The 57,671-nt window shown below is 66.7% G+C and carries 52 protein-coding genes, 1 pseudogene and 1 riboswitch (1 of these 54 running past the window's edge); of the genes and pseudogenes, 13 read left to right on the forward strand and 40 right to left on the reverse strand.

The features are described from left to right. Window positions 1-172: 172 nt before the first annotated feature. From AB1446_10345 to cpaB (AB1446_10355), 3 genes are all read right to left on the reverse strand, one after another. Window positions 173-1,498, reverse strand: coding sequence for a CpaF family protein (locus AB1446_10345; GenBank protein MEW6547293.1), 1,326 nt, complete (start codon window positions 1,496-1,498; stop codon window positions 173-175). An 11-nt stretch (window positions 1,499-1,509) separates the two neighbouring features. Next, window positions 1,510-2,889, reverse strand: coding sequence for a P-loop NTPase (locus AB1446_10350; GenBank protein MEW6547294.1), 1,380 nt, complete (start codon window positions 2,887-2,889; stop codon window positions 1,510-1,512). Window positions 2,890-2,984: 95 nt separating this feature from the next. Then, window positions 2,985-3,773 carry a Flp pilus assembly protein CpaB gene (gene cpaB, locus AB1446_10355; GenBank protein MEW6547295.1) on the reverse strand — a complete coding sequence of 263 codons (789 nt, stop codon included), beginning with the start codon at window positions 3,771-3,773 and terminating at the stop codon, window positions 2,985-2,987. A gap of 297 nt (window positions 3,774-4,070) precedes the next feature. On the opposite strand from cpaB (AB1446_10355), the gene AB1446_10360 reads away from it, so the two are divergent. Beyond that, complete coding sequence (locus tag AB1446_10360; protein ID MEW6547296.1) at window positions 4,071-5,723, forward strand: S-layer homology domain-containing protein; 1,653 nt, start codon at window positions 4,071-4,073, stop codon at window positions 5,721-5,723. Here AB1446_10360 and AB1446_10365 read toward each other — a convergent pair. From AB1446_10365 to AB1446_10415, 11 genes are all read right to left on the reverse strand, one after another. After that, the gene (locus tag AB1446_10365; protein ID MEW6547297.1) at window positions 5,713-6,108 is read right to left on the reverse strand and encodes a DUF192 domain-containing protein; all 396 of its coding nucleotides are present in this window, start codon (window positions 6,106-6,108) and stop codon (window positions 5,713-5,715) included. The genes AB1446_10360 and AB1446_10365 overlap by 11 nt on opposite strands. A gap of 2 nt (window positions 6,109-6,110) precedes the next feature. After that, complete coding sequence (locus tag AB1446_10370; protein MEW6547298.1) at window positions 6,111-7,022, reverse strand: type II secretion system F family protein; 912 nt, start codon at window positions 7,020-7,022, stop codon at window positions 6,111-6,113. Window positions 7,023-7,035: 13 nt separating this feature from the next. Next, on the reverse strand, window positions 7,036-8,010 hold the full coding sequence (locus AB1446_10375; protein MEW6547299.1) for a type II secretion system F family protein: 975 nt from the start codon (window positions 8,008-8,010) through the stop codon (window positions 7,036-7,038). After that, window positions 8,007-9,416, reverse strand: coding sequence for a CpaF family protein (locus AB1446_10380; GenBank protein ID MEW6547300.1), 1,410 nt, complete (start codon window positions 9,414-9,416; stop codon window positions 8,007-8,009). Before AB1446_10380 ends, AB1446_10375 begins: the two co-directional genes overlap by 4 nt. Beyond that, complete coding sequence (locus tag AB1446_10385) at window positions 9,413-10,765, reverse strand: response regulator (GenBank protein ID MEW6547301.1); 1,353 nt, start codon at window positions 10,763-10,765, stop codon at window positions 9,413-9,415. The genes AB1446_10380 and AB1446_10385 overlap by 4 nt, the downstream gene beginning before the upstream one ends. Before the next feature lie 12 nt (window positions 10,766-10,777). Further along, window positions 10,778-12,118, reverse strand: a complete 1,341-nt coding sequence (gene cpaB / locus AB1446_10390; protein MEW6547302.1) for a Flp pilus assembly protein CpaB — start codon at window positions 12,116-12,118, stop codon at window positions 10,778-10,780. 18 nt (window positions 12,119-12,136) lie between these two features. Further along, window positions 12,137-13,075, reverse strand: a complete 939-nt coding sequence (locus AB1446_10395) for a Tad domain-containing protein (protein ID MEW6547303.1) — start codon at window positions 13,073-13,075, stop codon at window positions 12,137-12,139. Window positions 13,076-13,133: 58 nt separating this feature from the next. Continuing rightward, window positions 13,134-13,547: a TadE family protein gene (locus AB1446_10400; GenBank protein MEW6547304.1), complete on the reverse strand. Its 414-nt coding sequence runs from the start codon at window positions 13,545-13,547 to the stop codon at window positions 13,134-13,136. A 146-nt stretch (window positions 13,548-13,693) separates the two neighbouring features. After that, the gene (locus tag AB1446_10405) at window positions 13,694-13,882 is read right to left on the reverse strand and encodes a Flp family type IVb pilin (GenBank protein ID MEW6547305.1); all 189 of its coding nucleotides are present in this window, start codon (window positions 13,880-13,882) and stop codon (window positions 13,694-13,696) included. A gap of 232 nt (window positions 13,883-14,114) precedes the next feature. Next, a complete protein-coding gene (locus AB1446_10410; GenBank protein ID MEW6547306.1) occupies window positions 14,115-14,765 on the reverse strand; it encodes a response regulator transcription factor in 651 nt (216 codons plus the stop codon). Window positions 14,766-14,823: 58 nt separating this feature from the next. Beyond that, entirely contained in the window at window positions 14,824-16,044 is a 1,221-nt protein-coding gene (locus AB1446_10415) for a sensor histidine kinase (protein MEW6547307.1), read from the reverse strand. A 95-nt stretch (window positions 16,045-16,139) separates the two neighbouring features. Between AB1446_10415 and mltG the strand changes: the two genes are divergently transcribed. Then, window positions 16,140-17,204: an endolytic transglycosylase MltG gene (mltG, locus tag AB1446_10420; protein ID MEW6547308.1), complete on the forward strand. Its 1,065-nt coding sequence runs from the start codon at window positions 16,140-16,142 to the stop codon at window positions 17,202-17,204. Here the strand turns inward: mltG and AB1446_10425 are convergent. The 3 genes from AB1446_10425 to AB1446_10435 all read right to left on the reverse strand — a co-directional run bounded on the left by AB1446_10425 (window position 17,201) and on the right by AB1446_10435 (window position 18,821). Next, the gene (locus tag AB1446_10425; protein MEW6547309.1) at window positions 17,201-17,725 is read right to left on the reverse strand and encodes a YqeG family HAD IIIA-type phosphatase; all 525 of its coding nucleotides are present in this window, start codon (window positions 17,723-17,725) and stop codon (window positions 17,201-17,203) included. The genes mltG and AB1446_10425 overlap by 4 nt on opposite strands. An 83-nt stretch (window positions 17,726-17,808) precedes the next feature. Beyond that, window positions 17,809-18,513, reverse strand: coding sequence for an RNA polymerase sporulation sigma factor SigK (sigK, locus tag AB1446_10430; protein ID MEW6547310.1), 705 nt, complete (start codon window positions 18,511-18,513; stop codon window positions 17,809-17,811). A 59-nt stretch (window positions 18,514-18,572) separates the two neighbouring features. Then, window positions 18,573-18,821 carry a hypothetical protein gene (locus tag AB1446_10435; protein ID MEW6547311.1) on the reverse strand — a complete coding sequence of 83 codons (249 nt, stop codon included), beginning with the start codon at window positions 18,819-18,821 and terminating at the stop codon, window positions 18,573-18,575. Window positions 18,822-19,005: 184 nt separating this feature from the next. Here AB1446_10435 and AB1446_10440 point away from each other — a divergent pair, with 184 nt between their 5' ends. Next, on the forward strand, window positions 19,006-19,212 hold the full coding sequence (locus tag AB1446_10440) for a hypothetical protein (GenBank protein ID MEW6547312.1): 207 nt from the start codon (window positions 19,006-19,008) through the stop codon (window positions 19,210-19,212). Window positions 19,213-19,480: 268 nt separating this feature from the next. Here AB1446_10440 and AB1446_10445 read toward each other — a convergent pair whose 3' ends face one another. From AB1446_10445 to AB1446_10455, 3 genes are all read right to left on the reverse strand, one after another. Continuing rightward, complete coding sequence (locus tag AB1446_10445; GenBank protein MEW6547313.1) at window positions 19,481-19,885, reverse strand: DUF1292 domain-containing protein; 405 nt, start codon at window positions 19,883-19,885, stop codon at window positions 19,481-19,483. A gap of 232 nt (window positions 19,886-20,117) precedes the next feature. Further along, the gene (gene fbp, locus AB1446_10450; GenBank protein ID MEW6547314.1) at window positions 20,118-21,212 is read right to left on the reverse strand and encodes a fructose-1,6-bisphosphate aldolase/phosphatase; all 1,095 of its coding nucleotides are present in this window, start codon (window positions 21,210-21,212) and stop codon (window positions 20,118-20,120) included. Between the two features lie 14 nt (window positions 21,213-21,226). Continuing rightward, window positions 21,227-21,910, reverse strand: coding sequence for a rhomboid family intramembrane serine protease (locus AB1446_10455; protein ID MEW6547315.1), 684 nt, complete (start codon window positions 21,908-21,910; stop codon window positions 21,227-21,229). Window positions 21,911-22,041: 131 nt separating this feature from the next. On the opposite strand from AB1446_10455, the gene AB1446_10460 reads away from it, so the two are divergent. After that, a complete protein-coding gene (locus AB1446_10460; GenBank protein ID MEW6547316.1) occupies window positions 22,042-24,084 on the forward strand; it encodes a DUF4910 domain-containing protein in 2,043 nt (680 codons plus the stop codon). Here AB1446_10460 and AB1446_10465 read toward each other — a convergent pair. The 5 genes from AB1446_10465 to AB1446_10485 form a co-directional block, all read right to left on the reverse strand. Next, window positions 24,081-24,884, reverse strand: a complete 804-nt coding sequence (locus AB1446_10465) for an S-methyl-5'-thioadenosine phosphorylase (protein ID MEW6547317.1) — start codon at window positions 24,882-24,884, stop codon at window positions 24,081-24,083. The genes AB1446_10460 and AB1446_10465 overlap by 4 nt on opposite strands. 33 nt (window positions 24,885-24,917) lie before the next feature. After that, complete coding sequence (locus AB1446_10470) at window positions 24,918-25,442, reverse strand: adenine phosphoribosyltransferase (GenBank protein MEW6547318.1); 525 nt, start codon at window positions 25,440-25,442, stop codon at window positions 24,918-24,920. A 92-nt stretch (window positions 25,443-25,534) separates the two neighbouring features. Next, a complete protein-coding gene (locus AB1446_10475) occupies window positions 25,535-26,764 on the reverse strand; it encodes an adenosylhomocysteinase (protein MEW6547319.1) in 1,230 nt (409 codons plus the stop codon). 43 nt (window positions 26,765-26,807) lie between these two features. Continuing rightward, on the reverse strand, window positions 26,808-27,272 hold the full coding sequence (locus AB1446_10480) for a small multi-drug export protein (protein ID MEW6547320.1): 465 nt from the start codon (window positions 27,270-27,272) through the stop codon (window positions 26,808-26,810). Window positions 27,273-27,290: 18 nt separating this feature from the next. Further along, the gene (locus AB1446_10485; GenBank protein MEW6547321.1) at window positions 27,291-27,560 is read right to left on the reverse strand and encodes an IreB family regulatory phosphoprotein; all 270 of its coding nucleotides are present in this window, start codon (window positions 27,558-27,560) and stop codon (window positions 27,291-27,293) included. A gap of 227 nt (window positions 27,561-27,787) precedes the next feature. Between AB1446_10485 and AB1446_10490 the strand changes: the two genes are divergently transcribed. Next, window positions 27,788-28,156, forward strand: a complete 369-nt coding sequence (locus AB1446_10490) for a helix-turn-helix domain-containing protein (protein ID MEW6547322.1) — start codon at window positions 27,788-27,790, stop codon at window positions 28,154-28,156. 199 nt (window positions 28,157-28,355) lie between these two features. Here AB1446_10490 and thiC read toward each other — a convergent pair whose 3' ends face one another. Then, a complete protein-coding gene (gene thiC / locus AB1446_10495) occupies window positions 28,356-29,663 on the reverse strand; it encodes a phosphomethylpyrimidine synthase ThiC (GenBank protein MEW6547323.1) in 1,308 nt (435 codons plus the stop codon). Between the two features lie 89 nt (window positions 29,664-29,752). After that, window positions 29,753-29,851, reverse strand: a riboswitch (TPP riboswitch). A gap of 66 nt (window positions 29,852-29,917) precedes the next feature. Beyond that, a complete protein-coding gene (locus tag AB1446_10500) occupies window positions 29,918-31,765 on the reverse strand; it encodes a nitrilase-related carbon-nitrogen hydrolase (protein MEW6547324.1) in 1,848 nt (615 codons plus the stop codon). Between the two features lie 320 nt (window positions 31,766-32,085). On the opposite strand from AB1446_10500, the gene fadR reads away from it, so the two are divergent. From fadR to AB1446_10520, 4 genes are read left to right on the forward strand one after another with little or no spacing between them, the layout of a single operon-like run. Next, entirely contained in the window at window positions 32,086-32,841 is a 756-nt protein-coding gene (gene fadR, locus AB1446_10505) for a fatty acid metabolism transcriptional regulator FadR (protein MEW6547325.1), read from the forward strand. Continuing rightward, the gene (locus tag AB1446_10510; protein MEW6547326.1) at window positions 32,838-34,427 is read left to right on the forward strand and encodes an FAD-binding oxidoreductase; all 1,590 of its coding nucleotides are present in this window, start codon (window positions 32,838-32,840) and stop codon (window positions 34,425-34,427) included. Before fadR ends, AB1446_10510 begins: the two co-directional genes overlap by 4 nt. A gap of 23 nt (window positions 34,428-34,450) precedes the next feature. Then, window positions 34,451-36,061 (forward strand): glycerol-3-phosphate dehydrogenase/oxidase, encoded by a 1,611-nt coding sequence (locus AB1446_10515; protein ID MEW6547327.1) that lies wholly within the window; start codon window positions 34,451-34,453, stop codon window positions 36,059-36,061. Beyond that, entirely contained in the window at window positions 36,046-37,614 is a 1,569-nt protein-coding gene (locus AB1446_10520) for an FGGY-family carbohydrate kinase (GenBank protein ID MEW6547328.1), read from the forward strand. Before AB1446_10515 ends, AB1446_10520 begins: the two co-directional genes overlap by 16 nt. A 164-nt stretch (window positions 37,615-37,778) precedes the next feature. Here the strand turns inward: AB1446_10520 and AB1446_10525 are convergent, their stop codons facing one another. After that, window positions 37,779-37,967 carry a hypothetical protein gene (locus AB1446_10525; protein ID MEW6547329.1) on the reverse strand — a complete coding sequence of 63 codons (189 nt, stop codon included), beginning with the start codon at window positions 37,965-37,967 and terminating at the stop codon, window positions 37,779-37,781. 179 nt (window positions 37,968-38,146) lie between these two features. On the opposite strand from AB1446_10525, the gene AB1446_10530 reads away from it, so the two are divergent. Then, window positions 38,147-39,100, forward strand: coding sequence for a YitT family protein (locus AB1446_10530; GenBank protein ID MEW6547330.1), 954 nt, complete (start codon window positions 38,147-38,149; stop codon window positions 39,098-39,100). Here AB1446_10530 and AB1446_10535 read toward each other — a convergent pair. Beyond that, on the reverse strand, window positions 39,005-39,922 hold the full coding sequence (locus AB1446_10535) for an RluA family pseudouridine synthase (GenBank protein ID MEW6547331.1): 918 nt from the start codon (window positions 39,920-39,922) through the stop codon (window positions 39,005-39,007). The genes AB1446_10530 and AB1446_10535 overlap by 96 nt on opposite strands. A gap of 148 nt (window positions 39,923-40,070) precedes the next feature. On the opposite strand from AB1446_10535, the gene AB1446_10540 reads away from it, so the two are divergent. Next, window positions 40,071-41,054, forward strand: a complete 984-nt coding sequence (locus AB1446_10540; GenBank protein ID MEW6547332.1) for an ornithine cyclodeaminase family protein — start codon at window positions 40,071-40,073, stop codon at window positions 41,052-41,054. 81 nt (window positions 41,055-41,135) lie between these two features. Here AB1446_10540 and AB1446_10545 read toward each other — a convergent pair whose 3' ends face one another. The 11 genes and pseudogenes from AB1446_10545 to alaS form a co-directional block, all read right to left on the reverse strand. Beyond that, complete coding sequence (locus tag AB1446_10545) at window positions 41,136-42,155, reverse strand: NDP-sugar synthase (GenBank protein MEW6547333.1); 1,020 nt, start codon at window positions 42,153-42,155, stop codon at window positions 41,136-41,138. A 194-nt stretch (window positions 42,156-42,349) separates the two neighbouring features. After that, entirely contained in the window at window positions 42,350-43,348 is a 999-nt protein-coding gene (gene ilvC / locus AB1446_10550) for a ketol-acid reductoisomerase (GenBank protein ID MEW6547334.1), read from the reverse strand. Between the two features lie 22 nt (window positions 43,349-43,370). Continuing rightward, a pseudogene (gene ilvN, locus AB1446_10555) lies at window positions 43,371-43,847 on the reverse strand (acetolactate synthase small subunit). 15 nt (window positions 43,848-43,862) lie between these two features. After that, window positions 43,863-45,515 (reverse strand): biosynthetic-type acetolactate synthase large subunit, encoded by a 1,653-nt coding sequence (gene ilvB, locus AB1446_10560; GenBank protein ID MEW6547335.1) that lies wholly within the window; start codon window positions 45,513-45,515, stop codon window positions 43,863-43,865. Then, the gene (gene ilvD / locus AB1446_10565) at window positions 45,512-47,194 is read right to left on the reverse strand and encodes a dihydroxy-acid dehydratase (protein MEW6547336.1); all 1,683 of its coding nucleotides are present in this window, start codon (window positions 47,192-47,194) and stop codon (window positions 45,512-45,514) included. Before ilvD ends, ilvB begins: the two co-directional genes overlap by 4 nt. Continuing rightward, entirely contained in the window at window positions 47,191-48,096 is a 906-nt protein-coding gene (gene ilvE / locus AB1446_10570; protein MEW6547337.1) for a branched-chain-amino-acid transaminase, read from the reverse strand. Before ilvE ends, ilvD begins: the two co-directional genes overlap by 4 nt. A 2-nt stretch (window positions 48,097-48,098) precedes the next feature. Further along, window positions 48,099-49,235, reverse strand: coding sequence for a 3-isopropylmalate dehydrogenase (gene leuB, locus AB1446_10575; GenBank protein MEW6547338.1), 1,137 nt, complete (start codon window positions 49,233-49,235; stop codon window positions 48,099-48,101). Then, window positions 49,232-49,750, reverse strand: coding sequence for a 3-isopropylmalate dehydratase small subunit (locus AB1446_10580; protein ID MEW6547339.1), 519 nt, complete (start codon window positions 49,748-49,750; stop codon window positions 49,232-49,234). Before AB1446_10580 ends, leuB begins: the two co-directional genes overlap by 4 nt. A 1-nt stretch (window position 49,751) precedes the next feature. Then, window positions 49,752-50,960, reverse strand: a complete 1,209-nt coding sequence (locus AB1446_10585; GenBank protein ID MEW6547340.1) for a 3-isopropylmalate dehydratase large subunit — start codon at window positions 50,958-50,960, stop codon at window positions 49,752-49,754. A 13-nt stretch (window positions 50,961-50,973) separates the two neighbouring features. Then, window positions 50,974-52,518, reverse strand: a complete 1,545-nt coding sequence (locus tag AB1446_10590; GenBank protein MEW6547341.1) for a 2-isopropylmalate synthase — start codon at window positions 52,516-52,518, stop codon at window positions 50,974-50,976. Window positions 52,519-52,775: 257 nt separating this feature from the next. Further along, window positions 52,776-55,523 carry an alanine--tRNA ligase gene (gene alaS / locus AB1446_10595; protein ID MEW6547342.1) on the reverse strand — a complete coding sequence of 916 codons (2,748 nt, stop codon included), beginning with the start codon at window positions 55,521-55,523 and terminating at the stop codon, window positions 52,776-52,778. 561 nt (window positions 55,524-56,084) lie between these two features. On the opposite strand from alaS, the gene AB1446_10600 reads away from it, so the two are divergent. Both AB1446_10600 and AB1446_10605 read left to right on the forward strand, forming a co-directional pair. Beyond that, window positions 56,085-57,311, forward strand: a complete 1,227-nt coding sequence (locus AB1446_10600) for a M28 family peptidase (GenBank protein ID MEW6547343.1) — start codon at window positions 56,085-56,087, stop codon at window positions 57,309-57,311. Beyond that, window positions 57,308-57,671, forward strand: the 5' portion of a protein-coding gene (locus AB1446_10605) for a DUF554 domain-containing protein (protein MEW6547344.1). The gene runs 335 nt beyond the window's last position; 364 of the gene's 699 nt are visible here — the first part of the coding sequence; it begins with the start codon at window positions 57,308-57,310; the stop codon falls past the right edge of the window. Before AB1446_10600 ends, AB1446_10605 begins: the two co-directional genes overlap by 4 nt.

Raw genomic sequence — 57,671 nt, forward strand, 5'->3', positions numbered from 1 at the left:
CATTCCCACCGCATTTGTCAACCATATGCCCTTCCTTTTCGTGGCTACAAACTTCAAACAGAAATAACGCGGAAACCCGCGCCGCACCTGAACCTAAGCCCTGTTCAGGGCCGGGAGCTTGCGTCTAACCCCAGTACCGCCAGGAAAACCACCGCTCCCACCCACGCCGCCGTCATTTGCTCCCCCCTCCGTCGACCCAGGCGGGGACGGTCAACCCCTCCCGCAGCACCCTTTCCGCCTGCTCCCGCCCGAACACCGCCCCGTCCATCCTGTGAAACGTCCCGGCACGGCCGTCCTCGCCCACGTACCGGTATACCGGGCGCAAGGGAGGCCCTTCCCTGCAGACCAGGCTAACTTCCAACACTCGCCTCCGGCCGTCGTGAAAACGTGCCTGTTGTACGATCACGTCCAGGGCGTTGCGGATCTGCCGCCTCACGGCCGGCAGAGGAAGATGAGCATCGGCCGTCAGAACCATGTTTTCCAGCCTGACCAGGGCCTCGGCACTGGAGTTGGCATGCAACGTGCAGGCGGAACCGGGGTGACCCGTGTTCATGGCCTGGAGCATGTCCAGAGCCTCCCCGCCCCGGCATTCCCCCACCACGATGCGATCAGGGCGCATGCGCAGGGCATTGCGGAGCAACTGCCGCATGGTGACTTCGCCCTTGCCCTCGGCGTTGGGAGGGCGACACTCAAGACGCACCACGTGAGGAAGATCGATGCGCAGTTCGGCCGAGTCCTCAATGGTAATGATGCGCTCTCCCGCGGGGAGGGACGAGGCCAGCGCGTTGAGGGTGGTGGTCTTACCTGAGGCTGCCCCACCGTTGATCAGCACGTTGAGCCGCCCGCGCAAGCACAGGGCCAGGAACTCAGCCATCTCCGGACTCATGGTGCCGAGGCGAACGAGATCATCCAGCGACAGAGGGCGCCCCGGAAACTTGCGCACCGTGAGGACAGGCCCGACCAGGCTCAGGGGCGGGATGATGACGTTGATGCGGGAACCGTCGGGTAACCTTCCGTCCGCGTAGGGCGAGGACAGATCCACGCGCCGGCCCAACGGTGCCACCATGCGGGTGATGAGGTGCATGAGGTCGTCCTCGTCCCGGAAGGTGATCGAGGTGGATTCCAGCCTTCCATGCCTTTCCACGAATACCTGCCCGGGCCCGTTCACCATCACCTCGGTCACGTCCGGGTCAGCCATCAACGGCTCCAGCGGCCCGTACCCCACCATGGCCGAGGTAAGTTCATCCGCAAGCGCTTCCCGGCTCAGGCGGGCGTGTCCCACGTTGTCCCGCACCAGCGTCTGCAGGACCACCGACCGTAGCTTCTCGCGCCGCTGGCGGTCCCGTCGCGCCTCGCTGAGCAACTGGCCGTGCTCCTCCAGCAAACGGGGCTGCAACATCCGCAAGAGCTCGTCCAGCGTGGGCGACGCCTGCCCATCCGCCCCGGGGTGAGCGGCCGGCGGAGGAACCGCAGCGAGACGCCTCAGCAATCCTCCCATGGCGCTCCCCCTTAAGATCTGCGCAGCCGCGGTGAAACCCTCCGGCCGAACCACCCACGCCGGCTGCACTCGCCGTGCTGCATGGAATCATCGCCCACGGGGTACATCCTCTGGGCCAGATCCAGGAGGGCTGTCGCCAGAGGCCCGGTTTGGCGAAGCACATACGGGGTACCCTCCATGACGGCTCTGGCTGCTCCGGGGTCGTCCGGAAGCAGCGCGGCCGGGGCGATCCCCAGAAAGGCCTGAATGTCGCGGACATCGGGGCAACCTTCCCGGTACCGGTTAACCACCAGTCCCACCGTGCTGCGGTGTATGCCCAGCCGGGGGACGAGGTCCAGGAAGACCCGGGCCTGGTACAGACAGGCGGGGTCCTGCACCACTAGCAAGAGGATGCGGGTAGCTCCCTCGAGGGCCTGACACAGGGCCTCGTCGCAGGGGCTCGGTGCGGTATCGATCACCACCACCGGGAAACTCCCCCTGGCACTGGCCAGAATATTGCGAAGGTGATCCTGCCCTATGAACTCGGCCAGTTCCGGCCGCAAAGGACCCTTCAGCACGTACAGCCCTGACCCGGTGTGTCTCACCAGGTGCTCCCGCAGCACCTCCGGGCTGATGTCCCGCCCGGAGTTGACCAGTTCCAGGATACCCGGCCCCCCCTGCAGGTTCAGGTGGATACTGGCGTCGGCGGAGGGGAGATCCCAGTCCAGCAACAGCACCTCCGCCCCACGTGAAGAGAGAGCCGCACCCAGGTTAACGGCCACGAAGGTCTTCCCCACGCCTCCTTTGGGACTGCACACCGTGACCACCTGGGGCGCGGGAAAGCCCTCCCACCCCCAGGGACGCGGTGCCGCAAACGCCCCCTCTCCACCCGTGCCCGCTGGGACAGGAGAAACACCCGCAGGCCCGCGGGAGGGCTCCCGCCGGTCGGTGACCACCCCGTGAGGCGCCCCCGACCGGGCGGGCGGAAACGATGGGGTGGGCGGCGCCGGCGTGGCAGGCGATTGGGTCGGCGTCTGCCTGCACCCGTTACCGCCCCCGCCCGCCAGTATCTGGCGGACGGTCTCTACCAGGCGGCGGTAGTCAGGGGGAGAGGGGAACAAGTACCAACCGGCGGGGAGCGGACCCGCGTCCCGCCCATCAGGCCCGGATACCATCACCACAGGCAGGTCGGGAAACAACCAGGCGAGGTTGCTGACCAGGGCCGCCAGGTCCCAGATCCCTTCCAGATCGGTGGTAAGCACCAGGACGCCCGGATGGCAGCGATCTATGGTCCCGAATAGCAACTCCGCCTGGGTCACTTCGGCCGCCGGCGCTATGCCGCTGCGCTTCAGCGCGAGGGACAGCAGGGAATCTCGTCCTGCCAGCACGACCCCGTTCCCACTCACGGACATGTGGCGCCCCCCTCATCTCACTTGCCTGCCGCTCGCTCCTCGGGACCCGACCGCCCGCCATGCTACGCCCCCGTGCCTGCGCGGTAGGCGGCCTCTCAGGGGGGCTGCGGAGCACCCGTCCCGCCGGGCCCCGCGTCGCCCGCCACCCCACTGGTCGGAGGCAGGTAGAGGTTTTCCCATCCCACCCCGGACGTCAGTACCGGCTGCGGCTCGAGCGGACACAACATCAGGTACAACGAGCCATGTTCGAGGGCGAACGCCAGCCTTTCCGCCTCCGCCGCGCTGACGGCCACCACCACCCCCATGGGAAGCTCCCTTCCCTGCGGCCAGGGCTGCCCGCGCTCATCCCGCACCGCCAGCACCCTTAGTCCCTGCGCGAGCACGCGGGCGATGGCAGGCTGCCCCGGGTCATCGCTCACGAAAAGCACGTCCACCAGACGGCCCGAGGTAATCGTGCCTCCGCCGGCCCGCTCGGCGGGAACGGGCAGCAACATAGCCCGCAGATGGGGCAGCAAATCGCAACCCACCCCTGCTTCCGCGGGTGACAGCGTGCGCACCCGGAGCACCTGCTCGCCCGCCACCAGCTCCACCTTTGTCACCCGTCCCACTCCGTCGCTCAAACACGTGAGCGCCTGGGGGTGAACGCCATCCCCCGGCAGCATCGCGACCCGCAGGTCACCCGGTTCCAAAACTTTCCCCGCCCGCACAGGTCGAGCCGCCACCACCACCGGATATCTCTCGCCCAAACTGTCCAGATAAAGATACACCGTCACTCCGGCCACCACCGCCAGAACGAGGCTGCCTGCCATCCGCCACCTGGCCCGCAAAGCGCCACCCCCCGTCAAGCGCCGCACCCTTCTTCCCCGCCGTACTGCTGCTCGCACGTCTTTCCCCCGACAGCCCACACCCCGGCATCACCATTGAGTCCCGTCGGGACAGAGCCCGAGAAAGCGGGGAGGCGGACAGACGCCGGCGGCTCCCGGATCGACGCCTGCCCCTCCGCGTACGGCCATGCACTCCTTCACCTCCCCACCGGCACCAGCGGCCGCCACCCCCGGGGCATTCCGCCTCCCCCATTTCGACCGCATCCTACCAGGTTTGCCAAGTCTTGTCAAGCCCCCCGAAATGTGTCAATATAGGGGGGCCGGCGGCGCCCAACCTGGGAGGTGACTAACGTGGAGATGAGGACTCCAACGGCCGGGGCGGCCCCGGTCGCCAGCCTGCGCGGGCGGCCAACCACTCTCGTCTTGGGGATGCTGGTCGTCGCTGCAGCCGGGCTCCTCGCGCCCTGCCGGGCGGTGGCAAAAGATCCGTGGTACGAGGACGTCTCCTCGCGCTTCTGGGCATACCGCGACATCCGCGTCATGTGGGAGGAAGAATGTACCGACGGCTGGGCGTTCACCCGCTGGCGGTGGGCCCCGTGGAGAGACTGGGAAGAGACGGTGGCGCGCTTTTACCCCAACGATCCGATCACCCGCGCTCAGTACGCCATGGTCATGGCCAAGACTTTGCGGCTGCATCCCCAAGATGACCGCCAGCCCACCTTCACCGACGTCCCCCGGGACTTCACCCTCTACGGCGACAAGCCCGGCTACGGCTACATCGAGGCCCTGGCAGCGCAGGGGTGGATCGTGGGGTCGGGAGACGGACGATTTCGCCCCCACGACTTCATCGAGCGTCAGCATGCGGTCGCGGTCCTGGTGAGGGCGCTGGGCCTAAGTTCGTTCGCGCAACTCATCGCGCCCGAAGCGGGTCGCTGCCTGGACCGATTCCCCGACGGGTACCAGGTCGACCCCATGCTGGCCCCCCAGATGGCACTGGCGATCCGGCTGGGGATCATCATCGGGCACGACGACGGACGCCTGCGCCCCCGCGACAATCTTTGGCGCTGTCAGGCGGTGGCGATCCTGGCGCGATCCGCCCTCATCGACGCCACGGCAAACCCGCCCCACCTCAGCCCCGACGGAGACGGGGTGGAAGACACGACCAGCTTCACGTTCCGTACCCTGAAAAACCGCTCGACCCGCAGCTGGAGCCTGGCCATTGGGAACGTCGAGGGAGAGTGGTACCGCTCCTTTTATCCCGAAGGCCACCCGGGCGAGCCCCCGCCGTCTCTGGTGTGGGACGGGCGTGACGACCGGGAACGGAGCCTACCGGACGGAACCTACTTCTACCGGGCCTGGATCACCGACTCCCGCGGAGAACGGTTCCGTTCCGCCCTCAAACCCCTCACCCTGGAGCGCCGGCGCCTGTGGGGTAATCTGTACCCCTCGGAGGTCAACCCGGGGCAGAACCTCACCGTGCAAGCCTCTACCACCGGAGGGGCCCAGCGGGTCGTCGCCCACAGCGACGGCGTCACGTTTGAACTTACCCCCTCTTCGCCTCCCCTTCCCACGGGAAGCAACACCTGGAGCGCGGCCCTCACTGCTCCCGGCCACGCGGAAGAGGGGACCAGGCAGGTAAGGCTGGTGGCATCCTTTCCCGGCACCACCAGGACTCTCAACTTCTACTACTACCTGCGTGATTCCATCACCCTCACGGGAACCCTCGATCCGAACCCTGCCCGCGCCGGTGGCCCAATTCGCATCGCGGCATTCACCAGCACCAACGCGTCCTCGGTGAAGGCGGAACTGCCCTGGGGGGAACCCCTCACCCTCCAACCCAGCCAGCCGGGCAGGTGGCAGGGATCCTTCCGCACCCGCCCCGACACCCCCGAAGGCACCTACACGGTGATGCTGGAGGCGCAGGCGGGAACAAGACGCAAGCGACACCCCCTCCAACTCGTCATCGAGGGTTCCACCCTGCAGGACCTGGCCATCATTCTCAGCGACTGACGCCGGGGACGGCTCCCACGCTCGCCTCCACATCTTCCGCCAGGGCCATCTCGATCCGGTCACCCACCACGGTACCGGTCCGCGCCACCGTACCCGCGGGGAGCTCGAGCACGTAATAGCTGCCTTTCACCCAGGGCCCGCAACGGTTCGGTGGCATCGTGGTGGCGACCCGGATCACCCGTCGCTCCTGGGTAATGTAGACCACATCGATGGGAAACCTCATGCCAAAGGTGTGTACGGCACGGCAGGGTGCCATAAGCAACCCCTGTCCCGGAAGGAGCGCACGCTTGCCCAGCAAGCCCCGCAAGCGGACCCAAAAGCTTTCCCCCGCCAGCGCGTTCTCCGCGAGCACAGCCCCCCGGGTAGCGTTCGTGACCCACACCATCTTCACCGCTGGAACAGCACCCCCATGATGCGCAACACAGCCGGCCCCAGTATGATCACGAGCAGCGAGGGGAAAATGCAAAACACCAGCGGGAACACCAGCTTCACCGGTGCCTGCATCGCCTGCTCCTCCGCTCTCTGCTTCTGGCGCCTGCGCATCTCCTCCGATTGAACACGCAAGGCCCGGGCCAGACCGGTGCCCAGTTGCTCGGCCTGTATAATGGCCGCCGCAAATGCCTTCAGTTCGGGGAGACCCACCCGGCTTGCCAGGTGCTCGAGCGCGTCTGCCCTGGTAGCTCCCAGATTGACTTCCCGCAGGTAAACCTGCAATTCCTCGCTCAAGGGACCCGGCACCTTGGCGGCCACCTTTTGCAGCGCCCCATCAAACCCCACCCCGGCCTCGACCGAAACGCAGAGCAGGTCGATGGCGTCCGGAAGCCTCTTCCTGATGGCCGCCCGGCGCCTGGAAATCACCCGCGACAGGACGAGGTCGGGCATACAGTATCCCACGACGGGCCATGCCAGCAGCGACAGGATGCGGCTTCCTCCTGACCCCGCCCCCGCCCACACAAACGCGAAGGCCAGGCCTCCCACTCCCCCCAAGAGCTTCGCCGCGAGCAAACTGTCGGCAGGGAAAGGACGCCCCGCCTGCTCCGCCTTCTCCTGTAACGTCCTGCGCACGCGAGCCGGCGTCCAGCGCACTGCTACCTGCTCCAGGTCGCGCAGGAGGGGTGCCAGCGCCCGTTCCCGCAAAGGAGCTCGGGCCTGGTGCACAGGTTTCTTTGCCCGGCTGATCCATTGCAGGCGCTTGGCCATCAACGCCTCTTCCTCTGTGGGGGCAAGGGCGGCGTACGTCACCGCCCATCCCGCGAGAAAACTGAGTACCAGCAGGCCCAGGCGCAGGTATCCTTCCATCGCGCCGTCCACCTCACATGTCCACGCTTACCAACTTGCGGATGATGAGGAAGCCAACCACGGACAGCACACCGCAGACCGCCAGCATGAACTGCCCCGGGGCGCTGTTAATCATCACGTCGAGGTACTCGGGGTTGAGCCACCGTATCATCACCCCCAACGCGAGGGGCAAAGAGCCAATGATGATGCCGGACAGCCGCCCCTGAGCGGTGAGCGTTCGGATCTCCCCGCGGAGGCGCATCCGTTCCCGGATGGTCTGGCTCACCCGCTCGATCACCTGGGCCAGGTTGCCACCTGCCTCTCTCTGCACCATCACGGCGGCGACGACCAGGTCGAGGTCGGAACTGCCCACCCGCGCTGCCAGGCGGCGGAGGGCGTCTTCAAGGGGGACGTTCACCCGCGTTTCCTGCACCACCCGGGACAACTCCGGGCCCAGGGGGGCTGTGATCTGCTGGCCCACCGCATCGACCGCCTGCAGGAAGGATTGGCCGGCGCGCAATGCCCCCGCGATCATCACCAGGGCATCGGGGAGCTGGCGCTCAAAGGATGCCACCCGCCTCTGCAAACGCAGCCTGAGCCACGCCGCCGGAAGAGCCGCCCCTCCCGCGGCACCGCACAAAGCCACGATAGGATCGCGCCAGAACAGGCCCAGCGCGGCACCCATGAGCACGGCGATCAGGGTCAGAACGCAGAACTCGGCCGGCGCAAGGTCGATGCCCGCCCGCAGCAGGGCGCTCTCCAGGCCCTTTGGCGAGACGCGCCCAGCGGCGCCCCGGCCCAGTCGGGCAGCTGCCCTACCCACTACCGCGAACACACGGTGCTTGATTCCCACGCGCCCGCCCGAGGTGCGACCTGCCGGGGCCGCCTCTTCCCGCCGGCGGGCCCTCTCCCACCCCGTCCGCGGGGTGGCGCCGTGCGGCCAGATGGCCCACAGGGTTGCAAGAGCAGCAGTCATGAATACGCAGACGAGCAGATGGAAGATCGTCACCTCACATCCCTCCCGTCGGGATCGAACAATCCCGGTGGGAGTTCCACCCCGCTGGCGCTCAGCCGGTCCCAGAACCGGGGCACCATACCGGTGGGCCGGTGAACCGCCTGCAGCTTCCCATCAGGGCCCACTCCGGTTATGTCCAGCCGGAATATGTCCTGGAGTACGATCACATCCCCTTCCATCCCCTGCACCTCTGTCACGTGGGTGATCCGGCGGGTACCGTCTTTGAGGCGCGCCTGGTGGATGATCAGATCCAGGGCTGCCGCTATCTGCTCCCGCACCGCCCGCAAGGGCAGGTCCATCCCGGCCATGAGCACCATGGTCTCCAGTCGCGAGAGCAGGTCCCGGGGCGAATTGGCGTGTACGGTGGTCATGGAGCCGTCGTGACCGGTATTCATGGCCTGGAGCATGTCCAGCGCCTCCCCGGTGCGGACCTCCCCCACTACGATGCGGTCCGGCCTCATGCGCAGGGCATTGCGCACCAGTTGCCGGATGGTGATCTCCCCCGCACCTTCCAGGTTGGGCGGCCGCGCCTCCAGCGAGACCACATGCTCCTGCTGCAGCTTCAACTCGGCCGCGTCCTCGATGGTGATGATGCGTTCGTGCCGGGGGATGAAGGATGAAAGGACGTTGAGCGTGGTGGTTTTTCCGCTCCCGGTCCCCCCGGACACCACGATGTTCAGGCGTGCCAGGACCGCCGCGCGCAGGAACTGACATATGCGATCGTCCATGGTGGCCAACCGCACCAGATCGGACGCGGTCAAAGGTTCCCGGCTGAACTTGCGTATGGTCAGGGTGGGGCCGGTTACGGCCACCGGCGGTATGATGGCGTTGACCCGGGACCCATCCGGCAGGCGGGCATCCACCATGGGGGAAGCCTCATCAATGCGCCGACCCAGGGGAGCCACGATGCGCTCGATGAGGTCCAGCACTTCCTTCGGTCCGGAGAAACGGACGGAAGTAGGCTCGATGCGCCCGTTCCTTTCGATGTACACCTGGTGCGGCCCGTTCACCATGACCTCCGTCACCGTAGGGTCATCGAGGAACGCCTGAATGGGCCCGTATCCTACTATACTGGCGGCGATCACATCAGCGAGGCCGTCCTGCTCGAGGGGCGGCACCCCTTCTTCGCCCAGTACCTCCAGGATTACCTCTCGCACCTCCGGGCCAGGCGCGGCTTGCTCCTTGCGGGCCGCCAGGCGCTCCAGCAATCTGGCCTGGGCCTTGGCCCTGAGAGCGGCCACCGCCGCCTGCTGTTGTTCTCCCGCCGGGGGTGGGGCACAACGTTGCTTGGGGGCCTCCTGCTCGCTTCCCTGACCTGGCTGGAACGAGGCCCCGCGAGGAATGTATTTCTGGACCGGCGAGGGATCGCCCCTCTCGACCACACGGCGATAAAGGCTCATAGTCCGCCTCCCAACCACCTGACCCATTCTCCCGGCCCCCGCCCCACCGAGAGCAGTCGCTGGTAGACAGAGGGACGGCGCTCCGCGGCTTGCCCGGGCGCAAGCGCCCCCCTGCGCTGTCGTTCACCGGCCGGCCTCCGGGTAGAGGCTTCAGCCGGGCTCTCCGCCACCGTGCCTGCCTGCCCATAAACCGGCCCTGCCAGGCTCTCTCCCATCGTGACCAGGGCACGGGCTGCCTCGCTACGGCCCCTCTTGAGCACGAAGGGTTGGCCCCGGTCCGCAGCCGCTGCTATCGTGGGCTCGTCCGCAGGGATAACGTACGAGACGGGATGATCCAGACCGCGAGATATCTGTTCCAGCTTGATGGACCGCTGGGGATCGTAGCGGTTCAGCACCAGCCGTACCTTTTCGGCGGGGTATCCCAGCTTACCCAACAGGACGTCCAGCAATCGCCCCGTGCGGTACAGCGCAGGGATCTCGGCGGTGGTGACCAGCATGATGACCTGGGCAGAATCGAGGGCCATCAGCGTAGCCTCGCGAAAGGTGCTCTCTGTGTCCACAACCAGGTAGTCACAAAGCCGGCGCAGACGTGAGATTACCTCCGAAACGTAGGGCCGGCCCGGTTCCTTGCGGGCCTCTCCGTCCACCTCCGCCGCCAGGTGTGGTTCCGGTGGCGCCGCCAGCAGGCCGGGAAGACCCGACGAACCCGGCGTGACAGCTTTCCAGACCACGTCCTCTGTGATCTCTCCCTCGCGGCGGCAGAGGTCCACGATGCTGGTGCGCGGCTCCACGCCCATCAGGACGGCCGCCACTCCAAACTCCAGATCCAGGTCCATCAGAACCGTCTTGCGTCCGCGCAAAGCCAGCCAGGACGCCAGGTTGACGGCCAGGGTGGTCTTCCCCACCCCTCCTGAACCGAAGAACACCACGGTGAGGGCTCCCGATGCGGGGAGCGGAGTGGCAGGGAGATCGCCGATGCCTTCCCCGGCAGCCCTGATGGCGGTGAGCAACTCCTCCGCACTGAAAGGCTTAACCAGATAATCTCTTGCCCCTGCCCGCATGGCCCTGCGGAAGTCATCGGGAGTTGACTCCACGGATACCACGACCACGGCGGTGGCAACCTGGCCGCGTACGGCCTCCGCCACCTCTGCACCATCCATGCCGGGAAGACGCAGGTCCACCACCATCACGTCAGGCCGCAGGGTCACGGCCATGGCAACGGCTTTCGGTCCGTCCTCGGCCTCCCCCACTACCTCCACTTCCCCCGAACCCGCCAGCATGGCCCTCAGGGCACTCCGCCAGACAGCAGAATCCTCCGCAATCAGGACCCGGATCCTGTCTTTTTCCACGATCTCACTCCCTCACGGGCCAACCCACAACAAAACCAGCATCTCGCTGTTGCCCCGGATGACCTGCTCGGAACGGAGGACTGCCGGTAGAGCGAGACGCGAGAACCCCTCAGGAGCCGTCAGACACTGAGGGCCGAGAAGGCCGTACACGATCAGGCAATTCCCGGCGCCCAGCGAAATGTTGGCGGTCAGGCGCTCCGCGCCGGGCCGGACTTCCTCGATCGGGTAGGCCACACCGGACCCGTCGCCGGCTACCTCAGCCCTTTCCTTGGGGATATCCAGGTATCGCAACTGGGCTACGCCGGTTAGACTCCGGCTCCGGTTGTCAGCGCCTGCCACCAGCACCTCAAGCGAAAAACCGTAGTTGAGCCATGACAGGCTCCCGCGGCCCGTAACCGGCACACTGGACTCCAGCTCCCATCGCACCGGGGCACCGGACCCGCCCACCAGATCGCGCCGGGCAACCACACGAGCCTTCCCCGTACTTACAAGAGAATCCAGTGCACGGAGGAAAGCTGCGTCTCTCTCGCCCATCCCCGGCGGCCATCGCGGCCCCAGCCCGAGAGTGGTAAGGAGGGGCGACGGCACCTCGAACACAGCCGCCGTCCCGCGGAAGGGGGGCCCGGCGGAAGGCCGGAGCCGGGCAGTCCCACCTGCAGCAAAGGAGGATGTGGTGAGCTCGATCTCGCCTCGGGTCCACTCCCCTGCCACCGGGCGCAGGGCCAGGCGGATGCGCCCGGTCTCTTCCGCCAGGGTGAGAGCGATGGCCTGCTCCGGCGTGACTGCCAGGGTCACCGAACGCAGCTCCCCGGCGTCTCTGCCCCCGGCAGCCACCTCGGTCGCCTTGCCCACTGCCAGGACCTGCACATCTTCCAGAAGCAGGCGAGTCTTTTCCGCCCCGGCCACCTCCTGCGAGAATGTGGCGATGACGTCGACCCGGTCACCCGGCTGGAGCAACCCCGCAACCGCCTTCACTTCGTCGGCGGCCACCGTCACCGCCCGGTACCCGGGAGGGACGTGCGTGCCCAGGCCGGCCCCGCCACCCGGAAGCACCAGCTTGCTCCGGAACACCAGTTCACCCGGCACCAAGGGAACCCGGGTCACCTTCCCCACCACCTGGCTCAGGTCGCTCATTGTCTCCGGTCCGGTGAGAGCGGGGGGTACTGCCTTCAAGACCAGGTCGGACGCCGCCAGGGTGGTCCCCGCCGCCACCGCCCGGGCTGCTGCGACCACCTGGACCTCTTCCGGAGGCTCCGGGGCCACCCTTTGTACCAGGGCGTATGTCCCCGACACGGCAACCAGCCCCACAAGTACGGGAAGCAGAACGAGCTTCAGTACCTGCCTGCGCGTCATGCCCGACCCCCCACAACCTCAGCGGATCAGCCTAACCCCCAGGGCGTGCCACGGACGTGCCCGGTCCCAATCCCCCAGATCCCCCGCGGTAGCCCGGCGTACGAAGCGCCCGATGACGCACGAGTCCGATCCCGTCCCGGAGCAGTCCTCAAGGTAAAACCAGGCGAAGCCTACCACGGGGACGTCGTCCCTACCCTGCACGCCCGAGAAATCCACCACGGGTACCAGAAGCAGGCGCGGAGACTCCGGAGCAAAATTTTCGAATGTTTCTCCGGGACGTGCCCTGGCCAGACGGGCCTGAATGGCCCGGCGGGTCGGGCCGGACATGTCGCCCGGCTCCGTCCGGAGCCGGTCACCGACGCGAACTACCTGGTCCCAGCCTTGGGCCAGTCTTTTTTCGTAGTTGTATGCCCCCTGCCCGCCCAGAGCCAGGGCATGGAAATTCCCGCGCTCCCCTTCACCCCCGGCCAGTTTCAGCGCGTACCTTTCCCCCACCGTAAAATCCCCATCGCCCACCCCCAGGGGCACGATCCCCCGCGTCCCGGCCAGGGGTGCCACTGCAGCCTCCGCCCAGGTAGCAACAGGCAGGTGAGCCACACCCCATATCCCCGCGAAGGTGGTGCCGGGGTCTGTGGCGGCACTGACCCGGACCACGCTCGGCGGTTCGCCCGGTGCGGCCACCTGGCCGCGTACCTCCCTGGCGGTCATGACTTCCACCTGCACCTGGTCCGGGGTGAGCCCGTGGCGGCAAGCGTACTCCAGCGCCACCTGCTGGGCTCTTTCGGGGTTATCGGGAAGTTCCACCACACCGGCCAGGGCCGCCGCGTCGACTGCGTCCTGCAACTCCATGCGGGCCAGATAACCCCGCCCCGCATCCAGGGCCAGCGCAGCCACCCCCATGAGGCTGGCGCCCACCAACGCGACCATGACCAGCACATATCCCCGCTCCCCGTGCACGTCTCTTCACCGCCCTCACAACCGGAGCGGGCCTCTTCTCCCGATGATCGGCTGGTATTCACTCGATACGCATGCAGACCCGCCTCTCTACCAGAAACAGGTGGCCCAGAAGGGGCTCGAAAAGGCCTACAACGGGACGGTAGGCAAACCGGACCGTCACCTCAAGGAGTCCTCCTGTGAACCTGGAGGAGGCGGGGGGAGTTATCAGCACCTCCAGCCGACTCGGGTCAAGCCCGGGGCAGGAAGCTATCACACGGTCCACGATGGCCTCATCGCCGGCTCCCGTGGCGCCGACGCGGGCTCCCTCCCGAGCAGCGTGTTCCACCGTGAGATATACGCTGAGGAGCATGCCGAACTCCAAGATACCCAGCAGGAGCACGACCAGGACGGGCAGGGCCAGGGCCAGCTCCACCAGAGCCTGTCCCTTCTCCCCCCAGGCCAAATCATTCTCTCGCCGAGGTCGCCTGTTCACCGGGGGCTACCTCCCTGGTCCACATGGCACTGTCTGCCGTCGGCCCCTGCATCGCGGCACGCCATCCTGCCCACGGCGCCTTCACGACCGCAGCTGAAGAAAACGGGTCCCACCTTCCGGCGGGACCCGATGGGCAGCGGGATTCACTAGGGTCCTGGCAAGGCAAGCTTCTCCTTGATGCCAGTGAAAAGATCGCTCAGCCTGACGCCCAGCGCACCCAGTGCGACGATCACACCCACCGCGATGAGGGCGATGATGAGGCCATACTCCACCAGCGACTGTCCCTTCTCGTCTGCGTAACGCGCCCGCAACCACGAGACCAGGTAGTTCAGCATTGGTCAACCCTCCCTTCCTGCGGAGTTACCGCCCTGCGGTCCCTGACCGGGCTTCTGGAGACAAAATAGCAGGCCCAGGGCCTGCCCAGCATGAGTCTCTTGGCCTCATTTTCAGCCCGGGACCTTTGGCCAACCGCAGGGGACCGGCGGACCCACTCCGTCCCTGAGTGGTCCCGCAGTGGGGGTGAGGCAGACCGACGACAACCCAGTACCACCCCCGTCCCGGAGAAAGTCAGGCTCTCCGGGCGGGTATCAGCCACCCCTTCTGGTAACACAACGCCAGCATCTCCGAGCGGCCTTTCACTCCCAGCTTGCTGTAAATGTTGCTCAGGTGGTTCTTGACCGTTTTGGGCGTTACGTAGAGCCTGCGCGCTATTTCAGAGGTACCGAAGCCCTGGGCGAGCAAACCAACGATTTCCCATTCCCGGGCGGATAACCCGCCCGGACCCCCCCTTTCCCCATGTCGGCAGGGAATGCTGGCGAGTTTTTGGGCGACGGCGGAATGAATGAAAAGTTGACCGCGAGAGGCTGCTCGGACGGCGTCTACCAAAACGGAGGGGTCTGCTTCCTTCAGCACGTATCCGTTCACACCCGCCCGCAGGGCCTCCTGCAGGTACTGAGTCTCGTCGTGGATGGTGAGGAGGACGATGCCCAGCTCGGGCCGGGCCTGGCGGATGGCTCTCGCCACCTCGATGCCGCTCAGGCCCGGCATACTGATGTCCAGCACCACCACACCCGACGGCATCTGGGCGGCCTTCTCCACAGCATCCTTCCCATCGGAGGCCTCCGCCACCACCCGAAAGGACGGTTCCAACTCCAGCACTGCACGCAGACCCTGGCGGACCAGAGGATGGTCGTCGGCTACCAGTACCGCGATTTCCACCCCGGACCCGCCCCCTTCCATGAGCTACCGCGCATCTCCTGACACGCCCGCTCCATGCCTACTCCGGGGGCAGGGGGATCTCCGCCCCCACCTGGGTTCCCCGACCCACGCAGGACCTGATCCACCACTTGCCGCCCAGGAACTGTACTCTCTCCCTCATCCCCGCCAGCCCGAAGGTCTCCGGCGGCAGGGCAGCGGGGTCGAATCCCTTCCCCCGATCGTACACCACCAGGCGCACCTGATCCTTGCCCACGTGGAGGGACACCGCCGCTGTACCCACTCCCGCGTGTTTCCACACGTTGTTGAGTGCCTCCTGAAGGACCCGAAACAGGGCGATTTCCACCGCCGCAGGCAGCCTCCGCTCCGCGCCCCGCACCTCCAGCCTGACCTCCAGCCCGGTTCGCTGCTGCCAGCCCCCCAGCCAGGATCGGATCGCGGGCACGAGCCCCAGCTCGTCCAGGCTCATGGGACGCAAGTCGAAGATGATGCGGCGGAGATCGAAAAGACACGTTCCCAACAGCTCCTTGAGGTCGCCCAGTTCACGCTGGGCCCGCACCGGATCCTCACCCAGGAACCGGCTGCACACCTCCGCGCGCATGAGGGCAGCGGCCATGGCCTGGGCAGGCCCGTCGTGGATCTCCCGGGCCAGCCGCCGCCGCTCGTCCTCCTGGGCCCTGAGCAGGCTGAGACCCAGTCTGAAACGCTCCTGCCAGGACCCCACCTGAGCAGTGAGGTCGCGCAGGTTGCCGCTCAGGTAGCCCAGCACGACGCCCACCTGTGCCACCAGCTCCTCCGCCCGCCGGACCGCCTGCTCCAGGCCCCGAAAACGCCGCTCCAGTTCATCCCGCCGGCGCCGCAGTTCCTTTTCCTTCTCCTGGGCCACCAGCAACTGGGCGCGGGTCTCGACTGCCCTCTGGTAAGCGGCCTGGACCGCGTCTTCGCTGAAGGCGCTGAGATTGGAACTGACCTGCATGAGGGTGACGCGGGCCGCCCGCTCCTGCTGGTAGAGCTGGTCAACCAGCAGGATCTGCGCCGCCACCTGCTTGCGGACCTCTTGCAGTTCCCCCTTAACTTTATCGTACTCGGCGCGCGCGGACTCAGCGATGGCGTAGATCTGGGCCCGGCTGCGATCGATCGCCGAGATGGTTTCCTGGATGATCCTTTCCAGCGCTTGCAGTTCCCCGCTTCCCAGCTCCTCCTCGCCACGGGCCGCGGGCGGACCGCTTGCCTTTTCTTTCACCAGGGCCACCTGCCCTTCGTCGCCGTCTGTTCCCTTCATCCGGTACCTCCGGGGCGTAACAGACGCGGCGGAGGGGAGGGAGAAGGAACAGGGGTGCCGAAATCCGCAAGAGGAGGAATCGTGCGCTGACCTCTTTGCTGTCGCGATCTCCGCATAGGTTTCGCCACCTCCGTCTCGGGCCGGTCTACCGCCGCCCCTGGCGCATCCCCCTTGGCATCCTGGGGGCATGTCTTGTACTTACCGCGGTCATCGCAGGCCTGGTGTGGTGGGGGTCGCGCCCCGTTGACGCCGCCTCCGCAGCCACCGTGCGCATCTTCATCCCCGCCGGCTCCCCTGTAGAAAGTATCGGGGAAATCCTACACCGGGGCGGGGTCATCCGTCATCCCCTGGTCTTCCGCGCCCTGGTGGAGTGGATGGGGGTGTCCACCCGGCTCCGGGCGGGAGAGTACGACCTTTCTCCCGCCATGAATTTGCGGGAAATCATCCGCCGGCTGGTCCGGGGCGAAGTAGTCACCTATTCCTTCACTGTCCCGGAAGGGTTCACGGTGGAGCAGATAGCTGATCTCCTTGCCCGGCTCGGCCTGGCGGATCGGGAGAAGTTCCTCCGGGCGGCGTCCCGCCCCGAACTGGCGCCCTGCCCACCACCGCGCCCCCACCTGGTCCGTTATGCGCTGGAAGGCTACCTGTTCCCCGATACTTACCGGGTACCCCGGGGCACCAGCGAACCCGAGCTGGTATCCCTCATGGTGCGCCGATTCCAGGAAATATGGCAGGGGGAACTGGGCGAGAAGGCCCGGGCGCAGGGTATATCCGTGCACGACGTGGTGACCCTGGCCTCCATTGTGGAAAAGGAAACGCAGGTACCGGACGAACGTCCCGTGGTAGCCGGTGTGTTCTGGAACCGGCTGCGCCGGGGTATGCCCCTTCAAGCTGACCCCACCGTGCTGTACGCGTTGGGCAAGGTGGGGGGCACCTTATTGCGTCGCGACCTGCAGGTGGACTCCCCATACAACACTTACCTGTACGCCGGGCTGCCCCCGGGTCCGATCGCCAATCCCGGACAGGCAGCCCTGCGCGCGGTGGTCGAACCGGCCGCCACCGACTACCTGTATTTCGTCGCTCGCGGGGACGGCACCCACCACTTTTCGCGCACGCTCAGGGAGCACCTGCAGGCGGTCAGACGTTACCGCAGCCGCTAATAAACCCGGCCGCGGCCGCACCGGCTGACCCCCAGGGCCCTCAGCACCAGGCTTTCCGGGTGACGAACCAGGCGGGTCCAGACGAACTCCCGGGTGGCCAGGGGAGTTACGAGAATCGTGAAGAGTCCCATGCGGTTGCCTCCCAGGACGTCCGTGAAAACTTGATCCCCTACCACGGCCGTCTCCCCGGCAGAGGTACCCATGATTTCCATGGCGCGGCGGAAGGCACGCCGCCGGGGTTTGCAGGCGTTGGCGATCCCCGGTATGCCCAGCAGGGCCGCGATTTCCCTCACTCTGCCCGCTCGTGCGTTGGCGGAAAGGCAGAGACGGAAGCCACGACTGCCGGCCTCGCGCACCCAGGCCAGCAACTGTTCACTCACCAGGGGGGATCCCCAGGCGACCAGGGTATTGTCCAGATCCAGGATAAGTCCCCGGATGCCCCGTTGCCACAGGGCATCCAGGTCAAGGTCGTACACGCTCGGTACCACCAGCCGCGGACGAAGATATTCCAGAAATCTCATGGCAGGCCCATTATACCACGTCCGCCTGACGGCGTCGCTACGTCACTCCCGGCTGCTCGGCGGTTCCGCCCGTCGCAGGGCCGCTACATCTGGAGGCCCTGCAGCAGGGAGTTCATGGTCTGGATGGCCCGCTTTTCAATGCGGCTCACGTAAGATCGCGAGATGCCCATCTGCCGGGCGATGTCCCTCTGCGTCTGTTTGATCCCGTCCCTGAGACCGTACCTTCTCTCCAGAACCTCCCTTTCCTTGCGGGGCAGCGCTTCCAGCCACTCGCGGACCCGGCAGCGCTGCCAGAGAGAATCCACCAGGTCGGGGACGGCCTCTTCCTCGCTGGTCAGCACCTCCATGAGGGTGACCTCGTTGCCCTCGCGGTCGACCCCGATGGGGTCGTGCAGCGACACCTCCTTCCTGGCCTTCTTGCGGCTGCGCAGGTGCATCAGGATCTCGTTCTCCACGCACTTGGCCGCATAGGTGGCCAGCTTCGTTCCCCGCGCGGGGTCGTAGGTATCGATGGCCTTCATCAGCCCCAGGTTCCCCACGGAAATCAGGTCCTCCACGTCTTCCCGAGTGCTCTCAAACTTCTTAACTATATGGGCCACGAGGCGCAGGTTGTGCTCGATGAGCTTGTCGCGGGCTGCCCTGTCCCCGCGCCGCGACGCCTCCACGTACCTGGCCTCTTCCTGGGGGCTGAGGGGCCGGGGGAAGGACCCGCTCCCCAGATATCCTCCCCACAGCCCCATATAACGCAAAATGGCGGCAAGAAGACCCGCCAGTACGCCAGCGTCCATGAGCGCACCCCCAACCACAGCGTCATAGTCCATTCATATGCTGCCGGGGGGGAAAAGCGCTACTCGCTCTGCGGACCGCTAAGGGTCTTGATCACCCCCGCCTCCATCACCACCGTGGGCACGCCCCAGATCCGTCGGGGGAGAAACCGTCGTGCCCTTACCGGGGGATTAGCATCGACTATGACCACCAGGCAATCTTCACCCCCGGCGTCCTTGCCCACCCCGACCCCTACCACTTCGGGACGGGAGAGCAAGCTGCGGCGATGGCGCCTTACCAGGGCAGCACACCTGGAACCCCGCCCGGACATAGTCGCTCCCGCTCCTCTTCTTCACTATCATAATACGCCGCTGGCCTGCCATCTGCCAGTCCGCCGGAAGAAATGTGACCACCCGCACGGGCCGGGGAGCCGACCAAAATCGACAGTATTCGTGCCCCGGCCCCCCCTATAATCAGGGACGTAGCCCGAGCTACAGGAAAGGGGGAGGCACCCGGTGAGCAAACCAGCACAGGAAATGCCGGGAAAGTTCCTAGGAAAGGTCACTGTGGAAGCAGGTGGTCTGTTGCCGCTCACCCCGCAGGTGCTCCACCTTCTTGATATAAAGAGTGGAGACTACGTGTACCTGAAGGCAGACAGCAACTGCCTGGAGTTGCACAAGGTCTGCCTCAAGACCGCCCCCCTGGAGCACCGCCTCGCATAGACGGCCCGCGAGATGCCACGTAAAGCCACCAGAGCCAGGGCGGCGGCGAATGCCGCCCCGGCCGACACCTTTCTGGCCCATGCCAGCCCGTGCACACTCGCCCACGACCATAACCCAGCCCAGCCAGCGTTGCAGGCCAGGGTTCCTGCTGCTACCACCCGGCAGACGCCCACACCCCTGGCCACCCCGCCACTGTGCTTGTGCCCGCAGGCCACGAAAACAGCGGCTCCCACCCGGAGCCGCTTGCCGCCTGGCCTAGACAGAACGGCTACTTCCCTTTGCGCTCTTCCTCCTCTTCGTCCTCTTCGTCCTCTTCCTCTTCGTAATCTTCGTCCGGATCCTCGTCTTCTTCCTCCAAGTCTTCGTCGTCGAAGTCCTCGTCCTCTTCGAAATCGTCTTCTTCCTCTACCAGGGCCTCCCAGGCCTCAGCCACCTTTTCCCATTCGTCGTCGTCTTCGATATCCACCAGCACGTCCTCACCGTTTTCGTCTGTATCGATGCGCAGGATGACGGCGTCACCCTCGGCCTCTTCATCCTCGGCCTCCTCGCCCATGGGCAGGAGAATAGCGTAATCCTTCCCTTCGACCTCAATGACGTCCACGATGGCGAACTCGTGCTCCTTGCCGTCTTCATCGGTAAGGACTACCGTGTCCATCTCTTCATCCTTCGGCACGGGGCATCACCTCGCTCCCCCAAGATGTGCTCATTTTACCTGAGCGCAGGAAGGCTGTCAACGTGGCCCAGCCTCGGCCACCTCGCTATAAGGGTGCCCTGCGCGGGGCCTTTTAACCACCAGCTGCCCTGACCCAACTGCCGGGGCAGGCAGGGCGCACCGGCTGACCCCGCACCCGGCCGGCCAGGATCGCCCCGTCATCCCAACCGGCTGACGCCGCCTTAGGGCGGCGTCAGTCCGCGGGAACGAAGCGGCCTGCCAGACGCTTCATCACCTGGGGCATGGTGGTGTACTCCATCTCCTCCAGGTGCAGCCGATGGGGCTCAAATGGCCCGTGCCGCCGCATGTAGTCGGCGATCTCGAGTGCCTGCTGCCGCGCCCGGTCAAACGCAGGATCGGCAAAGAGATCCTGGGGACCCACCAGCCGCCCCTCCGCGATCTGGAACCCCAGGGCAACCACCCGGGGCGGTCCGTCGAAGCGGGTGGGCGTGGCCTGCGCAACGCCGCAGGGCATGAGCGGGCCTACGTGCGATCCCCGCATCCATCCCGCCACCAGGTGCGGGCTGGCGAACGGTTCCAGGACCTCCCCCAGGGCTGGCATGCCGCTCTGGCAACGCACTATGCACACGGGATCATCTTTGCCCACGTACCGACCGGCCATCAGGCTGAGGCGCTGGGTGCTCACGGCAGCAGCAACCTCGCCCAACTCCTTGCTGAATATGTGCTTGATGCAGAAACGCGACGGCGCCCCGATGAACACCAGGAGGTCGTACATTTCCTCGGGGAGGTCAAAGGTGACGACTGCCTTTTCCCGCACGTCCATCACTTCGAACCGAAAGCCTGCATGCATCTTGGGGTCGATGACCAGGCCGCTCGTATTGAAGGGATCCGCAAATATGCGGTAAAGGGGCAGGTTGAATGCTCCCGGTTCGGTCTTGTCAGCCAAAAATACCACGACCGGCTCCGACGGCCGTTCCGCAATCTCCATTTCCGCCACGCCCGGCCCCATACCCCGCACATTGCCCGAAAAAGCGTCGCTGAGGAGGTCCTGACCCGCCCCGTACAGCTTGAGGTCCTTTGCCACCTTGGTGCAGGCCAAGAAGGTGCTCCACGCCAACTCGTGGACGGCCGGGTGGTCGACTCCGTGCCGGTGGCTCATGATCAGGGCCAGGTCGTCGCCCACCGAAGACACCCGGAAGTCCACCAGCAGGGAACCGGCTGCTTCCAGGCATTCCCTGGCCCGCTCCTTTAGCGCCCCGTGCACTGAGGAATGTCCCACAAATCCGCCCACGTCTGCCTTAATCACACTCAGCGTTATCATCTCCATGGTCTCCCCCTCCCCTAGTCGTACAACCTGCGCCTGTCGCCCGCGAAGAACCCCACCAGGACCAACCCGCTCAGGAATCCCCCTATGTGGGCCCACCAGGCCACCTGCTGAGCACTGGGGACCCCCAGGGCCGCCACCCCGTTGGCCAGTTGCAGCAGGAACCAGCCGAACAGGAACAGGACGGCGGGCACCTGCACCACCGTGAGGAAAATCCCCAGGGGAACCAGGGTGGCCACCCGCGCACTGGGAAAGCTCACCAGGTACGCCCCCAGCACCCCGGCAATGGCCCCGCTGGCCCCGATGGCGGGCACACGAGAAGTCGGATCGGCCAGGATATGGGCAGCATTCCCGATCGCCCCCGCCAGGAGATAGAAAAGGAGAAAGCGCCCGTGCCCCATCCTGTCCTCCACGTTGTCCCCGAAGATCCACAGGTACAGCATGTTGGACAGAAGGTGCATCCATCCACCGTGCAGGAAGATGGACGTCACGAGAGGTATGATCAGCACCCACCCGTACGCAAACAGGCGCTCAAGGGGCAAATAACGGGCCGGCACCACCCCCAGCGTGTGGACCACCAGCCACAGCTCCCGCGGTCCCAGGGTGACCTCATACAGGAACACGAGTACACTGACCGCCACCAGAAGCCGGGTGACCACGGGGTAACGGCGGGACGGTATGTCGTCGTGCAGGGGAATCAAGAGGCGGGCCTCCTAGCGGGCAAGCAAAAGTCGCTCCAGGCTATTTCTCGGCTAACTGCAGGATTTCCTCCCCTGGCGGCGGAAATACGGTAGGTATGCCGGAGCCCCCGGCGCAGAAAGGAGAACCGGTCATGTTCCGCAACGTCCTCAAACTTCTGAGCCAGGAGGTGTCCGGAGCACGCGCGCTGGACACAGTGGCCGAAATCATCAGACATCATCGCATCCAGGCCAGTCCCGGTTTCCGGCAGGCCGCCCGGGCGATCACACCGCACCTTGAGCGGGCCGGGCTGGAGGTGGAACTCCATTCCTTTCCCGCCGACGGCCAGCACCGTTACTGGTCCTACTGCCCTGGACCGGAGTGGGAGTGCACCGATGCTGAACTCACCCTCCTGGCCCCCGTCCGGCGCCACCTGGCCAGGTGGGACGAGCAGAAGCTGTCGCTCATCCAGCGCAGCGCACCCACTCCTCCCGAAGGGGTAGACTGCCGGCTGGTCCTGGTGGAAAACGCCGATGACCCCGCTTCCTATCGAGACCTGGACCTGGGGGGCAGGGCGGTTATGGCCAGCGGTGACCTTGAGATCATCCGCCGCCTGGCCGTGGACCGGGGAGCGGTGGGCCTGGTCACCGACGGCATGCGCGAGTTTCCTCCCGTGCGCAGGCGCTGGGACCTGGCCGACGCCCTCCAGTACACTTCATTCTGGTGGGCACCGGGCGAACAACCCATTTGGGGATTCGTCCTTTCTCCCCGCGCCGGTGACGAGATCAGGAAGATGCTGAAGGACGCCGGCCCGGAGGGCCTCCCCATCCACGTCCGGGTCAGCAGCCGCTTTTACGCGGGTAGCGTGGACGTGCTCTCCGCCTTCCTCCCCGGCATCTCCCCGGAGGAAGTGCTGGTGGTCGCCCACCTGTGCCACCCCCAGCCCTCCGCCAACGACAATGCCTCCGGGTCGGCCGCTGCGGTGGAAGCGCTGGTCAGCCTGGCCACCCTGATAAGGCAAGGGCTACTGAGCCGCCCCCGGCGCGGGATCCGCCTGCTGCTCGTTCCCGAAATCAATGGCACCACCTGTTATCTGGCCCGCAACCCGGAAGTCCTCCGGCGAGCGGTGGCAGCCGTCAACCTGGACATGGTGGGAGAACGCCAGGACCTGTGCGGCAGCGTGCTCCAGGCGGAGGCGGGACCTCTGGCTACGCCCTCGTTCGGCTCCGACCTGCTGGCCCTCATCATGGCGGAAGCCCTGGCGGAAGGCACCAACTGGGCAGGTACGGCCCAACTCCCCGTCCTGCGGTGGACGGAGACCCCCTTCTCCGGGGGATCGGACCACTACCTGCTTGCCGACCCCACAGTGGGGATCCCCTGTCCCATGATCATCCAGTGGCCGGACAAGTTTTACCATACCAGCGCCGACACCCTGGACAAAGTAGACCCGGAGGCACTCCGGCGCGTGGCTGCAGCCACAGCCACCTACGCCTTCTTCCTCGCCGACGCCCACCTCCCCCGGGTGGCCTGGCTGGCAGGTGAGATGACGGCTCGCTTTGCCTCCAGCCTGCACCGGGCAGTAAACGCAGCCCTGGGAGAGGCTCCGGAGACCCGGGGTGAACCGGCTCTCAGCACTGTCTGGCAGCGGGTGGAGGAAACCGTCAGATTCAGACTGCAACGGCGGCTGGCCGACCTGACCTCCCTGCAAAGGCTGCTCGCCCCCGACGAACAAGAATCCTTCCGGACCATAATGGGCTCCCTGGAAGAGGAGTGCAGGCAGGTAGCCGACCGGGAGCTCCGCCGCATCCACGCGGTTCTGCAGGCTGCCCACCGGGGAACCCCGGATCGCCCCCCAGAAACATCCCCGTCTCCGGCCACCGACGAGGAACGAGAGGCGGCCCGGTTGATCCCGCGCCGCGTGCTGCCCGGTCCCGTCGACATCCGCGAAGTGCTCGCCGCCCTGCCCTGCACCGAAGCCCTCGACTTCCTGCTCTTCGGGCGGGAACACAAGAAGCACGCCCGCACCCTGGAGGCCCAGTTGCTCTACTGGAGTGACGGGCAGCGCACCCTGGCCGAGGTACAACGGCTGGTCGAGCTGGAGACGGGCATCCGTAATACCACCTACGCCCTGCGCTACCTCAAGCTCCTGGCCCGCGCCGGCTTCCTGGAACTGCTCCCGCTATCCACCCGGTCCTAGGCATTCAGGCGGGCCTGGCGGGAGATTTCCGCACAGCGGCATCCCCTCTCAGGCGGAAGGTGAGTCACGATTTCCACCAGCAGGGTGCGCAGCCGCTCGTTGTTCTCCGAGAACACCCGCAGGACTTCCTCATGGGTAACCGGCTTGATATCCGCCCGGCCTTCCAGCCCCACGTCGTAATCGGTGATGAGCGATATGTTCAGGTAGCACATGCCCAGTTCCCGGGCCAGTACCACTTCCGGGTACTGGGTCATGTTGATCACTTCCCATCCCATCTGGGAGAACCAGCGGCTCTCTGCCCGGGTGGAAAACCGGGGCCCCTGGATCACCACCACCGTCCCCCTGCGGTGGCCGGGCAGCCCGAGAGCCTGCATGCGCTCCCAGGCGACGTCGCGTAATTCGGGACAGTAGGGGTCAGCGGTAGAAATGTGGGCGACGACGGGGCCATCGAAAAAAGTGTCTTTGCGGCCTGCGGTGCGATCCACGAACTGGTCGCACAGTACAAAGTCACCGGGGTGGATGCCAGGCTGCAGGCTCCCCGCCGCACAGGGACCTATGATACGGGTGACCCCCAGCTCCTTCATTGCCCACAGGTTGGCACGATAATTGATGGAATGAGGAGGGTACTGGTGGTGCTTTCCGTGGCGGGGGAGAAAAGCCACCTTCCTCCCCCCGATCTCGGCAAGGACAATGCGGTCGCTGGGTGCCCCGTAAGGGGTGTCCACCGTGATCTCCCGAATTCCCTCCAGGAACTGGTAGAAGCCGGAGCCGCCGAAGATGCCAATCTCTGCCTCTGCCATGGCCACACCTCCCGAAGCGATGGGCGCGCCCCCTCAGTCGAATTTGATGAGGGAAAACACAGGATATCCCGCCAGCTTTTCCCGGCCGCGCAAGGGTACAAGCTCGATGAGGAAGCAGAACCCAACCACCTGGCCACCTTCCCTCTCCACGAGAGTGCGCACGGCGCTGGCCGTTCCCCCCGTGGCGAGGAGGTCGTCCACCACCAGCACGCGCTGGCCGCGCTCGACGGCATCCGCGTGCATCTCCACCGCTGCCGTCCCGTATTCGAGCTGGTACTCCTGGCGCTCCTTGGCCCAGGGGAGTTTGCCCGGTTTGCGCACGGGCACGAACCCCACGCCCAGCCGCTCGGCAACCGGGGCCCCCACGATGAAGCCCCGCGATTCCACGCCCGCCACCAGATCCACCGGCACGCCCCTCCAGTGGTCGGCCAGCAGATCCAGCGCGTACCTGAAAGCAGCCGGATCACGCAGGAGCGGCGTGATATCGCGAAACAGGATCCCCGGCACGGGGAAATCGGGGACGTTCCTGATCAGTGCCGCCAGCCGGTCTACATCCATCGTATCTCTCCCTCCCTGGCCCTTCGCGGCCAAAGATCTTTCTTTCCTCCGTTGCCCCTGCGGAAACTCCCTCCTGCGACGGCCATGCCGGCCTACACCGTGCCCGCCTCCCACTGTTGCATATAGCGCCTCTGTTCCTCGGTGAGTTCCTGCAGGTTTATCCCCATGGCCCCCAGTTTCATGCGCGCCACCTGCTGGTCTATTTCCTCGGGCACCGGATACACGCCGGGGGTGAGACCGGGACGGGTCGCAAGCCACGCCACCGTCAGGGCCTGGTCAGCAAAACTCATGTCCATCACCTCCGCCGGGTGGCCTTCGGCGCCGGCCAGGTTGACCAGGCGCCCCTCGGCCAGCAAGTACACGCGCCTGCCATCGGGCAGGGTGTACTCGTCCACGTTTTCCCGGGCCCGGCGCCGCCTCCCCATGCTTTCCAGGGCCCCGATGTCGATTTCCACATTGAAGTGCCCGGCGTTGGCCAAGATGGCCCCGTCCTTCATCCTGCGTATGTGCTCTCCGCTGATGGCCCTGAGGTTGCCCGTCACCGTGATGAAGAGGTCTCCCCGCGGAGCCGCCTCGTCCATGGAGACGACCGGAAACCCTTCCATGGCCGCCTCCAGCGCCCGCAGGGGATCGACCTCGACCACCAGCACCTGTGCTCCCATGCCCCGGGCCCGCGCCGCCACTCCCCGGCCGCACCAGCCGTATCCCACCACCACCACGGTGCTCCCGGCGAGCAGGATATTGGTGGTCCTCAGGATACCATCCAGCGCTGACTGCCCGGTCCCGTACCGGTTGTCGAACAGGTACTTGGTACGGGCGTCATTCACGGCCACGATCGGGTAGCGCAACTTGCCGGCCCGGGCCAGGGCCTTCAGCCTGGTCACGCCCGTGGTGGTCTCTTCTGTACCGCCCCAGACGTCTGCCAGCAGGGACTCGCGCTCCTGGTGAATTACGGCCACCAGGTCAGCCCCGTCATCCATGGTGATGTGAGGGCGGGTGTCCAGCACGTTGTGGATGTGGGCGTAGTACTCTTCCCTGGTCTCCCCCCGGCGAGCGTGCACGGCAATGCCCCGCTCGCCCAGGGCCGCTACCACGTCATCCTGCGTGCTCAGGGGATTGGAGGCACAAAGAGCCACCCGGGCCCCCCCTGCTTGCAGGGTCAGTACCAGGTTGGCTGTCTCCGTGGTGACGTGCAAACATGCCCCCACCCGCACGCCCGCCAGCGGCTTCTCGCTTTCCCAGCGACGCCTGATCTGCCCCAGCACCGGCATCCGCCTTGCCGCCCACTCGATGCGTTCCTCACCAGCTCTCGCCAGACTCAACCCATGCTCCTCCTCCCCGGCACCGCCTAGCCGGTTGCCGCCCTCAGCGCCCGATTGTCATTGCTGCCGCTGCTGCCGCCGCCAGCAGGGTGCCGGCCGTGGTCACACCCAGGGTTATGGCCAGCAGAGCCGGCCAGGGACGTATACCCAGGAAAGTCGCCGCCATTGCCCCCGTCCAGGCCCCCGTGCCGGGCAGAGGAATGGCCACGAACACAACCAGCCCCAACAGCCCCCAGCGCCTCACCCTGGCCGCCAGGCGCGACGAACTGCGCTCTCCCCACACCTTCAGGCGACTGTGCAGCCAGGGTTGCCGTTCCAGCCAGATCAATCCGGCACGCGATCCCCAGAGCAAGAAAGGGACGGGAATCAAATTCCCCAGTACCGCCCAGGCCCAGGCCTCCCAAGGGGAAAACCCAAGCGCCAGTCCCAGCGGAATAGCCCCCCTCAGTTCCGCCACCGGGGTGGCCGCAGTCGTCACCACCGCCAGCACCCGGTCGAAAAGGTCCATCCCCGCCCCTGCCTCCCGTCAGGTCTCTCTGTCGGCCGCGGTCACGTACGCCCGCACCAACTCCTCCAGGAGCTCGTGCCGTTCCACCTGACGCACCAGGTTCCGCGCGTCCTTGTAACTGGTGATGTAGGCCGGCTCACCCGAGAGCAAGTATCCCACTATCTGCTGGACGGGGTCGTGGGTGCCCTTGTCCTTCAGGGCGCGGTACACCCTGAGCAGAACCTCGCGGGCGTTGATCTGTCTTTCGCCCTGGGGGCGGAAGACCCTGGTGTCGCCTTCTCCGAACACGGCCAGACCTCCCCTTCCAGGATGCAACAACTATGTTTTCGCCGCCTGGGGCCACACTCCTTTCTCGGCACGGGCGATCCCTGGCACAGCCGCGAAGAACCACCCGAGACCAATACCGGGCAAGGAGAGTTGTCGAAACGACGCTGAATTTTATACATACTGCCGACAGGAATTTCCGGTTCGAGAGATAAGTAATCGGATGGAAAGGAGGTGACCGCTTGGAGTCGATGGGAGAGCGGCTACGCCGCCTTCGCCTGAGCCGGGGCATGAGCCTGCAAGACGTGGCGCACGCCGTGGGGTGCCATTACTCGACAGTTTCCGCCTATGAGCGGGGTACCCGCAACCCCAGCCAATCGGCTCTGGCTAGGCTGGCCCAGCTCTACCAGGTTTCCGTGCCATTCCTGGTGTGTGACGGCACCGACCTGGTAGGGATGCTGCCGCCCGAGATGAGGGAACTCTTCCACGTTGCCCGCGAGAGAACAGACGTCGCTCAGCTAGCCCTCCGGGCAGCCCAGTGCCGCCGCGAGGTGGTCTATCACATCGACGGCCTTTTATCCCTTTTGCAGAGCGCGGCTAACCCTATGCCTGGCGAGTAAGACTCCGTCTCCTCTGAGGTCCAGACATTCCCTTTGGATGAGGCGTGCCCCACCAGCCGGCATGCTGGAAGTACATACATAGGGGCGGGCACCGGGCGCGGCGAACTGCCGCGCCCGGCCTTTCCGACCACCTATGTCCCAGACCCGCGCCTCCTGCCTCATGGCTACCAGCGCGCTGCTTCCCTTTGGCGCGGCCATCCTAAGCACGACCGGCCAGATACCCGGCCACCAGACGCATGGCGCAATAGGGTCCGCACATGGAACACTCTGCCGCGCAGTCGGCTGCCACCCGCTCATTCTTCCGCTCCCACAGCGACCGGGCCGTCTGAGGGTCGATGGCCAGCTCCAGTTGCCTGGCCCAGTCGAGGGCCTTGCGCGCACGGGCCATCTCGCGATCCCACTCCCAGGCCGCCGCTATCCCCTTGGCCAGGTCGGCGGCGTGGGCAGCGATACGGGCTGCCACCACCCCTTCCCGCACCTCCTCCAGGTCGGGCAGCCCCAGGTGCTCGGAGCGCGTCACGTAACACAGGAAGTCAGCTCCTGCCGCCCCGGCCAGCGCCCCTCCGATGGCGGCCGTGATGTGGTCCCAACCCGGCGCCACATCGGTCACCAGGGGGCCCAGCACGTAGAAGGGAGCACCGTGGCACAAGCGTTTCTGGATCCTGACGTTGGCCTCGATCTGGGGGAGGGGAACATGACCCGGCCCCTCCACCATCACCTGCACCCCTGCCCGCCGGGCCTCGTCCACCAGTTCACCCAGGATCACCAGTTCCTCAACCTGGGCCCGGTCGGTGGCATCCGCCAGGCTCCCCGGGCGCATCCCGTCGCCGAGGCTCAAGGTGACATCGTACCGCCGCGCAATTTCCACCAGGCGGTCAAAGCGCTCGTAGAGGGGATTCTCCTTCCCGTGGTGAAGCATCCACCCGATGAGCAATGCCCCGCCCCGGCTGACCACATCCGTAAGCCTGCCCTCCCGGCGCAGGCGCTCCAGCGCCTGCCTGGTAACCCCGCAGTGCACGGTCATGAAGTCAACCCCGGAGGCAGCATGTTCCTCGATAACATCCCACAGTTCCTCGGCATCCATCTGCACGATGGAACCGTGCCGCGCCTGCGCTCGAACCGCCGCCTCGTACACCGGGACCGTGCCCACCGGCACGGGAGAGGCATCCAGTACCATCCCGCGACAGCGAGCCACCTCCTCAGGGCCACCTGTGCTCAGATCCATTACCGTGTCGGTTCCCGCCTCGAGGGCCACTTGCAGCTTCCGCTCCTCCCGTCCCACGTCGGGAAACGCGGTGGATATACCCAAATTCGCGTTCACCTTGGTGCGCAGCCCCGCACCCACGCCTCGGGGATGCAAGGCCCGGTGATTCGGGTTGGCCGGGATCACCACCGTGCCCTCCGCCACCGCCTGCCTCACCTTTTCCGGCGACAAGCCCTCTTCCTGAGCCACCACCAGCATCTGGGCAGAAACCATACCCTGTCGAGCCGTTTCCAGTTGAGTCATCGTATCTCACCCCCCGGCCACCTGGAGCACACCAAGCCGAGCACCCGAGCAGCCCCACACTTAAGGCCGCCCCAGCGGGAGGAGCGGCCTGACACCGTCCGCCACTTCCCTCCGCTGGCATTACCCAGATCAGGTTCCAGGGTTGAGGGAAACCCCTCTCTCAGCCCGAGGCACCCCTAGTGGCGCTATCCTTCGTTTGGCTGACCCGATTCTAACACATTCCGCCCCAACGCGGTAGCGGACCAAAAGACTCCTCACCGGCCCGAACAGGAATCTCCCCGCACACCAGGACGACTCCTTTCGTAGATCTCCGGCAGGTACCGTTCGTACAGGGCCAGGTTGAAAGCCCGGTGCACACCCTCCTCCTGGCGCAGCCGCCGCAGGGCCTCCAGGTCCAGGTCTGCCACTATCACGGCCTCCTCGTCATAGCGTTCCGCCTGGGCCAGCACACCGTCACCGTGAGGAGTAAGTTCCATGGGCGCAAAGATCCCGCTGCGCCCGGTGAGGGTAAGACCCATGAAACTGCCCACCATACAGGCGTGGATGCCGTACACCTGCGACTCCTGCACCCGGGGCCAGATACCCCTCAGGGCCTTCCAGACGTTGTACTCCTCTGGATTGGCGCTGGGGATCACGACCACCTCGGCGCCGCGCTGGGCGAGGATGCGGAACGTCTCGAAGTAGGTGGCGTCCATGCATACCGGGGCGGCAAAGCGGCCCCAGGGGGCGTCGAACACTGCCAGGTCGTCGCCGGTCTCCAGTCCCCACGCCACCTCCATGGGTATGAAGTGGCACTTCTGCTGCTCACCCAGTTTCTGCCCGTCGGGGCCGTAAACGTGGGCCACGTTGACCATGCGACCGCGGGCATCGGGCAGAATGGCGCTGCCGGCCACCACGTACATGCCGAACCGGCGGGCCGCCTCCGAGAAGCTCGCCTCGTGCACCTGTTGCACGGCGGGCGCGATGGCGCGGAATATGTCGGCCACCCTGGCATCGGGGCCCACCCGCCTGACCGCCTGGAGCAGGTCGCCGCCTGCGGTCAGTTCATGGATCCCCGGCATGAGGCCGAGCAGGGCGGTGGCTACATCCTCGGGAAAGGCCACCATCCGGGCACCCTGTTCCGCTGCCCGCCCGGCAAAGCTGAGGATCCTTTGGGCATATTCCTCTGGCGAGCCCACCAGTTCTAGCCGCATCTGCACCGCCGCCACCCGTACCCGGGCGGTTGCTTCACCCTCCGCCTCCTCGCGGGCGTGCGCATCGCCGGGCCCTGCCGTGTAAGCGCCCGGGAAGGACCGGTATACGGTGGGGAAGTAGCGACAGTACAGGCGGGGATTGAGGAGTCCGAGGACGGGGTAGCGTTCGATTACCTGCTCCCGTGCCGCGAAATCCAGCCGGGCGAGAACGAGACCTGCCCCATCAGGGGCGTCGTTCAAAATGCCGGTCTCGCCGGGGGTCATCTCGCAGGGGGCAAAGATGGCACTGCGGCCTTCAAACTCGACCTTTTCCCCTGTCGCCGGGCTGCGCAGGTGGCCGTGCAGGCAGCTTTCCACGCCGAAGGTCTGGTTCTGCTGCACTTCCTGCCAGATCCCGGCGATCTGCCGCCAGGAGGTGTAAGGACGGCGCACCGCCTGCAGCGAGAGCAGGATCTCCGCGCCCTGTAAGGCGAGGATGCGGCTTACCTCCGGGTACCAGGCGTCGGTGCCCACCAGCATCCCCAGACGGCCGACCTCGGTCCGAAAAGTGAGCAGGTCACCCCCTGCCACCAGGCCCCGTTCCCTCTCCTCGGGCAGCAGGTGGGTCTGCCACTGCCTGCCGATGAGCTTCCCGTCGGGGCCGATGAGCAGGCCCGCATTCCCTTCCCCGGGTAAGCCCAGGGCCAGGTACACCCCTGCGTCCCGGGCCAGATCTCCCGCCGTCAGGGCAAGTGCCTCCGCCATCCGAGGCCGGCTCCGGTCTACCAGGTCTGCCAGATGCGGTAGCACCACCAGGCTCGCGCCTGCCCCGGCCGCCCGCCGCACCGAATCGTCCAGCAAGCTGACCAGATCTGCGGTGCTCTCGCAACACCGGGGCTCAAGCTGCACGGCACACGCTACGACCTCCAACATCCACACCTCCTGCGGAGCAATCCAGCATCGGGCGCCCCTCGCGCATCAGTCCTTCCGTGGCTACGCGACCCGAGTTCTCGCCACCGCCCCCAGGTCCAGGCCGCTAACTGAGGTATTCTTTGAGGGTCTGGCGGAGCCCTTCCAGGGATTGCTTCAGGGTGCCATCCCTCACCGCCTGTCCGGCCGCCCGCGACACTTGCCTCTTGACGGGCAACCAGGGGTTGGCAACAATATAACCGGCGGCTACACTGGCCAGACCAGTTGATCCTTCTGGTCTAACCTTACAAGCAAGCGCACGAAATGGGGTAGCAAACACTGTGGCACGTGAGCAAGGGAGCGGCAAACGGACGTCCGATCAAGTCGAAGAGCACATCATCAGAGCCATCCTGGACGGTACCTTTCCACCAGGCTCTGCCCTTCCTGGAGAGCGGGACCTGGCCAGGCAGTTCGGAGTCGCTCGTCCCACCCTGCGCGAGGCCTTGCAAAGATTGGCCCGTGATGGCTGGATCACCATCCGCCACGGGCAACCCGCCAGCGTCAACTACTTCTGGCGGGAGGGGAACCTCAATGTGCTGGACAGGCTGGTCCAGCATGCGGAGCACCTCTCGCCCGATTTCATCACCCAGTTGCTCGAGGTCCGTGCAGCACTCGCTCCTGCCTTCAGCCGGGCAGCCGTCGCACGCCACCCCGCCAAAGTGGTGGCCGCACTCGCAGGAAGCGAGGATCTGGATGACGATCCTGCCGCCTACGCAGCGTTCGACTGGGAACTCCAGCGCACCCTGGCCCTGCTCTCGGATAACCCCGTCTTCCTTCTCATGCTGAACGGATGCAGCACACTGTACGCACGGGCGGCGCACCAGTACTTTGCCCGCGCGGAGAACCGGACTGCGTCGCGGAACTTCTACCACCGTCTCCTCAACGCCGCCATGGCGTGCGACCCCGACAGAGCAGCCACCGCAGTCAGCGAGGCCATGCTCGAAAGCATCACCCTCTGGCAGGCAACCGTGAGAACGCAGCCGCCGGAAGCAAGCAGAATCACCGGCCTTCAGGCAGAGGGAGGCGGGCATCCGTGAGAAGGTGGAATGGGTGGGGAGACGATACCGTCGATTACCCGGTGCCCCCGGCAGCACGCCGCTTCCTGGAGACAAGGCTGGGCCCGGGCCTCAGACCCCGGGACGTCACCCTGGCTGAGGTGGCATCCCGGGTGCCTCCTTCTCGTCTTCCGCCCCACCCCCTGGTAACCAGCGACCCCGAGCAAAGGGTGCGTCACGCCCTGGGCCAGAGCCTCCCCGACTGGATAGCCGCCCGCAGCGGAACGATCCCCGCTTTCCCCGACGGGGTCGCGTTCCCTACCACCAGCGGAGAGGTACGGGAGCTCATCAGGCACGCCCAGGAAGCTGGCGCAAGAGTAATCCCCTACGGGGGTGGGACCAGCGTGCTGGGACACCTCCGGGTCCCCCCAGACGGCGCTCCCACCCTGTCCGTCGACATGGGGCGCATGAGCCACCTGGTCAACCTGGACGAACTAAGTGGCCTGGCCACCTTCGAGGCGGGAGTCAGGGGCCCGGACCTGGAGGCGTCCCTGCGAACCCGCGGCTTCACCCTGGGACACTTCCCCCAGTCCTTCGAGTACTCCACGCTGGGCGGCTGGGTCGCCACCCGCTCGGCGGGCCAGCAGTCACTGGGTTACGGCCGGATCGAGGACCTCTTCGCCGGGGGGAGGCTGGAAGCCCCCACGGGGACGCTGATCATCCCGCCATTCCCTGCCTCCGCAGCCGGACCCGACTTGCGGGAAGTAATCCTGGGTTCAGAGGGCAGGCTGGGCATTATCACCGAAGTGACGGTGCGAGTCAGCCGCCTTCCCGAAGAAGAAGCTTTCCACGCCGTGTTCTTTCCCGACCTGGAGCACGGGATTGCAGCGGTGCGGGAGATGGTGCAATCCTGCCTGCCGCTCTCCATGCTGCGTCTGAGCACGCCCGAAGAGACCGCAACCAACCTGATCCTGGCGGGCCGGGAGAAACTGATGCGGCTCCTGGAAAGATGGCTCGCGCTGCGGGGGGCAGGGCGACAGAAATGCATGCTGATCGTGGGCCTGTCGGGCCGAAGGGCGCAGGTGAAACATACCCGTCGCCAGGCCCTGAGCATCGCCCGGGACCACCGCGGTATCCACATCGGCCGCAGATTCGGTCACGAATGGGTCAAACACCGGTTCCGCACCCCTTACCTGCGCAATACCCTCTGGGAGATAGGCTACGCCGCGGACACGCTGGAGACGGCCACCACCTGGACCGGCCTACCCCGTCTGCTGGAAGCCATCGAACGAGCACTCCGCCACGGGCTTGACGGTACGGGCGAAAGGACACACGTGTTTACCCACATCTCTCATGTCTACCCCCACGGTGCCAACATCTACACTACCTACCTCTACCGCCTGTCCCCCGACCCCCAGGAGTCACTGGAGCGGTGGCGGATTCTGAAGACGGCCGCCAGCCGGGCCATTGTGGCCGCTGGCGGCACCATCAGCCACCAGCACGGGGTGGGGATTGATCACCGGCCGTACCTGGAAGCAGAGAAGGGACCCCTGGGGATGGAACTCCTCCGCGCCATCTGTCGTACCCTTGATCCCGGCGGGATGATGAACCCGGGCAAGCTGGTGTGAGAACACGATAGGGGGTGGTACCCGTGCAGGGCGACCGCGCCCAACGCTGGGATCTCCTTGCTCAACCGTGGGACATGGTGGTCATCGGAGGTGGGATAACGGGGGCCGGCATCCTGCGGGAAGCCACCCGCCGGGGTTATCGCACCCTGCTGCTGGAGCAACGCGACTTCGCCTGGGGAACCTCCAGCCGTTCCGGCAAGCTCGTCCACGGCGGCCTGCGTTACCTCAAGCAGGGCCAGATCAGGGTCACCTGGCACTCCGTCCGGGAGCGGGAGAGGCTGCTCCGGGACGCACCCGGGCTGGTAATCCCCCTCGGTATCCTGCTGCCTGTGTATCGAGGTGACCCGGTGGGTGTCACGCTCCTGCGAATTGGCCTCATCATATACGACCTCATTGCCATGCGTCGCGGCCACCGCTACCACGCCCGACCCGCCTTCGAGAAGCTGGCCCCGCACGCGCGCACCGAAGGCCTGCTGGGGGGCTTCTCGTACGGGGACGCCCTGACCGACGATGCCCGGCTGGTGCTGCGGGTATTAAGGGAGGCAATGAGGAACGGGGCCACGGCGCTGAACTATGCCCGGGTTGAGGAGTTTCGTCGCTGCAGCCGCGGTCCCGTAGAAGGGGTCGTCGTCCGGGACGTGGTAACCGGACGAACTGCGGAGGTGCGGGCAAGGGTGGTCGTCAACGCCGCCGGCATCTGGGCGGATGAGTTGCGGTGCCGCCTGGGAAAGAGGCCCCGCCTCCGCCTGCTGCGCGGGAGCCATCTCATCTTTCCCGCCTCGCGCCTCCCCGTCACCCGGGGCATAAACGTGTTCCATCCTGGCGACGGCCGCCCCCTATACGTCCTGCCCTGGGAGGGGGTCACGCTGGTGGGTACTACCGACGTGGACCACGCAGAAGACCTGGAAGCAGAGCCCTGCATCAGCTCCGCCGAGGCAGAGTACCTGCTGACAGCCGTCCGGCACCATTTCCCCTCCCTGGACCTGTCCGAGGACGACGTGCTGGCCACCTTCTCCGGGGTACGCCCGGTGGTGGGAACAGGGGAAAAGGACCCCTCCAGAGAATCCCGAGATTACGTGGTCTGGGTGGAGGAGCTGGTGACCGTGGCCGGCGGCAAGCTGACAACGTTCCAGGTGCTGGCCCGTGACGCGGTGCGCAGGGCGCAAAAACGTCTGGGTCCCGGCCGCAAGGGCGGTGTGACTGTCGTCCAAAGGCCCGTCACGGTTGACCTCGCTGCGACCTCCGACCTCCCCGAAATGGACCATGCCATCTGGCTCCGCCTCGTGGGTCGTTACGGGCCGGACGCCCTGGCACTGGTCCGGGGGGCGCGCCCGGAAGAACTCCACCCCGTTCCGGGGACGAATACTCTGTGGGCGGAACTGCGCTGGGCCGCTTCCTCCGAAGACGTCGTGCACCTGGACGACCTGCTCCTGCGACGCGTGCGCCTGGGAATTCAGCTTCCCCAGGGTGGAATTCCCCTGCTGGGGCGCATCCGGCCCCTCGTCCAGCCCGCCCTGGGCTGGGACGACGCCCGGTGGCAATGGGAAGTCAAGCGGTATGCAGAACTGTGGCAGTCGGCATACAGCCCCTCCCCCGCCGCAGGGAGCAGGAGAGAGTCATGGGCAGAGAAATGATCCTAGCCATCGATGTAGGGACGCAGAGCGTCCGCGCCCTGATTTTCGACCCGCGTGGGAACCTCGTGCTGCAAGCGCGGGTCCCCCTGGTTCCCCCGTATTACTCGCCATACCCGGGGTGGGCAGAGCAGGATCCCACTCAGTATTGGGAAAAAACTGCCCAGGCCTGTCAGACTCTGTGGGATCAGGGCAAAATCCCACCCCAGGCCCTGGCGGCGGTCACGCTGACCACGCAGAGGGCCACCGTGGTCAACCTGGATGCCAGTGGGCAACCCCTCCGCCCGGCCATCCTCTGGCCGGACCAGCGCCGGGCGCAGCGATTCCCCCGGGTGGGAGGCCGCTGGGGCTTGCTCTTCCGTCTGGCGGGCCTCCGGGACACGCTGACCTACCTGCAGGCCGAGGCCGAGGCCAACTGGCTGTGGGCCAATCAGCCCGACGTCTGGGAGCGGACTGCCCACTACCTGCTCCTCTCCGGCTACCTGACTTACCGGCTGACGGGGCGCTTCGTCGACTCCGTAGGATGCCAGGTGGGCTACATCCCCTTCGACTACCGCCGGCTGACCTGGGCGGCCCCTTCCGACTGGAAATGGCAGGCCCTCCCTGTGCGCAGGGACACCCTCCCCCAACTGGTACCCCCGGGGGAGAAGCTGGGAGAGGTGACGGCAGAGGCTGCCGCGATGACCGGCATCCCCGAGGGACTGCCCGTGATCGCCGCTGCGTCCGATAAGGCGTGCGAGGTGCTGGGAGCCGGATGCCTGGAGCCTTCCATGGGGTGCATCGGATACGGTACCACGGCCACGGTGAGCGTCACCTCCCCCCGCTATCTTGAGCCTATCCGGCTCATCCCGCCCTATCCCAGCGCCATCCCGGGGGCATACAACCTGGAGTTCCAGGTTTTCCGTGGTTTCTGGATGGTGTCGTGGTTCAAGGAGGAGTTCGCCTGGCCGGAGAAATCCGCCGCCGAACGCGAAGGTTTGCCCACCGAAGCAGTCCTGGACCGCCTGGCCGAGGGAATCCCTCCCGGGTCCCTGGGCCTGGTGCTGGAACCGTACTGGTCTCCTGGACTGCGGTTCCCCGGACCCGAGGCCCGGGGGGCAGTAATAGGCTTCAGCAGCTTTCACGGCCGCGCCCACCTGTACCGGGCCCTCCTGGAAGGACTGGCATATGCCATGAGAGAAGGGAAGGAGCGTATCGAACGGCGGACGGGGGTGCCCGTCAGGGAACTGCGGGTATGCGGGGGAGGGTCGAACAGCGACCTGGCGATGCACATCACCGCTGACGTCTTCAACCTCCCCGCTTCCCGCCCCCACGTGCCGGAGGCCTCCGGCCTGGGAGCCGCAGTCCTGGCCGCCACCGGCGCAGGGCTACACCCCGACCTCGCTACTTCCGTGCGGGAGATGACCCGCACCGGGCGCGTCTTCGAGCCCCGGCGCGAGGCTGCGGCCGTGTACGACGTCCTGTACAGCCAGGTCTACCGGCACATGTACCCCAGGCTCCGTCCCTTCTACCAGGTCATCCGCAAGCTGTTCGCGCCCGCTCTCCCTACGGTGTAGCCGGATAATGGCAGGCAACCTGGGCCCTGTTACTGACTCTATGCCCTCGGGGCTGCCCGTTTGCCGGGGATGCCAGTGAACCTCCTGCATCCCGAACTCTGCCCGGAATATTTCGAGCCGACCCCCGTGGGTCGGCTCACTCACCGGAGGCACCACACTGGCACCTAGACCCACCACAGAGCAAGGACGGCGATTGTGAACACTGCCAGGATGATGAGCCAGTGCCACCAGGGACCGGGACCCGGAGCCTTGGTTTCCACCTTTTCCACCTCCTTCTCACCTGCTACAGAATATGCGGGCGACTGGCGGCCCGACACAGGGTCTTCCACCTTCAGTCCCCACATCCTGGTCACATAATATGAGCCCCCGGGAGGTTATCACCCCCTAACGAACAAGGCACCGCCGCGGCGCGGACGCCTATTTCTGCCCGGGGGGCAGCAGGCACCGGTACCCCCGCCCGTGGTATAATCGGCGCGGGCAAACCCGCGTCGTCGTCGCAGTGCCACGTTCTGACACCGGAATGGAGACAAAGATGGGCGACCGTTTGCGCAGCGTTATCATGCTCACGCTTGGGGCGGGAATCTTCTCGGTGGGGCTGAACGGCCTGGTGGTGGCCAACGGTCTGGCTGAAGGCGGACTTTCCGGCGTCTCCGTGATCGTGCACTACTTTACGGGATGGCCGGTGGGCGTACTCTACCTGCTCCTGAACGTGCCGCTGCTCATACTGGGCTACTTTTCCCTGGGCGGGCGGTTCACCCTCCGGACGGTGGTGGGTGCCGGCCTGGTTACCGGCGCCCTGATACTTACCAGATCGGTCAGGTTCCCCATGCCCGACCTCCTCCTGGCGTCCCTCTACGGAGGTGTCGTGAACGGTGTGGGGCTGGGACTCATGTTCCGAGCCGGCGGGTCGAGCGGCGGCCTGGACATCCTGGCCCAGCACCTCCGGCACCAGCGCGGCGTCACCGTGGCGGAAACCTACCTGGTTGCCGACGGCATCGTGCTGGCGGCGGCTGGATTCCTCCTGGGCGCCGACACGGCGCTGTACGCCCTGATAGTCACGTTCGTGGGCGGCCGCGTGGCCGATCTCATCCAGGAGGGACCCAACCGGGCCAAGGCTGTGCTCATCATTACCGACCGCATAGAGCCCCTTACCCACTACGTGACCTCGGTGCTGGAGCGCGGAGCCACCATCTTCGACGTGCGCGGGGCGTACACCGGCCGGTCGAAGGGCCTGGTGATGACCGTGCTCAGTCGCCGGGAACTGGCCCGTCTCAAGCAGCAGGTACGCCATCTGGACCCCGGCGCCTTCATGGTGGTGCAGGACGCCACCGAAGTGATCGGCGAGGGCTTCGGCACCATCGTTCCCCCCCATGGAGCAGGGGCCGCGCCCTTACCGGTCCGGCGCCCGGTGTTGAGGCGCAGGCGAAGAACTCAGCTGCCGGATCAGCGACCGGATATCGTCGGCGAGGGGAGCCCTCAACCGTAAGAGAGTTTCCTCCACCGGATGGGGAAAGCTGATCCTCCAGGCGTGCAGAGCTGGTCTGCTCATGTGCACGACCGGCATCTCTGCGCCGGGTGCGGGCCCCGATTGGGCAGGGCACGGCCGGGCACCATAGCGGGTATCTCCGACCAGGGGATGTCCCACCCCGGCCAGGTGGACCCGTATCTGATGCAGGCGTCCCGTCCGCGGGGTCACCAGGAGCAGGCTGGCATTCTCCCAGTGGCGCAGGACGCGATATGCGGTTACGGCGGGTTTCCCCGCTACCGGGGCAACGATTTCCACTTCGCGCTCTTCCGCGCGCGCGGGTACCCCCTCCGCCACTCCCAGGTACTCCCGCCTCATCTCTCCCCTTTCGCGCAGGAGACAGAGACGGTGCGCCACCACCGGGGACAGGGCAAACACGACCAGCCCCGAAGTCCCCCGGTCCAGGCGGTTGACGGGGCGGGGGACCGCGTCCGCTCCACGTGCCGCCAGCCATGCCACCACCGCGTTGGCCAGGGTGCCCGCCTTCTCGTGGGCGGGATGCACCAGCATCCCCGCCGGCTTGTTCACCACCAGCAGGTGATGGTCCCAGTACACCACCTCGAGAGGGAGATCCTCGGCGGCGACTGTCCTCGTGCCGGCGTCTCCCCTGACTTCCACCTGATCACCGGCGTGCAGGACGTGGTCCAGGCGGACCGGCCGGCCGTTCACCGTGACCTCGCCAGCCCGCTTCAGACGCCGCAACAGTCCGCGCGACGCACCCCGGGCGCGCAGGGCCGCGCCCACCCGCATCCCGCTCTCGTTCTCCCCCGCGGTGAATCGCATCCACATTCCCACCGCCACCCACCGTCCCGCACCCCATCATAGCACGCCCGCGGACAACCGGCAGGGAAACCGGCGACCGCAGGCGAATGGGAGCCCGGAACCGATCCCCTTACCAGAAGACATTACCGGGGGAAGGCTGGTGGTGATGATGGCAAAAGCAGGCGTGGGCGAGATCCTGTACCTCTCTCGCGCGGACGTGGAGCGTGTGGGCCTCACCATGCCCGAGGTGATCGAGCTGGTTGAACAGGCCTTCCGGGAAAAGGGTGGGGGCTTCGTGGAGGTACCGCCCAAACCGGGGCTGCACCCGGCGGGGGATGCCTTCATCCATGCCATGCCCGCCTGGCTCAGCCGCATGGGTGCGGCCGGTATGAAGTGGGTCTCCGGCTATCCTCAGAATCAGGCCCGCGGGCTACCTTACATCAGTGGTCTCATCATCCTCAACGATCCCGAGACGGGCATTCCGCGGGCGGTAATGGACTGCAGCTGGGTGACGGCGGTGCGCACGGCCGCAGCCACCGCCGTGGCGGCCAGGTACCTGGCGCGCCCGGATGCCCGGGTGATGGGTATCCTCGGCCTGGGTGTGCAGGGGCGCGCCAACCTGGAGGCCGTGCGGCACGTGCGCGACATCCGGGAGGTGCGTGCCTACGACATCGTCCCCGAGCGCCGGGACGCCTACGCCCGCGAAATGCAGGCGGCTACCGGCGTGCGGATCGTGCCCGTCGATACGCCGCGGGACGCCGTGGAAGGCTGCGACATCGTGGTCACCGCCGGGCCCATCCTCAAACACCCCACCCCCGTCATCGGGCCCGACTGGCTGAGTGCGGGCGTGCTGGCGGTACCCCTCGACTTCGACTCCTACTTCACCCCCGCCAGCATGTACGCCATGGACTACTTCGTGACCGACGACACCGCCCAGTACCTCTACTACCGCGAAAGCGGCTACTTCGCGGGGTGCCCTGACCCCCACGCCGACCTGGGAGAGGTGGTCGTGGGCAGCAAGCCGGCCCGCACCAACCCCGCTCAGCGCATCATGTCCATGAATCTGGGCCTGGCCATCGAGGACATGGCCGTGGCCCAGGCCGTCTACCGCCGGGCACTGGAGAAGGGACTCGGCACTACCCTCCCCCTGTGACCCGCTCTCCCTCGCCCTGCCCAACATGGCGAGCGACCTGACCTACAGCCTCGTCCTCGGCCCGACAGTGGTGGCGGCGCGTTAACAGCGGACCATGACGCCGACGGCGGCGGTGCGCTCGTCTTCCACCACGGCACCGTATCCCACCACCGCACGCTCGAGGGATACTCCCTCGCCCACGATGGCGTCGGCCCACACCACGGTGTCTTGCAGGCGGGCACCCTTCCCCACCCTGACCCGCGGGCCCAGCACCACCCAGGGACCAACCTGAGCGCCCTTTTCCACCCGGCAACCATCCCCCAGCACGAACGGGGGAACCAGGCGGGCGCCCCGCTCAATCACCACGTTGTCCCCTATCCAGCCTCCCCCCTGCCGAGTCCCGGCCAGGGGGATAGCGGCGCGACTCTGCAGGATGTCCCTGTGCACCTGCAGGTAGCCCGCAGGGGTTCCCAGGTCATTCCAGTACCCCACCACCGGGAACCCATACACCGGATAGCCAGCCTGGATGAGACCGGGGAAGGTCTCCCTCTCCACTGAAACCGCCCGCCCCGCGGGGATCATCTCCAGCACGCGGGGATCAAACACGTAAATTCCTGCGTTTATGTAGTTGCTGGGAGCCTCCTCCCGGCGGGGCTTTTCCACGAAGCGCCTGATACGCCCGTCGGGGGCCAGGTCCACCACCCCGTAGGGAGAAGGGTCGCTAACCGGTGTAAGGGCAATGGTCACCGCCGCCCCCCGTTCCAGGTGGAACCGGTAGAGGGCCTGCAGTTCCGCACTCGAGACCACGTCGGCGTTGAACACCAGGAAGGGTTCTTGCAGGCCGAAGGCAGCGTTGCGGATAGCACCCCCCGTCCCCAGTGGCTCCGTCTCCAGCACCAGCGAGATCCACTCGTCCAGCCCCTGGCCGCGGAAGTGGTCGCGGATCACTTCCCAGCGGTGGCACGCCGTGCACAGGATGCGACCCACTCCCTGCGCCCGGCAACTGGCCGCCAGCCTGTCCAGCCAGGGCTGGTTGGCCACGGGCACCATGGGCTTGGGGAGAGTCTCCGTCAAGGGGTGCAACCTGGTTCCCTGTCCACCGGCCAGAAAGACAGCGTCCACAGATGCCACCTCCTCCAAGACAGGGCGCAAGGCCGGCTGGCTCCGGCCTTGCCTGAATTACATTTTTAATCTAGACGAGGAAGCAGCTACCTGTCAACCTCGGCCAGGACCGGCCCCCTCTATTTTACCCGCCGCACGCCACCCTGAAGACCATCCGGCACAACCGGGACGTGACCGCCCGGCGTCCCGCTGACCTAGCGGCGGGCCCCCTTCAACCAGGGCATCATGGCCCGCAGCTTCTCGCCCACCTGCTCGATAGGATGGGCGGCCTCCCGCGCCATCAGGCTGGTAAGGACGGGCCGGCCGGCCTGGTTCTCCAGGATCCACTCTCGGGCAAACTCTCCCGACTGGATGCGGGTCAGCGCTTCCTTCATGGCTTGCTTGACCTGCGGACCCACGATGCGCGACCCCATGGTGAGGTCGCCGTACTTGGCGGTGTCGGAGACCCCGCGACGCATGTGGGTGATACCGCCCTCGTAGATGAGATCCACGATCAGTTTGAGCTCGTTGAGGCACTCGAAGTAGGCGATTTCAGGCTGGTAACCTGCCTCCACCAGGGTTTCGAAGCCGGCCTTGATAAGCGCGGTTACCCCACCGCACAGCACCGCCTGCTCGCCCAGGAGGTCGGTCTCGGTCTCCTCCCGGAAAGTGGTCTCGATCACTCCGGCCCGGGTGCACCCTATGGCCCTGGCGTAAGCCAGAGCGATCGGGTAGGCAGACCCGGACGCGTCCTGGTGCACCGCCAGAAGGGCGGGGACGCCGGCCCCCTCCAGGTACAGGCGGCGGAGCAGCGCCCCGGGGGCCTTGGGGGCCACCATGAACACGTCCACGTCGGGCGGGGGGACCACCTGACCGTACAGGATGTTGAAGCCGTGGGCGAACCCCAGGGCCTTCCCTGCCCCCAGGTGAGGTCGTACCTGCTCTTCGTACACCTGGCGGTGCTGGTGGTCGGGGAGGAGGAACATGATCACCTGGGACGCCGCCGCCGCGTCCGCGGGCGTCGCCACCCGGAAGCCATCCCCACTCGCCCGATCCCACGAGGGGCCGGGACGGAGGCCAACCACCACTTCGATGCCGCTATCCCTCAAGTTCTGCGCTTGCGCACTTCCCTGGCTGCCATAGCCCAACACGGCTACCCGCAAGCCTTGCAACCGCCCCAGGTCGGCGTCCCGGTCGTACAGTACCCTGGCCATGCCACATACCTCCTCTCGATTCCTTGCTGCCACGGGCCATGGCGATCTTGCCCGTGCGGACCACTTCCATGATCCCGAACTCGCGCAGAAGTTCCACCATGGCCGACACTTTGTCTTCGTCCCCGGTAATTTCGATCACCAGGCTGCGCCGGGCAACATCCACGATCTTGGCCCGGAAAATATCCACAACCTGCATAATGGCGGCCCGCTGGGCCGGGGGAGCATGCACCCGCACCAGCGCCAGTTCCCGGCCGATGGCATCGGGTTCCTCGAGGGCTGACACCTTGATCACGTTGATCAGCTTGTGCAGCTGCTTCTGCACCTGCTCCAGGACGTGCTCGTCCCCGTCCACCACGATGGTCATGCGGGAAAGAGAGGGGTCCTGTGTGACACCCACCGCCAGACTCTGAATGTTGAATCCCCGCCGGCCGAACAGGCCGGCCACCCGGGCGAGAACACCGGGCTGATTTTCCACCAGCACGGAAAAGGTGCGCTTCATGCCTCATCACCCCCTTCACCAGCTCACGATGATGCGGGCCAGAGGCTCCCCGGCGGGTACCATGGGGAGCACCTTTTCGTCCGCGGGCACCAGGCAGTGCAGCAGCCCGGGCCCCGGCTCGGCCAGCAACGCCGACAAACCGTCTTCCAGCTCGCCGGGATCAGTGACCCGCCAGGCCCTGATCCCATACGCCTGAGCCAGCGCCAACCAGTCGGGTCCCTGCAGGGACACCGCCACCAGGTTGCCCCCGAAGAACATGTCCTGCCACTGACGAACCATGCCCAGGCTGCCGTTGTCGAGAAGCACTATCTTGATGGGAAGTTGCTCCTGCTTCACGGTAGCAAGTTCCTGCAGATTCATCTGCAGGCTCCCATCTCCCGTCACCAGCACCACCGTCTTATCCGGGCACCCCACCTGGGCTCCCACGGCGGCAGGGAGGCCGTATCCCATGGCCCCCAAGCCACCCGAGGTGAGGAGGGTACGGGGATGATAGAAGGGATAGTGCTGCGCCACCCACATCTGGTGCTGACCCACGTCAGTGACCAGTACCAGGCGGCCCTGGCGGGCCAGGTCGCCGGTAGCGCTGGCCAGGGCCCGCACGACGCGCACGCCCATGCCATCCTGCCCCGCCCGACACCGGAAGGAACCTACCTGCGCGAGCCACTCGTCGTTGCGCCTCTCCGGTACCAGGGGGATGAGGGCCTCCAGCACCCGCCCCACGTCTCCCACAATGGGAATGTGCGCGGGCACGTTCTTTCCCAGCTCGGCGGGATCCACGTCCACGTGAATGACCTGGGCTCCCTGGGCAAAAGCCTCCCGTTTTCCCGTCACCCGGTCGCTGAACCGCACCCCCAGGGCCAGCAGCACGTCACATTCCTGGACAGCCCGGTTGGCCGCCACGGTGCCGTGCATCCCTATCATCCCGAGGAACAGGGGATGATCGGCCGGCATCGTCCCCAGACCCATGAGGGTGCTGGCCACGGGAAGGCCAGCCTTCTCGGCCAGACCCACCACGAGGGGGCCGGCTTCCGCCCACTTCACCCCGCCCCCGCTCAAGAGGAGCGGCCGTCTTGCCGATGCCAGTGCCTCCGCCGCCCTGGCCACCTGGGCGGGGTGGCCGTCCCGACGGGGCTTGTATCCCGGCAGCCGGGGGGTGGCATCGACTCCGGCCGGGACCTCTCCCTCCGCCACGTCGCGCGGCAAATCCACCAGGACCGGCCCTTTGCGCCCCGCCTGGGCCAGGTATATCGCCTCGTTCAGTACCCGGGGCAGATCCTCCACCCGGCTCACCAGGTAGTTGTGCTTCGTAAGGGGCATGGTGGCCCCGAAGATGTCCGTCTCCTGGAAGGCATCCCGCCCCAGCTGGCCGGTGGGAACCTGACCGGTGACGGCCAGCACCGGCACCGAATCCAGGAAGGCGTTGGTCAGTCCGCACAGGAGGTTGAGCGCCCCCGGTCCGGAGGTGGCGATGCAGGCCCCCAGCCTGCCCGTGGCGCGGGCGTAACCGTCGGCGGCCATGGCGGCCGCCTGCTCGTGTCGTACCAGGACGTGGCGGATCGACGGGGGTAGCACGTCGTACACGGGGATGACCGCCCCGCCCGGATAACCGAATATCACCTCGACCCCGTGCTCAACCAGCGAACTCCAGAGGAACTGCGCTCCCGTCATCGCCGTTCGCCCCCCGTGGACGCGGTCAAGACCGCACAGCGGGCGGCATCTGTCACCAGTGCCCGGTAGCGTTGCAGGATGCCCGCGGGCACTTCCCGCACCGGGCGCTGCCAGGCGGCCCGACGCCGGGAGAGTTCCTCCTCAGAAACGAGCAGGTCAAGCCGGGCAGCGGCCACGTCCAGTGAGATGAGGTCGCCGTCCTCCACCAGGGCCAGCGGCCCGCCCGCGTACGCCTCCGGGCTGACGTGTCCCACGGCCCCGCCCCGGGAGGCCCCGGAGAAACGGCCGTCGGTGATCAGGAACACCTTGCCTTCCAGCCCTCGACCCGTCAGCGCGGACGTGGCCTGCAGCATCTCCCGCATCCCGGGGCCGCCCGCAGGACCCTCGTACCGGATCACCAGCGCCTGCCCGGCCTCAACCTGGCCTGCCAGGATGGCTTCGACTGCCTGCTCCTCTCCATCGAACACCCGTGCCCGGCCCTGTTGCCGCCAGGCCTCGGGGGCAAGTGCGGCCGTCTTGATGATGGCCCCGGACGGCGCCAGGCTCCCGTACAGCACGCGCAGGCCACCCGTGCTCGCCCAGGGGTCGGCCAGAGGACGCACGACCTGACCGTCGGGGCCGGGCGCGTTCCGCACGTTTTGGGCCACGGTGGCTCCGGTCACGGTGAGGGCTTCACCCTCCAGCAGGCCGCCCTCGTACAGCTCCCTCATCACCACCGGCAAACCACCCACCCGGTCCAGGTCCTCCACGAACAGGTCTCCGGCGGGACTGAGTCGGCAAATGTGGGGGGTACGGCGGCTGATGCGGTCCGCCAGCTCGAGGTCGAACCTCACCGCCGCTTCGGCCGCGATCGCCCCCAGGTGCAGGATGCTGTTGGTTGAACCCCCCAGGGCCATATCCACGGCCAGGGCATTCGCCACCGCCGGGGGAGTGACAATACGGGAAGTGCGCAGGTCCGCCCGCCAGGCCGCCACCGCCTGCCTTCCCGTGGCCCGGGCCAGGGCCAGGCGACGGCTCGAGGTGGCCGGCACGGTGGCGCTGCCGGGCAGGGCCATCCCCAGGGCCTCCGCCATGGCAGCCATGGTGTTGGCGGTGAACATACCCGCGCACGAACCCGGACCCGGACAGGCGGCCATTTCCACCTCGCGCAGGCCAGCTGCGTCCAGCCGTCCGTCAGCATGGGCCCCCACCGCCTCGAAGACGTCCGAGAGGTCAAGCCTCCTGTCTCCCAGTTTCCCCGCCAGCATGGGACCTCCCCCGCAAAATATGGCGGGGATGTCCAGGCGGGCCGCAGCCATGAGCATGCCCGGCACGATCTTGTCGCAACTGGCCACCAGCACCACGGCATCGAGGGCATGAGCCTGGACCATGACTTCCACGCAGTCGGCGATGAGTTCCCGGCTGGGAAGAGAGTACCGCATGCCCGCGTGACCCATGGCCAGGCCATCGCACACTCCCGGAACACCGAAGGGAAGGGGGATTCCTCCCGCCTCCCGGACGCCCTGGGCCACCGCCTCGGCCAGGGTCCCCAGGTGCATGTGGCCGGGCACCAACTGGCCCCAGGAAACGGCGATCCCCACCAGGGGCCGGGCCAGGTCGTCGTCGCCCAGGCCCAGGGCACGCAAAAGGGAACGGTGGGGAGCTCGTTCCGGTCCCCTCTTGATGACGTCGCTCCTCATGATCGCTCGCCTCCACCTCGCGCCCCTACCAGACCCCGCGTTGAGGAAGGAGCGTTGCGGGTGAGCTCATGGAAGGCTTCCGTGAGCCGCTGCGTGACCGGCCCCGGCTTACCCGTTCCCACCTGGCGCCCGTCCACCTCCACCACGGGCATGATCTCGCAGGCGGTGCCGGTGAGGAAGCACTCGTCGGCCACGTACAGGTCGTGCCGGCAGAAAAGCTTCTCTTCCACCGGGACACCCATGCCGCGGGCCAGTTCCATCACTGCGGCGCGGGTGATCCCTTCCAGGATGCCCACGAACGCCGGAGGCGTGATGAGGACGCCCCGGCGCAGGATGAATATGTTCTCGCCGGTGGCCTCCACCACATAGCCCTCCGGGTTGAGCAGGATGGCCTCCGGATACCCCGCCAGCACGGCGTCCAGCTTGGCCAGGATGTTGTTCAGGTAGTTAAGGGATTTCACGCGGGGGTTGAGGGCGTTGACCCCCACCCGCTGGGTGGAAGCGGTCATGGCCCGCAACCCCTGCCGGTACAGTTCCGGCGGATACAGGGCGATATGGTCGGTGATGATGATCACGTTGGGGGAAGTACACTTTCGCGGGTCGAGCCCCAGGTCTCCCTCCCCGCGGGTCACTATCAGGCGGATGTATGCATCCGTGAGGCCGTTAGCCTCCAGGGTGGAGTAGATGGCCTCCCCCATCTGCTCGATCCCGATGGGGATGGTTAGCATGATCGCCCGTGCCGACTCGTACAGGCGCACCAGGTGTTCCTCCATCTTGAACACCCGGCCTCCGTAGGCGCGGATCCCTTCGAATACCCCGTCCCCGTACAGGAGGCCGTGGTCGAAGACGGACACCCGGGCCTCTTCCGCGGGCACCAGCTTACCGTTGAAGTATACGAGCATCGTTATCCCTCCCGAATGGCTTCTCGAACCAGGTCCCCCATGGCCGCCGTGCCCACCACGCGCGACCCGGGTTCCTCCAGGTCAGGCGTGCGGTAACCCGCTTCCAGCACCCGCCGGACGGCGGATTCTATGCGCGCGGCGGCCCGTGCACCCTGCCCGCCGGCACACGCGTACTGGAGCAGCATGCCCGCACTCAGGATAGCCGCCAGGGGATTGGCCCGGTCCTGTCCCGCCAGAGCGGGCGCCGACCCGTGCACGGGCTCGAACAGGCCCGGACCCGCATCGCTCAGCGAAGCCGAAGGCAAGAGCCCCAGGGATCCCACCAGCGCCCCGCCCAGGTCGCTCAGGATGTCCCCGAAGGTGTTCTCGGTGACCACCACATCCAGCCGCCAGGGCCGCAACACCATTTCCATGGCGGCAGCATCCACATACATGTGCTCAGTGTCCACCTCGGGATAAGCTGATCGCAGAGCCTCTACCATTTCCCGCCATAACCGGGAACTGGAGAGGACGTTTGCCTTATCCACCGACAGAAGGCGCCGCGAGCGCTCACTGGCCAGCCGGAATGCCAGCCGCACCACCCGCTCGATCTGGCGGCTGGTGTACCACATGGTGTCGACGGCGACGGACCCGCAGCCGTCCGCCCAGCGCCCGCTGGGCTTACCGTAATAAAGGCCCCCTGACAGTTCCCGCACCACCAGGATGTCCAGACCCCGCTCGAGGATCTCGGGCCGCAGAGGGGATGCTCCCGCCAGAGAGGGATAAAGCTTCACGGGCCGCAGGTTGGCCCACAGGCCCAGACCCTGGCGCAGGGCCAGCAGCCCTGCCTCCGGGCGCCTGTCCGCGGGCAGGCCGTCCCAGCGCGGACCCCCCACCGCCCCCAGCAGCACCGCGTCCGCCTGCCGGCAAGCCCGCAACACCTCTTCGGGAAGAGGCTCACCCGCCTCATCGATGGCCGCCCCGCCCACGGGAAAGTATTCGCATGCCAGCGCGATCCCCTCCGCCGCCGCGGCCACCTCCATGACCTTCACCGCCTGGGCAATCACCTCGGGCCCGATGCCGTCCCCGGGCAGAACCACCACCTTCAGGCGGCAGCCATCCATCCCCCCCGCACCCCGAGCACCCTCACCAGCGCTCACCGGTCACATCCTCCCCCGGCCCCGCGCACGAGGCGCTGTCTGACGTACTCCACCAGGCCTCCCGCCTGCCACACCTCTCGGGCCGCTCCCGCCGGGAACGTCACCGGGATACCCTCTCCCGAGGAGAGGTACAGCACCCCGTCCTCCCCGTCTATCAGGATCTCTTCGCCCGGCTGTACCCGTGCAGCTGCTTCGGCCGACTCCACGAGCAGCAGGCCCAGGTTTACGGCGTTGCGGAAGAATATGCGGGCGAAGGAGGCAGCCACCACTGCCGCCACCCCGCAGGCCTGCAAGGCCCGGGGGGCGTGTTCCCGCGAGCTGCCGCAGCCGAAGTTCCTCCCCGCCACCACCACGTCCCCGGGGCGCACCCGGGCCGGAAACTCCGGGTCTGCCACCTCCAGACAGTGTGCCGCCAGCACCTGGGGATCGTGGGTGTAAAGATAGCGGGCCGGAATAATGACGTCGGTGTCCACGTCATCCCCGAACTTCCACGCCCTACCCGCGATGCGGGCCACCCTAGATCACCTCCTCCGGGTGCGCGATGCACCCCGCCAGTGCAGTTGCGGCCGCCACCGCCGGACCGGCCAGGTACACCCTGCTCTCCGGGTGACCCATCCGACCCCGGAAGTTCCGGTTGGTGGTGGCCAGACAAACCTCGCCCTCGGCCAGCACCCCCATGTGGCCGCCCAAACAGGGACCACAGGTGGGAGTAGAAACCGCCGCTCCCGCTTCCAGGAAAACGTGGATTAACCCCGCCTGCAGGGCACGCCGGTAGACGTCCTGCGTGGCGGGGATGACGATCAGCCTCACCCGCGGGTGAACCTTCCTGCCCGCCAGGATCTCCGCCGCGACGGCGAGGTCGTACAGCCGCCCGTTGGTGCAAGAACCGATGACCACCTGATCCACCGGCGTCCCCGCCACCTCGCGGATCGGCACCACGTTGGCAGGCGAATAGGGACACGCCACCTGGGGCTCTAGGCCTGATACGTCCCAGGTGTAACGACCGGCCACTTCCGCCCCCGCCTCGCTTTGCCAGTCACCCATGGGCACCAACCCGGCTTTCGCCCCCGCCTCCACCGCCATGTTGCACAGGGTCAGCCTGCCATCGAGGGGAAGTGCGGCTACAGCCTCCCCGCCGAACTCCAGCGCCATGTAGTTGGCACCTTCCGTCCCCAGTCGGGATATCAGGAACAGGGCCAGGTCCTTGCCCCCCACCCAGCGTGGCAACTGCCCCTTGAACTCCACACGGAGAGTGGCGGGAACGCGGAACCACAGTTCGCCGAGAGCCATGGCACAGGCCAGGTCGGTGGACCCCACCCCGGTGGCAAAAACACCCAGGGCGCCACAGGTGCAGGTGTGGGAATCCGCTCCCACCAGGAGGTCCCCCGGGCGCAGGATTCCCAGCTCCGGCAACAACGCATGCTCGATGCCCATTCGACCCACTTCGTAATAGTGGACGATGCCCTGCTCGCGGGCGAATTCCCTGGTCACCCGGGCCTGAGCGGCCGAGGCGATGTCCTTGGCGGGCAGGAAATGGTCGGGCACCAGGATAATCCGGCCGGGATCAAAAACCCGGTCGCACCCCATGGCCCGCATCTGGTCTATGGCCAGGGGAGCGGTGATGTCGTTCGCCAGACACCAGTCCACCCGAGCCCACACCGTCTCCCCGGGCTCCACCTGCTTGCGCCCGGCGTGGGCAGCCAGGATCTTCTCCGCAGCCGTCATGGGTCGGGACACCTCAATCCACTCCTCCCACGGCAGCCTGGCGCCGCACGGGCATGCCGCTCAGCCAGCGGTTCACCGCCTGCAGGTAGGCTCGCACGGTGGCCTCCAGCACGTCCGTGCTCACGCCTCGCCCGGAGTACACGGCCCCGTCCCGCTCCACGCGCACGGCGGCTTCCCCCAGGGCATCCTTGCCTCCGGTCACCGCCTTCAGGGAGAACTCCAGCAGGTGGAAGTCCGCCCCCACCGCCCGCTCCACCGCCCGCAGCAGGGCGTCCACGGGGCCATCGCCGCAAGCCGCCTCCTGGACCACCTGGCCTTCTTTCACCAGGGACACGGTGGCCGTGGGCAAAGAGCGGTTGCCCGTGGAGACCTGGAAGCAGTCCAGGGCCCAGATTTCCGGTTCCTTGAGCACCTCGTTTTCCACCAGGGCCTCCAGATCCCGGTCGGATATGTCCTTCTTGCGATCGGCCATCTCCTTAAAGCGGGCGAAGGCCCGCTCCACATCCTCGTCCCGCAACTGGTATCCCAGGGCCAGCAGCCGCTCCCGGAAGGCGTGGCGGCCGGAGTGCTTGCCCAGCACCAGACGTCCGGCCGGGACGCCCACATCCTCGGGGCGCATGATCTCGTAGGTGGTCCTTTCTTTCAGGACGCCGTCCTGGTGGATGCCCGACTCGTGCGCGAAGGCGTTGGCCCCCACCACCGCCTTGTTGGGGGGCACAGGCATGCCCGTCAGGGTGGCCACCAGGCGGCTGGTGCGGTATATCTGGTCGGTGGCGATCCCCACCGTGGCCCCCAGGGCATCCTGCCTGACCTTCAGGGCCATGACCACTTCTTCCAGCGAGGCATTCCCCGCCCTCTCCCCGATGCCGTTCATGGCGCACTCCACCTGGGTAGCTCCTGCCTCCACTGCCGCCAGGGAATTGGCCACCGCCAGGCCCAGGTCGTCGTGGCAGTGAACTGATATGACGACGTTATCGATCCCCCGGACATTCTCGCGCAGGTAGCGGATGAGACCGGCGAACTCGCGCGGGGTGGTGTATCCCACCGTGTCCGGCACGTTGATGGTAGTGGCTCCCGCCTCGATGGCGGCTTCAAACAAGCGGCACAGGAACTCGGTACGGCTGCGGGTGGCATCTTCGGCCGAAAACTCCACATCGGCCGTGTACTGACGGGCCCGCTTCACCGCCGCGACCGCGGCTTCCAGCACTTCACGCGGCTCCTTCCGCAGCTTGTATTTCATGTGCACATCCGAGGAGGCGATGAAGGTGTGGATGCGTTTCCGCTCTGCCCCCGCCAGAGCCTGGGCAGCCCGGTCGATGTCCACCGCGTTGGCGCGGGCCAGGGCACAGATCACTGGCCCCTTCACTTCCTGCCCGATCGCCTTCACCGCCTCGAAATCCCCTGGCGACGCCACCGGAAACCCGGCCTCTATGATGTCGACCCTGAGGCGCGCCAACTGGCGGGCAATCTCCAGCTTTTCCGCCGGAGTCAGGCTCACTCCGGGCGACTGCTCACCGTCCCGCAAGGTGGTGTCAAATATCAACACACGTCTTTCCACCTGCCACCCCTCCTGAATCGTTAGCAGTCCCATCAATACAAAGAACCCGAAGAGGCATGGATCCTTCCGAACAGGAACCTGCCGCTCGGGTCTTTTGTACCCACGGTGTACCCGGGAGGGCACCTCCTGGCCCCTGCTCCCGGGCCGATACCGCTTGGTCGCTGGCCACCCGGACCACGACGCCGGATGCGGAACCCTAGGTATCCTTCCTGCGACCTCGTGTGGTGCTTTTGACTAAGCCATATACGACGTCGCTGTCAGGATTCCTCCTGCGCCTGGGCACGAACTTCGCCGACGGCGCGCGCCAGGGCTGCCTCGATGCCGGCCGGGTTGCGCCCCCCGGCTTCCGCCATGTGGGCTTTGCCCCCACCACCCCCGCCCACCAGGGGAGCCAGGGACTTGATCAGGCGGCCGGCGTGCACGCCCCGCCCGGCCAGGTCGGGGCTGACCATGGCCAGCAGATACGCGCGGCCTTCTTCCTCGGCCCCCAGGATCACGACCCCGGACCCCAGGCTGTCCCGCACGGCATCACCCAGGGTGCGCATGGCCTGCCGATCGGGGAGCGGGCAGCGAGCCGCCACCACCTTGATCCCGTCAACATCCACGGCCCCGGATGCCAGCAGCTTCGCCTCGCGGCCCAGCAGGGAGGCCTGCAGGGAGTCGATGCGCCGCTGGGCAGCAGCCACTTCCTGACGCAGTTCGGCGACCCGGGCGGGAAGCTTCTGGGGAGGAACCCCCAGAGGTCCGGCGGACTCTACCAGGAGTTCTTCCTGGCGCCGGGACCAGGCCAGAGCGGCCCTCCCCGCCACCGCCTCCACCCTCCGCACACCCGCCCCCACCGCCGAGGAGGAGGTGAGGCGGAACATCCCCACCTGCCCGGTAGAACGCACATGGGTGCCGCCGCACAGTTCAAGGCTGAAATCCCCCATGCGCACGACCCGCACCGTGTCCCCGTACTTTTCTCCGAAGAGAGCCACCGCCCCCATGGCCATGGCCTCTTCCCGGGAAGTGAACAGTACCTCCACGGGGAGGTCGGCCATCACCTGCTCGTTCACCAGGTCTTCCACCTGGCGCAGCTGGGCCGGGGTTGGGGCCTCATAGTGTACGAAGTCGAAGCGCAGGCGGTCGGGTGCCACCAGGGAGCCGGCCTGAGTGGCATGGCTGCCCAGCACCTGCCGCAGGGCCCGGTGCAGGAGGTGAGTGGCCGTGTGGTGACGGGCGGTATCCAGGCGGCGGTCCCCATCCACCCGCGCCCGCACCCGGTCTCCCACCCGCAGGGAGCCCCGCTCCACCTCTACCAGGTGCAGGATGCGGCCCCCGGGAGTGCGCTGGACATCCAGCACGCCGGCGGTCATGGCCCCGTGCTCCAATTCGCCCGTATCTGCCACCTGCCCGCCCGCCTCGGCGTAAAACGGCGTCCGGTCGAGCAGCACCCGCGCCCGCCCGCCCGCGGGCACCTCATTGAGCAGCCTGTCCCGCCCGAGAGCCTCATTTCCCTGGCCCGCGGCGGGCTCGATCGCCCGGCTCTGTGCCGCCTGGACCGGCCCGCGTTCCGCCGGCCCAGCCGTCCACCCGTCGGCTTCGCCGGGCGGCAGGAGGGCGAGCACCACCGCCTCTTCCTCCAGGCGGTCATATCCGACGAAATCCGTCGCCGGATACTGGGAGAGGAGCATGTCCAGCGGGGAACCGATGTCCCACCCCTCGACCGCTCGCGCCGCCCGCGCCCTCTCCCGCTGCTCCTCCATGGCCTGCTCGAACCCTTCCCGGTCCAGACCCAGGCCGTGTTCCGAGGCGATGTCGGCGGTCAGGTCGGGCGGGAACCCGTAGGTGTCGTACAGGAGGAAGGCATCCCGCCCGGGCAGCCTGTCCAATCCCTTCTCCTTTGCCGCCGCCACCAGTTCCAGGGCCCGCGCCGTGCCTTCGGCCAGGGTCTGGCGGAAGCGTTCCTCTTCGGCGCGCAGCACGCCGGCCACCTGGGCGGCGGCGGCCCGTAGGTGGACGTAGGGATCCCCCATGATGTCCACCACCACCGGCACCAACCGGTGCAGGAAGGGTTCGCCGATGCCCAGAGACTGCCCGTAACGCACCGCGCGACGCAAAAGTCGCCTTATCACGTACCCCCGCCCTTCGTTGGAGGGCAACACCCCCTCGGCCACCGCAAAGGCGATGGCCCGCAGGTGGTCGGCTATCACCCGCATGGCCACGTCGTCCGCTTCGCTGGCTCCGTACCGTTTGCCCGCCAGCCGCGCCGCCTCGTTCACTAAGGGGAAGAGCAGGTCGCTCTCAAAGTTGGAGCTAACCCCCTGCATCACGGAGGCGATGCGCTCCAGACCCATCCCGGTATCGATGTTCTTGCGGGGCAGGGGAACATACTCGCCGTTTTCCAGGTGGTTGAACTGGCTGAACACCAGGTTCCACAACTCCAGGTACCGTGAGCACTCGCACCCCGGCCGGCAGTCGGGCGACCCACATCCGAAGGCCGGTCCCCGGTCGATGTAGATTTCCGAGCAGGGTCCGCACGGGCCGGGGCCGATATCCCAGAAGTTGGTCTCGTCGTCCACCACCCTTTCGCGCGGCAACCCCACGTCCCGGACCCATATCTGGCGAGCCTCGTCGTCGGTGGGGTGAACGCTGGCCCACAATTCCTGGCGCGGCAACCCCAGCACCCCGGTCAGGTACTCCCAGGCCCAGACGATGGCCTCCCGCTTGAAGTAGTCGCCGATCGAGAAGTTGCCCAGCATTTCGAACAGGGTGTGATGGCGCGGCGTGTGCCCCACGTTCTCGATGTCGGTCGTCCGTAAGGAGAGCTGACTGGATGCCAGCCGGCGCCGCGGGGGCTCCACCTTGCCCGCGAAGTACGGCTTGAGGGGCGCCACGCCGGCGTTGATCCACAGCAGCGTGGGGTCATCCCGCGGCACCAGCGGGGCACTATCCAGCACCAGATGATCTCGCGCCGCGAAGAAGTCCAGGAACTTCTGCCTCAACTCTCTTCCCGTCACCCTCATCTCCTCCTCTACTAGCTTTGCACGGCCGGGCTTCACACGGGGCTTTCGTCCCACTGGCGACAAAAAGGATCCCTCGCCCGCAGGGGCGAGGGATCGGTCGCGGTACCACCCTGTTCACCGCCGCGTCACCGCGACGGCCTCAGCGGGTGCGAGCGCACTCCGAGCCCCATCCCGGCGTCCTCGCGCGTCTCGGGATGCGCACCACCCTGTGCTTAACGGACACCACCGCCGGCGCCTACTCGCCCGGCCATCGGCACTGCGAACTTTCGGCATCGGAACTCGGGGGAGGCATTCAGCCGCTTCCCCGGGAAGCCTCGCAGCCGTGGGCTTCCTCTCTGCACGGTCAGGCGGCTTACTCGGCCCCGTCATCGCTTTGTCCATGATTCTACGGGACCATCCTCCTCCTGTCAATGTCAACGCCACAGTGGCGGCTGACCGGCTCACGGCTCCCCGCAGGCAAACGCGTAAGGCCCCGAAGATCCTGCCGCGCCGGCTCTTGGCTGGGGAGCATGTGGCAAGGTAGAATGGCTCCAAGGCAGTACGAACAAAGGGGGGGCCGGAATGCGGGATCCCGTCGACCACGTCCGGGAACTGGCGGTGGGGATTGGGCCTCGGGGAGCTACCACCGAGGGCGAGCGCCGGGGCTCCGAATATGCACGGCGCGAGATGGAGCGCTGGGCCGCCAGCGTGAAAGTGGAGCCGTTTGCTTCCTGTCCTTCGCTGAGCTGGCCCTGGGGACTGGTGGCATTGCTCCTGCTGGCCAGCTCGGTGCTGATCTGGGTGCGGCCCTGGTTGGCCGTGGCCACTGCTGCTGCGGGATTCGTCGCCTTCGCGGGGCTGGCCCGGGGCTCCTTCGAGGTGGGGCGGCTGTTCCCCGGGCGGCCCAGCCGGAACGTCCTGGGAATAGTGAGGCCCCGGGGAGAAGTACGCCACCGGGTGATCCTGGCCGCCCACGTGGACACCACGCGCTCTGCGCTGTTCTATCATCCCCGGCGCCTGCACCTCTTCCGGCTCAACCACATCCTCAACATCACCACCAGCGGCGGCCTGCTCTTATTCAGCCTCCTGGCGGCTCTCAGAATTCCCCCTGCCGTAGTATGGTGGCAGGTGCTCAGCCTGCCCCTGGCCGTCATAGCGCTCTACGGCGGGTACGTCCTGCTGCACCGGGAGTTGTTCTGCGACTACATTCCTGGCGCCAACGACAACGCGTCCGGGGTGGCCGTGGCCCTCTCGGTGGGGGAAGCGGTGGCGGCGGAGCCCTTGGAAACCACCGAATTGTGGTGCCTGATCACGGGATGTGAGGAAGTAGGATACGCAGTGGGCATGGATCGCTTCGTCCGCGCCCACATCGGGGAACTCAGGGATGCCGACATCCTGGTGCTGGATTCGGTGGGCGCCGGCCACATCCGCTACCTCACCGGCGAAGGAATCATGGGGTACCTGCCCATGGCTCCCGACTTGGTGAGCCTGGCCGCCGAGGTCGCGGGCACGTTTCCCGAGTGGGACATCCGGGGGACCAGATTCGGCCTGGGCTACACCGACGCCACCCCCGCCCTGATGCGCGGTCTCCGGGCCCTGGCCCTCTTCACCCTGGACGACCGCGGGCTGATCAGGAACTACCACTGGCCTTCCGACACCCTCGAGAACATCGAAGCCGAGACTCTCCGCCGGGTTACCACCTACACCCTGGCCCTTGTCCGCGCCATTGACCGGCGCCGCGCAACCGGCGACAGCACACCGCCGGTCTCCGGAACCAGGCATTCGCATGGAGGAGGAGGCACCTCGTGACGGGAACGCTCATCAACACGGCCACGGTAATCGCGGGAGGCACCGCCGGCACCCTGCTGGGAAACCGGCTCCCCGCCCGGGTGCGGGAGACCGTGATGGACGCCCTGGGGCTCACCACCATTCTCATCGGGCTCAAGATGGCCCTGGAAACCTCCAACGTGCTGCTCCTCTTGGGTAACCTGCTCCTGGGAGGCATCGTGGGGGAACTTCTGGATATCGATGCCGCCCTGAACCGCCTGGCCAGGCGCCTGGAGGAAAGGATCTTCGCCCGCTCCTCCGGGAAAGCAGGTACCGGAGGCCAGTTCGCGCGGGGCTTCGTCACGGCTTCCCTGGTGTTCTGTGTGGGGCCCATGACCATCA

The sequence above is a fragment of the Bacillota bacterium genome, assembly GCA_040757085.1.
Lineage (GTDB): Bacteria > Bacillota > Sulfobacillia > JACIYH01 > JACIYH01 > JACIYH01.

Bases quoted from the DNA above. Each gene is read 5' to 3' on its own strand.
- AB1446_10370 (MEW6547298.1), bottom strand. From the start codon at position 7,022: ATGGAAGGATACCTGCGCCTGGGCCTGCTGGTACTCAGTTTTCTCGCG.
- ilvD (MEW6547336.1), bottom strand. From the start codon at position 47,194: ATGAGGAGCGACGTCATCAAGAGGGGACCGGAACGAGCTCCCCACCGT.
- AB1446_10360 (MEW6547296.1), top strand. From the start codon at position 4,071: ATGAGGACTCCAACGGCCGGGGCGGCCCCGGTCGCCAGCCTGCGCGGG.
- AB1446_10405 (MEW6547305.1), bottom strand. From the start codon at position 13,882: ATGCTGAACTACCTGGTCTCGTGGTTGCGGGCGCGTTACGCAGACGAG.
- AB1446_10460 (MEW6547316.1), top strand. From the start codon at position 22,042: ATGTTCCGCAACGTCCTCAAACTTCTGAGCCAGGAGGTGTCCGGAGCA.
- AB1446_10585 (MEW6547340.1), bottom strand. From the start codon at position 50,960: ATGACGGCTGCGGAGAAGATCCTGGCTGCCCACGCCGGGCGCAAGCAG.
- AB1446_10435 (MEW6547311.1), bottom strand. From the start codon at position 18,821: ATGTCCGGGCGGGGTTCCAGGTGTGCTGCCCTGGTAAGGCGCCATCGC.
- ilvB (MEW6547335.1), bottom strand. From the start codon at position 45,515: ATGACGGGAGCGCAGTTCCTCTGGAGTTCGCTGGTTGAGCACGGGGTC.
- AB1446_10350 (MEW6547294.1), bottom strand. From the start codon at position 2,889: ATGTCCGTGAGTGGGAACGGGGTCGTGCTGGCAGGACGAGATTCCCTG.
- AB1446_10530 (MEW6547330.1), top strand. From the start codon at position 38,147: ATGGGCGACCGTTTGCGCAGCGTTATCATGCTCACGCTTGGGGCGGGA.
- AB1446_10520 (MEW6547328.1), top strand. From the start codon at position 36,046: ATGGGCAGAGAAATGATCCTAGCCATCGATGTAGGGACGCAGAGCGTC.
- AB1446_10490 (MEW6547322.1), top strand. From the start codon at position 27,788: ATGGGAGAGCGGCTACGCCGCCTTCGCCTGAGCCGGGGCATGAGCCTG.
- AB1446_10425 (MEW6547309.1), bottom strand. From the start codon at position 17,725: ATGAGATTTCTGGAATATCTTCGTCCGCGGCTGGTGGTACCGAGCGTG.
- AB1446_10415 (MEW6547307.1), bottom strand. From the start codon at position 16,044: ATGAAGGGAACAGACGGCGACGAAGGGCAGGTGGCCCTGGTGAAAGAA.
- fbp (MEW6547314.1), bottom strand. From the start codon at position 21,212: ATGGAGATGATAACGCTGAGTGTGATTAAGGCAGACGTGGGCGGATTT.
- sigK (MEW6547310.1), bottom strand. From the start codon at position 18,513: ATGGACGCTGGCGTACTGGCGGGTCTTCTTGCCGCCATTTTGCGTTAT.
- AB1446_10465 (MEW6547317.1), bottom strand. From the start codon at position 24,884: ATGGCAGAGGCAGAGATTGGCATCTTCGGCGGCTCCGGCTTCTACCAG.
- AB1446_10470 (MEW6547318.1), bottom strand. From the start codon at position 25,442: ATGGATGTAGACCGGCTGGCGGCACTGATCAGGAACGTCCCCGATTTC.
- ilvE (MEW6547337.1), bottom strand. From the start codon at position 48,096: ATGCTCGTATACTTCAACGGTAAGCTGGTGCCCGCGGAAGAGGCCCGG.
- AB1446_10600 (MEW6547343.1), top strand. From the start codon at position 56,085: ATGCGGGATCCCGTCGACCACGTCCGGGAACTGGCGGTGGGGATTGGG.
- AB1446_10480 (MEW6547320.1), bottom strand. From the start codon at position 27,272: ATGGACCTTTTCGACCGGGTGCTGGCGGTGGTGACGACTGCGGCCACC.
- alaS (MEW6547342.1), bottom strand. From the start codon at position 55,523: ATGAGGGTGACGGGAAGAGAGTTGAGGCAGAAGTTCCTGGACTTCTTC.
- cpaB (MEW6547302.1), bottom strand. From the start codon at position 12,118: ATGACGCGCAGGCAGGTACTGAAGCTCGTTCTGCTTCCCGTACTTGTG.
- thiC (MEW6547323.1), bottom strand. From the start codon at position 29,663: ATGACTCAACTGGAAACGGCTCGACAGGGTATGGTTTCTGCCCAGATG.
- AB1446_10535 (MEW6547331.1), bottom strand. From the start codon at position 39,922: ATGCGATTCACCGCGGGGGAGAACGAGAGCGGGATGCGGGTGGGCGCG.
- AB1446_10380 (MEW6547300.1), bottom strand. From the start codon at position 9,416: ATGAGCCTTTATCGCCGTGTGGTCGAGAGGGGCGATCCCTCGCCGGTC.
- AB1446_10365 (MEW6547297.1), bottom strand. From the start codon at position 6,108: ATGGTGTGGGTCACGAACGCTACCCGGGGGGCTGTGCTCGCGGAGAAC.
- AB1446_10345 (MEW6547293.1), bottom strand. From the start codon at position 1,498: ATGGGAGGATTGCTGAGGCGTCTCGCTGCGGTTCCTCCGCCGGCCGCT.
- AB1446_10540 (MEW6547332.1), top strand. From the start codon at position 40,071: ATGGCAAAAGCAGGCGTGGGCGAGATCCTGTACCTCTCTCGCGCGGAC.
- ilvC (MEW6547334.1), bottom strand. From the start codon at position 43,348: ATGGCCAGGGTACTGTACGACCGGGACGCCGACCTGGGGCGGTTGCAA.